Source organism: Alkalicoccobacillus murimartini (genome assembly GCF_030813245.1).
GTDB classification, from domain to species: Bacteria; Bacillota; Bacilli; order Bacillales; family Bacillaceae_D; genus Alkalicoccobacillus; species Alkalicoccobacillus murimartini.
In genome coordinates, this window is sequence record NZ_JAUSUA010000002.1 from 576,714 (window position 1) to 634,384 (window position 57,671).

50 protein-coding genes and 1 pseudogene are annotated in these 57,671 nt (G+C 40.2%); 14 read left to right on the plus strand and 37 right to left on the minus strand.

What is annotated here, in order from left to right; all coding sequences use genetic code 11:
- Window positions 1-49: 49 nt before the first annotated feature.
- From putP to J2S05_RS09410, 8 genes are all read right to left on the minus strand, one after another.
- Window positions 50-1,528, minus strand: coding sequence for a sodium/proline symporter PutP (gene putP, locus J2S05_RS09375; RefSeq protein WP_306982126.1), 1,479 nt, complete (start codon window positions 1,526-1,528; stop codon window positions 50-52).
- A 76-nt stretch (window positions 1,529-1,604) separates the two neighbouring features.
- Window positions 1,605-3,155 (minus strand): L-glutamate gamma-semialdehyde dehydrogenase, encoded by a 1,551-nt coding sequence (gene pruA, locus J2S05_RS09380; protein ID WP_306982128.1) that lies wholly within the window; start codon window positions 3,153-3,155, stop codon window positions 1,605-1,607.
- Between the two features lie 17 nt (window positions 3,156-3,172).
- Window positions 3,173-4,090 (minus strand): proline dehydrogenase family protein, encoded by a 918-nt coding sequence (locus J2S05_RS09385; RefSeq protein ID WP_306982130.1) that lies wholly within the window; start codon window positions 4,088-4,090, stop codon window positions 3,173-3,175.
- Window positions 4,091-4,334: 244 nt separating this feature from the next.
- Window positions 4,335-4,628 carry a DUF5327 family protein gene (locus J2S05_RS09390; protein ID WP_306982132.1) on the minus strand — a complete coding sequence of 98 codons (294 nt, stop codon included), beginning with the start codon at window positions 4,626-4,628 and terminating at the stop codon, window positions 4,335-4,337.
- A 68-nt stretch (window positions 4,629-4,696) separates the two neighbouring features.
- Window positions 4,697-4,942: a MerR family transcriptional regulator gene (locus J2S05_RS09395; RefSeq protein WP_306982133.1), complete on the minus strand. Its 246-nt coding sequence runs from the start codon at window positions 4,940-4,942 to the stop codon at window positions 4,697-4,699.
- A gap of 47 nt (window positions 4,943-4,989) precedes the next feature.
- Window positions 4,990-5,721, minus strand: coding sequence for an exonuclease domain-containing protein (locus J2S05_RS09400; RefSeq protein ID WP_306982135.1), 732 nt, complete (start codon window positions 5,719-5,721; stop codon window positions 4,990-4,992).
- Between the two features lie 6 nt (window positions 5,722-5,727).
- Window positions 5,728-6,738 carry a DUF294 nucleotidyltransferase-like domain-containing protein gene (locus tag J2S05_RS09405; RefSeq protein ID WP_306982137.1) on the minus strand — a complete coding sequence of 337 codons (1,011 nt, stop codon included), beginning with the start codon at window positions 6,736-6,738 and terminating at the stop codon, window positions 5,728-5,730.
- An 11-nt stretch (window positions 6,739-6,749) separates the two neighbouring features.
- Complete coding sequence (locus J2S05_RS09410) at window positions 6,750-8,012, minus strand: ammonium transporter (protein WP_306982666.1); 1,263 nt, start codon at window positions 8,010-8,012, stop codon at window positions 6,750-6,752.
- A gap of 303 nt (window positions 8,013-8,315) precedes the next feature.
- Here J2S05_RS09410 and J2S05_RS09415 point away from each other — a divergent pair, with 303 nt between their 5' ends.
- Window positions 8,316-8,957, plus strand: coding sequence for a spore coat protein (locus J2S05_RS09415; RefSeq protein WP_306982139.1), 642 nt, complete (start codon window positions 8,316-8,318; stop codon window positions 8,955-8,957).
- Window positions 8,958-9,008: 51 nt separating this feature from the next.
- Here the strand turns inward: J2S05_RS09415 and J2S05_RS09420 are convergent, their stop codons facing one another.
- The 5 genes from J2S05_RS09420 to J2S05_RS09440 form a co-directional block, all read right to left on the minus strand.
- Entirely contained in the window at window positions 9,009-10,052 is a 1,044-nt protein-coding gene (locus tag J2S05_RS09420; RefSeq protein WP_306982141.1) for an AbrB family transcriptional regulator, read from the minus strand.
- A 30-nt stretch (window positions 10,053-10,082) separates the two neighbouring features.
- Complete coding sequence (locus J2S05_RS09425) at window positions 10,083-10,748, minus strand: uracil-DNA glycosylase (RefSeq protein ID WP_306982143.1); 666 nt, start codon at window positions 10,746-10,748, stop codon at window positions 10,083-10,085.
- Between the two features lie 998 nt (window positions 10,749-11,746).
- Window positions 11,747-13,108, minus strand: coding sequence for a YjiH family protein (locus tag J2S05_RS09430; protein WP_306982145.1), 1,362 nt, complete (start codon window positions 13,106-13,108; stop codon window positions 11,747-11,749).
- 131 nt (window positions 13,109-13,239) lie between these two features.
- On the minus strand, window positions 13,240-14,922 hold the full coding sequence (locus tag J2S05_RS09435) for a methyl-accepting chemotaxis protein (protein ID WP_306982147.1): 1,683 nt from the start codon (window positions 14,920-14,922) through the stop codon (window positions 13,240-13,242).
- A gap of 148 nt (window positions 14,923-15,070) precedes the next feature.
- Window positions 15,071-16,918, minus strand: coding sequence for a methyl-accepting chemotaxis protein (locus J2S05_RS09440; RefSeq protein ID WP_306982149.1), 1,848 nt, complete (start codon window positions 16,916-16,918; stop codon window positions 15,071-15,073).
- Between the two features lie 212 nt (window positions 16,919-17,130).
- Here J2S05_RS09440 and pdxK point away from each other — a divergent pair, with 212 nt between their 5' ends.
- The gene (gene pdxK / locus J2S05_RS09445; protein WP_306982151.1) at window positions 17,131-17,943 is read left to right on the plus strand and encodes a pyridoxine/pyridoxal/pyridoxamine kinase; all 813 of its coding nucleotides are present in this window, start codon (window positions 17,131-17,133) and stop codon (window positions 17,941-17,943) included.
- A 334-nt stretch (window positions 17,944-18,277) separates the two neighbouring features.
- On the opposite strand, the gene J2S05_RS09450 is transcribed toward pdxK, so the two are convergent.
- From J2S05_RS09450 to J2S05_RS09480, 7 genes are all read right to left on the minus strand, one after another.
- Window positions 18,278-20,695 (minus strand): heavy metal translocating P-type ATPase, encoded by a 2,418-nt coding sequence (locus J2S05_RS09450; RefSeq protein ID WP_306982152.1) that lies wholly within the window; start codon window positions 20,693-20,695, stop codon window positions 18,278-18,280.
- Between the two features lie 60 nt (window positions 20,696-20,755).
- Window positions 20,756-20,965 carry a copper chaperone CopZ gene (gene copZ, locus J2S05_RS09455; RefSeq protein WP_306982154.1) on the minus strand — a complete coding sequence of 70 codons (210 nt, stop codon included), beginning with the start codon at window positions 20,963-20,965 and terminating at the stop codon, window positions 20,756-20,758.
- A 119-nt stretch (window positions 20,966-21,084) separates the two neighbouring features.
- Window positions 21,085-22,443, minus strand: coding sequence for a type I glutamate--ammonia ligase (gene glnA, locus J2S05_RS09460; protein ID WP_306982156.1), 1,359 nt, complete (start codon window positions 22,441-22,443; stop codon window positions 21,085-21,087).
- 245 nt (window positions 22,444-22,688) lie between these two features.
- The gene (locus J2S05_RS09465; protein WP_306982158.1) at window positions 22,689-23,129 is read right to left on the minus strand and encodes a DUF4064 domain-containing protein; all 441 of its coding nucleotides are present in this window, start codon (window positions 23,127-23,129) and stop codon (window positions 22,689-22,691) included.
- Window positions 23,130-23,280: 151 nt separating this feature from the next.
- Complete coding sequence (locus J2S05_RS09470; RefSeq protein ID WP_306982161.1) at window positions 23,281-24,801, minus strand: DEAD/DEAH box helicase; 1,521 nt, start codon at window positions 24,799-24,801, stop codon at window positions 23,281-23,283.
- 1,062 nt (window positions 24,802-25,863) lie between these two features.
- Window positions 25,864-26,343 carry a thioredoxin family protein gene (locus J2S05_RS09475; protein WP_306982162.1) on the minus strand — a complete coding sequence of 160 codons (480 nt, stop codon included), beginning with the start codon at window positions 26,341-26,343 and terminating at the stop codon, window positions 25,864-25,866.
- A 4-nt stretch (window positions 26,344-26,347) separates the two neighbouring features.
- Window positions 26,348-26,767: a disulfide oxidoreductase gene (locus J2S05_RS09480; protein ID WP_306982164.1), complete on the minus strand. Its 420-nt coding sequence runs from the start codon at window positions 26,765-26,767 to the stop codon at window positions 26,348-26,350.
- 206 nt (window positions 26,768-26,973) lie between these two features.
- On the opposite strand from J2S05_RS09480, the gene J2S05_RS09485 reads away from it, so the two are divergent.
- The 4 genes from J2S05_RS09485 to J2S05_RS09500 all read left to right on the plus strand — a co-directional run bounded on the left by J2S05_RS09485 (window position 26,974) and on the right by J2S05_RS09500 (window position 31,091).
- Window positions 26,974-28,512 (plus strand): FAD-dependent oxidoreductase, encoded by a 1,539-nt coding sequence (locus J2S05_RS09485; RefSeq protein WP_306982165.1) that lies wholly within the window; start codon window positions 26,974-26,976, stop codon window positions 28,510-28,512.
- 104 nt (window positions 28,513-28,616) lie between these two features.
- On the plus strand, window positions 28,617-28,811 hold the full coding sequence (locus J2S05_RS09490) for a YwbE family protein (protein ID WP_251607637.1): 195 nt from the start codon (window positions 28,617-28,619) through the stop codon (window positions 28,809-28,811).
- A 160-nt stretch (window positions 28,812-28,971) separates the two neighbouring features.
- The gene (locus J2S05_RS09495) at window positions 28,972-29,499 is read left to right on the plus strand and encodes a hypothetical protein (protein WP_306982169.1); all 528 of its coding nucleotides are present in this window, start codon (window positions 28,972-28,974) and stop codon (window positions 29,497-29,499) included.
- Window positions 29,500-29,516: 17 nt separating this feature from the next.
- Entirely contained in the window at window positions 29,517-31,091 is a 1,575-nt protein-coding gene (locus tag J2S05_RS09500; RefSeq protein ID WP_370873624.1) for a flotillin family protein, read from the plus strand.
- 377 nt (window positions 31,092-31,468) lie between these two features.
- Here the strand turns inward: J2S05_RS09500 and J2S05_RS09505 are convergent, their stop codons facing one another.
- The 4 genes from J2S05_RS09505 to J2S05_RS09520 form a co-directional block, all read right to left on the minus strand.
- Window positions 31,469-32,668, minus strand: coding sequence for a class I SAM-dependent rRNA methyltransferase (locus J2S05_RS09505; protein ID WP_306982171.1), 1,200 nt, complete (start codon window positions 32,666-32,668; stop codon window positions 31,469-31,471).
- Window positions 32,669-32,741: 73 nt separating this feature from the next.
- Window positions 32,742-33,215 (minus strand): GNAT family N-acetyltransferase, encoded by a 474-nt coding sequence (locus tag J2S05_RS09510; protein ID WP_306982172.1) that lies wholly within the window; start codon window positions 33,213-33,215, stop codon window positions 32,742-32,744.
- Between the two features lie 110 nt (window positions 33,216-33,325).
- Window positions 33,326-34,768 carry an aldehyde dehydrogenase gene (gene aldA / locus J2S05_RS09515; protein WP_306982173.1) on the minus strand — a complete coding sequence of 481 codons (1,443 nt, stop codon included), beginning with the start codon at window positions 34,766-34,768 and terminating at the stop codon, window positions 33,326-33,328.
- A 25-nt stretch (window positions 34,769-34,793) separates the two neighbouring features.
- A complete protein-coding gene (locus tag J2S05_RS09520; protein WP_370873625.1) occupies window positions 34,794-35,072 on the minus strand; it encodes a thiamine-binding protein in 279 nt (92 codons plus the stop codon).
- Between the two features lie 162 nt (window positions 35,073-35,234).
- Between J2S05_RS09520 and J2S05_RS09525 the strand changes: the two genes are divergently transcribed.
- Complete coding sequence (locus J2S05_RS09525) at window positions 35,235-35,534, plus strand: DUF3817 domain-containing protein (protein ID WP_306982177.1); 300 nt, start codon at window positions 35,235-35,237, stop codon at window positions 35,532-35,534.
- A gap of 121 nt (window positions 35,535-35,655) precedes the next feature.
- Complete coding sequence (locus J2S05_RS09530) at window positions 35,656-36,000, plus strand: YflT domain-containing protein (protein WP_306982179.1); 345 nt, start codon at window positions 35,656-35,658, stop codon at window positions 35,998-36,000.
- Between the two features lie 175 nt (window positions 36,001-36,175).
- Here J2S05_RS09530 and J2S05_RS09535 read toward each other — a convergent pair whose 3' ends face one another.
- Window positions 36,176-37,837, minus strand: coding sequence for a putative bifunctional diguanylate cyclase/phosphodiesterase (locus tag J2S05_RS09535; protein WP_306982181.1), 1,662 nt, complete (start codon window positions 37,835-37,837; stop codon window positions 36,176-36,178).
- A 372-nt stretch (window positions 37,838-38,209) separates the two neighbouring features.
- Here J2S05_RS09535 and J2S05_RS09540 point away from each other — a divergent pair, with 372 nt between their 5' ends.
- Entirely contained in the window at window positions 38,210-38,764 is a 555-nt protein-coding gene (locus tag J2S05_RS09540) for a YpiB family protein (protein WP_306982183.1), read from the plus strand.
- Here the strand turns inward: J2S05_RS09540 and J2S05_RS09545 are convergent.
- Window positions 38,759-40,432, minus strand: a complete 1,674-nt coding sequence (locus J2S05_RS09545) for a M20/M25/M40 family metallo-hydrolase (protein ID WP_306982185.1) — start codon at window positions 40,430-40,432, stop codon at window positions 38,759-38,761. The genes J2S05_RS09540 and J2S05_RS09545 overlap by 6 nt on opposite strands.
- Before the next feature lie 328 nt (window positions 40,433-40,760).
- Between J2S05_RS09545 and J2S05_RS09550 the strand changes: the two genes are divergently transcribed.
- From J2S05_RS09550 to J2S05_RS09565, 4 genes are read left to right on the plus strand one after another with little or no spacing between them, the layout of a single operon-like run.
- Entirely contained in the window at window positions 40,761-41,699 is a 939-nt protein-coding gene (locus J2S05_RS09550; protein ID WP_306982187.1) for a metal ABC transporter solute-binding protein, Zn/Mn family, read from the plus strand.
- On the plus strand, window positions 41,696-42,451 hold the full coding sequence (locus J2S05_RS09555) for a metal ABC transporter ATP-binding protein (RefSeq protein WP_306982194.1): 756 nt from the start codon (window positions 41,696-41,698) through the stop codon (window positions 42,449-42,451). Before J2S05_RS09550 ends, J2S05_RS09555 begins: the two co-directional genes overlap by 4 nt.
- The gene (locus tag J2S05_RS09560) at window positions 42,432-43,328 is read left to right on the plus strand and encodes a metal ABC transporter permease (protein ID WP_306982197.1); all 897 of its coding nucleotides are present in this window, start codon (window positions 42,432-42,434) and stop codon (window positions 43,326-43,328) included. The genes J2S05_RS09555 and J2S05_RS09560 overlap by 20 nt, the downstream gene beginning before the upstream one ends.
- Window positions 43,325-44,230 carry a metal ABC transporter permease gene (locus J2S05_RS09565; protein WP_306982199.1) on the plus strand — a complete coding sequence of 302 codons (906 nt, stop codon included), beginning with the start codon at window positions 43,325-43,327 and terminating at the stop codon, window positions 44,228-44,230. The genes J2S05_RS09560 and J2S05_RS09565 overlap by 4 nt, the downstream gene beginning before the upstream one ends.
- Window positions 44,231-44,408: 178 nt before the next feature.
- Here J2S05_RS09565 and J2S05_RS09570 read toward each other — a convergent pair whose 3' ends face one another.
- The 11 genes and pseudogenes from J2S05_RS09570 to J2S05_RS09620 form a co-directional block, all read right to left on the minus strand.
- Entirely contained in the window at window positions 44,409-44,891 is a 483-nt protein-coding gene (locus J2S05_RS09570; RefSeq protein WP_306982201.1) for a GNAT family N-acetyltransferase, read from the minus strand.
- A gap of 33 nt (window positions 44,892-44,924) precedes the next feature.
- The gene (locus J2S05_RS09575; protein ID WP_306982203.1) at window positions 44,925-45,677 is read right to left on the minus strand and encodes a Cof-type HAD-IIB family hydrolase; all 753 of its coding nucleotides are present in this window, start codon (window positions 45,675-45,677) and stop codon (window positions 44,925-44,927) included.
- Window positions 45,678-45,712: 35 nt separating this feature from the next.
- Window positions 45,713-47,086 carry a dipeptidase gene (locus tag J2S05_RS09580; protein WP_306982206.1) on the minus strand — a complete coding sequence of 458 codons (1,374 nt, stop codon included), beginning with the start codon at window positions 47,084-47,086 and terminating at the stop codon, window positions 45,713-45,715.
- Between the two features lie 128 nt (window positions 47,087-47,214).
- Window positions 47,215-48,894, minus strand: coding sequence for an SLC13 family permease (locus J2S05_RS09585; RefSeq protein ID WP_306982208.1), 1,680 nt, complete (start codon window positions 48,892-48,894; stop codon window positions 47,215-47,217).
- Window positions 48,895-49,010: 116 nt separating this feature from the next.
- Complete coding sequence (locus J2S05_RS09590; RefSeq protein WP_306982209.1) at window positions 49,011-49,727, minus strand: response regulator; 717 nt, start codon at window positions 49,725-49,727, stop codon at window positions 49,011-49,013.
- Window positions 49,705-51,333: a DcuS/MalK family sensor histidine kinase gene (gene dcuS, locus J2S05_RS09595; protein WP_306982212.1), complete on the minus strand. Its 1,629-nt coding sequence runs from the start codon at window positions 51,331-51,333 to the stop codon at window positions 49,705-49,707. Before dcuS ends, J2S05_RS09590 begins: the two co-directional genes overlap by 23 nt.
- 153 nt (window positions 51,334-51,486) lie before the next feature.
- Window positions 51,487-53,487: a methyl-accepting chemotaxis protein gene (locus tag J2S05_RS09600; protein WP_306982214.1), complete on the minus strand. Its 2,001-nt coding sequence runs from the start codon at window positions 53,485-53,487 to the stop codon at window positions 51,487-51,489.
- Between the two features lie 527 nt (window positions 53,488-54,014).
- On the minus strand, window positions 54,015-54,368 hold the full coding sequence (locus tag J2S05_RS09605) for a PH domain-containing protein (RefSeq protein ID WP_306982216.1): 354 nt from the start codon (window positions 54,366-54,368) through the stop codon (window positions 54,015-54,017).
- A gap of 12 nt (window positions 54,369-54,380) precedes the next feature.
- Window positions 54,381-54,998 carry a nicotinate (nicotinamide) nucleotide adenylyltransferase gene (nadD, locus tag J2S05_RS09610; protein WP_306982218.1) on the minus strand — a complete coding sequence of 206 codons (618 nt, stop codon included), beginning with the start codon at window positions 54,996-54,998 and terminating at the stop codon, window positions 54,381-54,383.
- Entirely contained in the window at window positions 54,999-56,684 is a 1,686-nt protein-coding gene (locus J2S05_RS09615) for a nicotinate phosphoribosyltransferase (RefSeq protein WP_306982220.1), read from the minus strand. It lies immediately after the preceding gene.
- Between the two features lie 19 nt (window positions 56,685-56,703).
- Window positions 56,704-57,249 (minus strand): annotated as a pseudogene (locus J2S05_RS09620) (cysteine hydrolase family protein).
- A 238-nt stretch (window positions 57,250-57,487) separates the two neighbouring features.
- On the opposite strand from J2S05_RS09620, the gene J2S05_RS09625 reads away from it, so the two are divergent.
- Window positions 57,488-57,613, plus strand: coding sequence for an anti-repressor SinI family protein (locus J2S05_RS09625; RefSeq protein ID WP_306982222.1), 126 nt, complete (start codon window positions 57,488-57,490; stop codon window positions 57,611-57,613).
- Window positions 57,614-57,671: the final 58 nt, after the last annotated feature.

Here is a 57,671-nt window from a genome sequence, read left to right on the forward strand (position 1 = left end):
CAAAAAACCCTCAGGCAAAGATTCGCCTCACCTGAGGGTTTGTTAGCATTTATGAGAGACGTTTCACTTCATCAAACTGCTCCAACGTTTTAGCAGAAGGAGCACTTGTAAGAATACTCACGACATATATTAATAGAACACTAACAATAAATCCTGGAATAATCTCATACAAGTTCTCTGATAATCCAAGCGCGCTTGATAGGTCTAAGGAAGACCATAATACAACCACAACAGCACCTGAGACGATTCCAGATAAAGCTCCCCACGTGTTCATTCTACGCCAAAATAAGCTAAGTAGGACAACTGGCCCAAATGATGCTCCGAACCCTGCCCATGCATAACTAACCATATCAAGAATAGGACCCGGTTGCACCCAAGCAATACTTAATGCAATCCCTGTAATGATAAATACAGCTATCCTTCCAACTGCTACTAGCTCCTTCTCAGATGCCGAACGACGGAAAAATGTTTTGTATAGATCATCTGTTAATGAACTAGACGTTACTAACAGCTGAGACGAAATGGTACTCATAACCGCTGCTAATAAGGCAGAAAGCATGAATCCAGTGATAATGGGATGAAATAAAATATTACCCAATTGAATAAAAATCGTCTCTGGATCTGCAATTTCCAACCCTTGCTGTGAATAATAGGCAAGCCCTATCATTCCTGTTAAGACTGCACCTACTAATGAAATAATCATCCAGCTCATCCCAATGTGCCGGGCTTTTTTTGCTCCTTTTGAAGAAGTCAAAGCCATAAAGCGAACAATAATATGCGGCTGACCGAAATAACCTAATCCCCATCCAAGAAATGAGATAATACCTATTGCGCTCATGCCGGTAAATAAATTTAACATACTGGGATCAATTGCACGAACTTCACTTACAGCCTCTGTCGGTCCACCTAATGTAATCAACGTTACGATCGGCACAAGAACCAAAGCCACCATCATAATCATACCTTGCACGACATCTGTCCAGCTGACCGCAAGAAATCCTCCAACTAACGTATAAACAAGCGTGACACCTACTAATACTAATATACCCGTTGTATAGTTCATATTGAGTATGTTTTCAAACAGTACTCCACCAGCCACCATACCTGATGCTACATACACAGTAAAGAATCCTAAAATGACAAGACTCGAGAAGATGCGCAGTACTCTCGATCGATCAGAAAAACGATTCTCGAAATACCCTGGAATGGTAATCGAATTATTTGCAACCTCTGTAAATGTCCGCAATCGCGGTGCCACATACAACCAATTCAGGTAGGCACCCAGTGTTAGTCCAATGGCAATCCATGCCGCACTAAATCCTTCAACAAATATAGCTCCAGGTAATCCCATAAGCAACCAACCACTCATGTCAGATGCTCCTGCACTAAGTGCTGCCACTCCTGGTGTTAATCCTCTTCCACCCAGCATGTAATCTGAGTGCGACGACGTACGCTTAAAGGCATAATAGCCAATTAATAGCATCGCCACCATGTACACAACAATCGATCCAATTAAATAAGCGTTCACGATACCCCTCCAATATAGTTGTATAAATACAAAAAAATGTGGCGGAAATTTTCCACCACATTATGCTTACCCGATTTTAGTAGGTTTCACTCACTGTTTTTGCATTCATGTGCAAAGTTAGGTAATCTGGCCCACCTGCTTTTGAATCTGTTCCAGACATTTTGAACCCACCAAACGGATGGTATCCAACAATTGCGCCCGTGCAATTACGGTTAAAATAAAGATTTCCAACATGGAATTCTTGTTTTGCACGTTCAATGTGCGCACGGTTGTTTGTAATCACAGCCCCCGTCAAGCCGTATTCTGTGTTATTAGCTACTTGAAGCGCCTCATCAAAGCTTGAAACTTTAGAGAAGGCAAGGACTGGACCAAAAATTTCTTCCTGCATAATCCGCGCTTCAGGATCAAGGTCAGCGAAGATCGTTGGTTTGATAAAGAATCCTTTAGAATCGTCACCTGTTCCCCCACTTACTAAACGGCCTTCTTCCTTACCGATGTCAATGTAACCCATGATTTTTTCATAAGAAGCTGCGTCGATCACAGGACCCATATATGTTGTGTGTTTCTCTGGATTTCCTGTAGTTTGTTCTTCTGTAATTTCAATAACTCGTTTTAATACATCATCATAAAGATCTTCATGTACTACCGCTCTTGATCCAGCTGAGCATTTCTGACCGGCAAAGCCGAAAGCTGATGAGAAAATAGATTGAGCAGCAAGTTCAACATCTCCATCTTTATCCACAACAACTGTGTCCTTACCACCCATTTCAGCAATCACTTGCTTTAGATGCTGCTGTCCAGGGTGAACAACGGATGCACGTTCAAAAATTCGTGTACCAACTTCACGAGAACCTGTAAATGTAATGATGCTTGTTTTCGGATGATCGACAAGTGTATCTCCAACTTCAGAACCACTTCCAGGAACAAAGTTAATTACTCCATTCGGTACGCCTGCCTCTTCCAGCACCTCAACAAAACGTGCTGCAATAACAGGAGTTGCACTAGCTGGTTTGAGAACAACCGTATTCCCTGTAACAAGTGGGGCAACCGTAATACCCGCCATAATTGCAAACAAGAAATTCCAAGGTGGAATAGACACCGTCACACCCGTTGGCGTGTAAATATACTGATTGTATTCACCTTCACGGCTTGTGATTGGTTTGCCATTAGCAAGCTCAATCATTTGGCGTGCGTAATACTCCATGAAATCAATCGCTTCTGCTGTATCACCATCTGCTTCTTTCCACGGCTTTCCTGCTTCTTTCACTAACAAAGCTGAGAATTCATGCTTTTGACGACGAACAATCGCTGCCGCTCGGAATAAGATATTTGCGCGCTCTTCTGGCGTTGTATATCTCCACGTTTCAAAAGCTGTTGCTGCTGATTCAATTGCTTTCTCAGCTAGCTCTTTTGTAGCCTTTGATACTGTTCCAATCACTTCATCCTTCTTAGCAGGATTATAAGAGACAATCTTCTCATCGGTTACAATTCGCTCACCATTGATAACTAATGGATACTCTTTACCTAACCATTCCTTGTTAACTGTTTTAAGAGCTTTCTCAAATGCCTGTTGGTTTTCTTTTACACTGAAGTCTGTAAATGGTTCGTGTTTATATGGTGTCGTCATGTTATCGTCCCCTTAGCTTATTTTTGAGTTAATCCTTTTAAAGCAAAACTAATATTTGAAGGTTTTTCTGCTAATCTTCTCATGAAGTACCCATACCAATCGTCTCCATAAGGCATATAAATGCGTACATTGTACCCTTCATCTTTCAAGTCCTGCTGCGTTTTCGTTCGCATTCCATATAACATTTGGAACTCAAATTGATCCTTTGAAATTCCATGCTCTTTCACGAACTCCTTGGTGAATTTCACCATTTCATCATCATGAGTCGCAATGGCCGTATAGTTTCCACTTTCCAATTGCAAACGGATGAGTTTCTTAAAGTTCTCACGAATGTCTTCCTTTTCTGTATGAGCTACCTGAGCAGATTCCTTATACGCACCTTTTACTAAGCGGATAAATGGCTGTAGCTCATTCAAATCATCCAAATCGGCCTCTGATCGGTATAAATAAGCTTGAATGACTGTACCCACATGTTTATATTGCTTCTTAAATTCTCTAAAAAGCTCAAGTGTTGCTTCACATCTAGATTCGTTTTCCATATCAATAGTGACTAGGATGTTGTGTGTAGAAGCAACTTCAAGGATCTCATGCATATTTGTTCTCACTAGATCCTTACTAATATCAAGCCCAAGAGAAGTAAGCTTTACAGACACTTGCGTTTGAAGCTTCTCTGCTGCAATCGTTTCGATGGTACGGATACATTCCAACGTACGTTCACGCGCTACTTGCTCATCCATAACAAACTCACCTAAATGATCAACTGTTACTTGAATGCCATGTTGATTCAATTGTTTAATGTGCCGAATGGATGAATCAAAATCAATTCCTCCAATAATGTTTCCTGTGGCAATTGATTTGCCCCATTTTTTAGCCATAAAGTTAAGTCCACGATTTTTAGACAAAAATAAGAAAAAATCTCTGCTCAAAGCGTCCATCCAGAACACCTCATCTTTCTCTGTTACTACCCTTATTTTACTTGAGAAAAATTTATCTTAGCAATATTCTAACAATACAACGTTTACAATATAATTTTGTGGATTAGTCACAATGTTTTATTTTTCTGTTAGCAAGTTTGACAATACCTATTGAAAAAAGAGGGAGAAGAGAGGTTGGATGTGCGGTTAGACAAAGAAAAAACGTAGTATTCACCGTTTGATGAATGCTACGTTTTGTTGATGACTAAAAATCAAATAAACTACCGGGTTTTTGTTCTGTGCTCGGTTGAGGTTCTATAGGTTCGGCGTCTGGTTTGATGACTGGTGTCGATAGTTGGCTAGATGGTTGCACGTTCGGTTTTACAGGAGCCTGATTCAATGGACTTGTATGTGGACTTTCCTTTAATAGACGGCAATATCCTTCAATAACAGATGTATACTCACGCACGGCTTGTTGGTCTTGATTGTCCACAGCATGCTTCAACAACTTTAGCTGCTCTTCCATGCTACTGATCACTCGACTTGCTGATATGTTCATGCTTCTCACCTCTTTCCTCATTAGTTTAGCATAAAAAAAGACTGCCCATAAATATGGACAATCCATGCTCAACCGTCTGAAGACATAATGGCTTTAATGCCTGCGATGTTAATCCCTTTTTCAATATAAGCTTTTACCGTATTCAGCCGCTCAATATCAAATAATGAGAACATACGCTGATTTCCCTCATTACGATCAGGCTTCACGAGTCCCTGTTCCTCATAATATCGAATCTGACGTGCTGTTAGACCCGTCATTTCCATTACGACGCGAATAGGAAAACACGCTTGTCTAGGCGGGATGTCATGACTCACAACCCTTTCCTCCTCTTTAAATAATCTCTGTTGTTAAAATCTGCCGACTATTTACCCTTGGCCAAATGTACATATACATCTCGTAATGTATGAAAACCAAGCTCCTCTGCCTTTTGCAGGTTTGCTCTCCAAAGCTTGGCAGCAAGGATGGCATCGGACATGGCATGATGCCGATTGCTTGTTTCTATCTTGTAAAACGAGCAGCACTCATCAAGTGTAATCAATTCTTGATCTGGAGCTACTACCCTAGTCAGAAAAGAAGTATCCACAAGACGATGTTGAAACGTGAGACGCAATGTTTGCCAAGTGGCGTGTGCCATAAATCGTTTCTCATGACTTGCATGGTGAGCAACAAGAGTCGCATCCCCCATAAATTGATAAAACGAGCTCAACACATCAATCAGTGGAGGGGAAGCATTTAACTCCTCATTTGTTAACCCTGTCAAAGCAAGAATCTCCTCAGACGGCTGTTTTTTTGGCTGGACTGTAGAATAAAACGTACTTTCTTCTATTAAGTCTGCGCCTTTCATTTTTATTGCACCAATCGACAGTATGCTATCACCCGTATCAGGGTTAAAACCACTGGTTTCAAGGTCAAATACAACAAAAGGAAGTGTCGAGAGCGAGTGATCCAATACATCATGCTGCTTTAATTGACGTTGGATCTCACGAACATGTGCCAATTGATTCGCTGCGGACTGCTGCTGTGACGAAGTATAAATACCAGGACTCAGTTTTGTCGATAGCTGCTTCACTAGCTGAATCATATTGTTCATCATGATAAACTACTCTCTCCCCACTATTTTTTCTACCTTATGGTAAAGTTCTCTTCCTTCTTTGACCCACTGCTTAAGCCGTTTCTTCTCATCAGAATCGAGCTCTGATACCTTTAAATAATGGATATGATCATAGTTATCAATAGACTTTTGCCAGATTAAACGCTTTTCAAGAAGCTTACGGTACGATGGTTCATACTTTTTAATGGAATCAATGGTTTCCGGAAGCTGCCGAAACCTCTCTAACGTCTCAGGAGTCTGCAATTCTTCCTGAATAGCTAACAATCGCATTCCATTTACATAAGGGAACATAGCAAGCTGTTTCAAATCAAATGTACCTTTGTACGTGCCCGTTTCCTCAGTGAGAAGTTGACCAAACATGCCGATCCCATTTCGGAGTCGTCCCGTGTTGTCTTTAAATCGTTCAAGCAGAACGGGATTTTGTTCAATTTCATCAAATATCACTTGCTTTAAATCAGCTAAATACTCCTCAGGTCCTAAAACAACCCTACCATCAAAAAAAGTTAATAAATATCGTAAGTTCTCCCATGTATCTTCTTTCAACCAACGATTAAGCTGTTCTGCAAAATCTTCTCTTGATTTACACCACTTCTTATTCGATGCCATAACGTTGCCGTCACAACGTTCATACCCTACAGCTTCAAGTGACTCTACAATCGTTTCTCCAAATGTAAGAAAATAAGATTGTAACTCTTCTGTATTTGCCTCTTCCTTTTGCTCGTAGATGATGCCATGATCTTGATCACTCCAGAAGAGCTGCTCTGATCGACCGGCGCTACCCATCACAAAGAAAGTAAAGTGAGCAGGAACACGTCCCTGCTCACTTTCAGTTTTTTCTATCGCTATCTGAATCGTATCTTTCATTAATTTTTCATGAAGCTCATGAACACTTTCTATCGTAAGTTCATGTTCAGCCATGTCAGATAGACGTTTTTTATACAATTCATCTAATCTGCTTTGCCACTTCTTTTCTTGATTGTGTGAAGGTAGTCCGCTCATTTGGGACCTCCTTATGCACCTGTCTTTTTCTTATCAATTTCGGCTTGCATGTTTTCCGGATAACCGTAACTTCCGTGCTCACTAATATCAAGTCCCATAATCTCTTCTTCTTCCGTTACGCGCAGTCCACCAAGAACCGCTTTGATCACTAGAAGAATAAGGTAAGATGCGATAAAAGCGAATGCTCCACACGCTAAGATACTAATAGCTTGAACACCAAGCTGTTGGAATCCACCACCGTAGAATAGACCTGGAAGACCACCGTTCATTGCAGCAAGTTCAGGTGTTGCAAAGAATCCTGTTGAAAGAGTTCCCCATACACCAGCTACACCGTGCACAGATAGAGCAAAGATTGGATCATCAATTTTTGCTTTATCGAAGAATTTCATACTGAAGAATACAATTAATCCAGCAATAATACCGATAATAACAGCAGCCCAAGGAGCTACAAATGCACACGATGCTGTGATTGCTACAAGACCAGCAAGAGCACCATTTAGCATTGTTGGTACATCAGATTTTCCAGTCATCGCATACACAATGAACAACGCTGCAACTGCACCAGCACCGGCTGCAAGCTGAGTATTCAACGCGACATAGCCGAAGAATCCATCTGCAACTCCACCTGTACTACCTGCATTAAATCCAAACCAACCAACCCAAAGGATTAGTACACCAAGTGCTGTATAAACTTGGTTATGACCAAAAATTTCATTAGCTGAACCATCTTTGTTAAAGCGACCTAGACGCGGTTTCAAAAGAATAGTTGCAGCTAGAGCACCCATTGCACCAGTTAAGTGAACGACTGTTGAACCTGCAAAATCCTGTTTTCCAAGTGTTGCTAACCAACCGGCGTCACTCCAAATCCAGTGAGCAACGATCGGATAAACCACTGCTGAGAACAATACAGCGAATAATACATATGCCGCTAGCTTTCCACGTTCAGCAAATCCTCCAAATGCAATGGTTAAAGCAATTGCAGCAAATGTCAGCTGGAAGAAGAAATCAATTGAACCTGTTGTTCCCTCAGCATCAAAGCTTGTGAAGTCTCCAAAGAAAAAGTCAGATAAACCTATAATTGCATTTCCTTCACCATATATAAATCCGTAACCTACTGCCCAGAATACTAAAGAAGCAATACCTACTGTAAAAATTGTTTTACCGGCAATATGACCCGCGTTCTTCATTCTTGTTGAACCGGCCTCAAGTAAAATAAATCCTCCTTGCATAAAAAGTACTAAAACTGCAGCAACCATTAACCAAAGATTATTCATTAGAAAAATAGGATCGGTCAAGTTCTTTCGCCCCTTTCAATCTTTTACTTGCGTAAAGATAGTTGACATCTCTTGTCACCCCTAATTATACGTTTCTGCACTACTTTGACCACTTAAATGTCAGATTTCCTTACATTATTTCTACTCTTCTGAAATAACAGATTATTCAATAATCCTTTTATAATGCATATTTATGCGCTTACATTTTCCAACAGATAACTATGTATTTTAAAGCCTTTTTGAGCCATATTAAATAGTGGACAGGGTATTATGTAGTCCATATTCATAAGGAGGCCAACTCATATGAACAACATACCAAATCAAAATCAAACTCACTCGGAACAAATTCCGCCACAAATGAACCATGGTGGTCATGATCTTTTTGATAGTCATGAGATTATTGCAGGTATGATCAATGTTCTTGATCAGTACATGATCTTTCGTTCATTTATGAAAGATCAGACACTCATTGATATCCTTGACCGTCAATATTCTTTTATTGAAAGTCAATACAACTTGATTGTCGAAGCTTTTAGTACTGGACAAAAGCCTTCAAGATCAACAGGTGTCTACAAAATGACACAAACGCACGATGTGATATATGGAATCAAACCAAGTCAGCCGAAAAAACCAAACCAGTCCCTTAATGATGTGAAAGAAGCTGGTTTGTCTGCTCATATGCTTGGCCTGCTAAAGTCAGAAGCATCCTTAATCGGGATGGCTGCTTGTGAGGTTACCAACCCTGTGGTTCGCCGCGTATTGGCAGACACCATTCCTAACTATATTGAGATGGCTTATGAAGTATTTCTGTACCAGAATAAGCATGCCTACTACCAGGTACCTCAATTATCTGCCAAGGACTCTCAGGCTATGACTCAGGCTTATTCTCAAGCCACACAACCTGTTCAAATGCCCACACCAAAGTCCAGCCAAATGATTCAGTAAACAAAAATAACTCTCCTCAAAAATCATACGGTGATTTTGAGGAGAGTTTTTCTATTGTGATTCTTGTTTTATAGGTTTGGCAAACCATTTGATTAAAAATGGTAGGGCTGCAAACAAGCAGAGCACTCGGAGCATTTGTAACGTGGCAACCATTGTAGAGTCTAAATTTAACGAAAGGGCCGTAGCTGCCATTTCCGCTGCTCCTGCAGGAACAATGCCCAACATGGATTCGCTAAAGGAGGTAGGTGTTAGACCAAAGAAAAGCAAGGCCAACAGGAAGCTTGCTACAAAGTAAAGAAAAAGAGTGAGCGCACTTACTTTTCCAATACGTCGAAGCTCATGAAACGTCTCCCGATCAAACCTCATTCCCAGTATGGCGCCCATTAGCCCCTGCGCTAAACCAGGAATGATGGACGGCATGGTTTCGTTGGGCACAATAAATGTATGAGCGGCAAACCCAAGTGCAATACTCACAAAGATGACCGCCCCAGGAAATGGGATATATTTTCCAATTCGGGAAGAAATAAGTGCAACAACCATCACACATACAACTAGAAGAGTTCCCCCACTCACTGACATACTTGGCTGACTGACAGCCAGATCATTTCTTCCATTGGAAATTAATCCTGCAACAAAAGGAATAGCTAATACAAACAACGTAATTCGAGTTGTATGAAAGGCTGCAACAATTCGTTGATCCGCACCATACTCCTCACTGACAGCGATGACTTCTGATGCACCACCAGGCAAACAGCAGAAAAAGGCCGTATTGGCATCAAGCCCAGACCACCTGTGAAATAACCGCCCTAGGATGATGCCAAAAACAATCGTCAGTAAAATGGAAAGTAATAATGGTAGGATAAGTGCTTGATACGTAACGAATTGTTCGAGTACAACTGTAAATCCTATATTTGTACCAACAATCGCTAAAACAATCGAAAAATAACCTTTTGAAAAAATAATTTTATCAATCGTAAATGACCAAATGATTCCACAAAGCAACGCACCAAGTAACCACCCCGCCGGAACATTTATCGCATTAAAGACCCCACCAAAAATAAGTGCTATTACTATGTAAACAACCTTACGCAACACAAAGGACTCCCTTCTTCCACCACCCTAGTCTTATAGCTGCCAATTGATTGGGTTTCGGTTCTGATTTGTCAGCCACTCATTAATCGTAGAAAATGGACGACTTCCAAAGAACCCTCGATGAGCCGAAAATGGACTCGGATGAGGAGCTGTCAAAACCATGTGCTGCGCATTGGTTACGCGCGCCCCCTTCTCTTGAGCATGCTTGCCCCATAAAAGAAAACAGACTGGCTTCTCCCGATCATTTAGGCAATCAATCACCCTATTTGTGAAATGCTCCCATCCCTTACCTTTGTGAGAAGCTGGTTCCCCCTTACGCACTGTCAAAACGGTATTCAGAAGCAATACCCCTTGCTCTGCCCACGTAATAAGACTCCCATGATCAGGAGACTCATGTCCTAAATCACTATTCAGCTCTTTGAAGATATTCCTTAACGAAGGTGGACTTTTCACGCCAGGCTGCACCGAAAAACTCAGCCCATGCGCTTGACATGGACCATGGTAAGGATCTTGTCCAAGAATAACAACCTTCACATCTGGGAAATCCGTAAAATGCAAAGCATTAAACAAATCATCCATAGGCGGATATACTGTTTGCGATCCATATTCACTCTTTAAAAACTCACGAAGCTCCAAATAATAGGGCTTCTCTAACTCCTCTGACAGCAGCTCCTGCCATGAATTTTGCAAAATACTCATGATGCTTGCCACCTCTTTTTTCATCTTCTTTCCTTCATTATAGCACGCGTTTCAAATCCAGAATTTTGATGATATATGGGAAGGAGCGAAGATCTTAGTCAGAGCGAAGTGGGTTTTAGCAAGAGGCATCGGACTGTAGGCAAGATGGATTGAGATTTAGTAAGAGGGAGAAGGTCTTACCCAGAGCGATCACTGGCGGACCAAGACAGAGTACGTTTTACCACGATGAGGGCGGCGTTACTAAGAGGTTTGGGTGCTATTCCAAGATGGGTGAGATCTCAACAAGAGAAGATCCACGTTACCAAGAGGTGTGCTGGATTCACTATGAGACTCTCCGCATTTAGCAAGAACGCTCCACCAGCTCGAGCACTTCCACTATATATGAGGAGAAAAATGAACATTTTTATGGACGTTATTGGACTTTGTTGGTTGATCAAGAGGCTTCGGGGCGCAATCAAGACGGACTACGTTTTACCACGATGAGAGCACTGTTATCAAGACGCTCAGGCTCGTTTACAAGATGGATGAAATTTCACCAAGAGTTGACCGTCGTTACTGAGAGGCATGCTGGATTCACTAAGACACTCTCCGGCTTTAGCAAGAACGCTACACCAGCTCGTTCACTTCCACTAGATCTAAGGAGAAAAATGAACATTTTTATCGACCGAATTGGAATTTGTAGGTTTTCCAAGAGGCTTCGGGGCACAATCAAGACGGACTACGTTTTAGCAAGAGCGAGAACTCCTTACCCAGAGCGATCACTTGCACACCAAGACAGAGTTCGTTTTACCACGACGAGAGCACCGGTATCAAGACGCTCCGACTCGTTCCCAAGATGGATGAGATTTTATCAAGAGCTGATCGACGTTACTAAGAGCTACACTGAATTCACTAAGACACTCTCCTGCTTTAACCAGAAAAGCCGCCTCAACCCACCTACAAAAAAACAAATGAAATCGACATGATTAATGTCGATTTCATTTGTTAGAGAGTTCGATTTAAAAGAATATGTGTGCCATTAGAACGATAACAGGCAGCGTGATAATGGTTCTGATTAAGAAGATAAGAACTAGATCAAGGAAATTAACTGGCAATTTCGATGCTAGGAGTAATCCTCCTGTTTCTGATAAGTAAATCAGCTGAGTTACAGATAAACACGCGATAATGAATCGTGTCATCTCGCTTTCGATTCCACCTGCAAGTAAAGCGGGTAGAAGCATATCTGCAAATCCAATGACTATCGTTTGTCCTGCTGCAGCGGCTTCCGGAACTTGCATGAGTTGAAGGACTGGTACAAATGGTGCTCCTAACCAGGTGAAGACTGGAGTCAGTTCAGCGACAATAAGTGCAAGTGTTCCAACTGCCATAACAACTGGCATAACACCTAACCACATATCTAGTACATTTTGAAGACCATTTTTAATATGCGCAGTTGGCTTTGCTGTGTGTTCTGCTACACCCATCGCACGATTAAATCCTAAGGCTATTAAGTTTGTTCCTTTTGGATGAACTTCTTCTTTCGAAGGACTACCATCAATAAACGTATCGGCTTTTCTTGATAATGGCGGAATACGTGGTGTAACGATTGCTGCAACAAGACCCGCTACAAAAATGGTTAAATAATATGGCCAAAACATATGCTCAAGCTCTACGTAAGACAGAATAACGATTGTAAAGGTAATAGAAACAACCGAAAATGTTGTTGATACGATGGCCGCTTCACGTTTTGTATAATGTCCTTGTTCATATTGTTGACTACTTAACAAGACACCAACTGTGCCATCTCCCATCCACGATGCTAGACAGTCTACAGAAGAACGACCTGGTAACCTGAACAGTGGGCGCATCAGCTTGTTTAAAAGCGCACCACACAGTTCCAAAAGACCGAAGTTTAACAATAAAGGAAGGAGTAACCCAGCAAATAGAAAGACTGCAAAGAGAACAGGAAGCAGATCGGCGTAAACAATTTGACCTGTTACTTCTCCCCATACTGCCTCTGGTCCCAGTTGGAAATAAGTCATCACACCAAATACAGCTCCAAGTACACGGATGACTAACCAAAACGGACCAACTATAAATAATCTTTTTAGAAAAGCATTTTCAAGAAATGTCTTTGGCTTAGTAATGGTAACAAAAATGGTCATCACTACCGAGATCAATAACACCGCCAGAATAATTACTGGCATTGCATCCCCTAAAATGTCTGATAGTAAATTAGCCATATAGGCAACCGGAAGTGTAATACTTCCCTCAGCATCTTCTAGTGGAACCATAAATAAGAAGATCCCTAATAAAGAAGGAATAAGAAAGATAAGCAGATTCTTAATCGAAAAATAATTTGGTTCCTTAATAGAATTCATATATAGTTTCCCCTTATATAGTTTATACGGTGAACTGTTAGATAATGTAACTATGTTTCTAACGTCCCTAAATAATTATACATATAAATTAATAATTAGCCAGTATTTTTTGCTAAAAATATGGTACAAAGTTATGAAAGCTGGAATTTTGATAATTCTTTTTCCAATTCACGAGACCGTACTGTTAACATTCCAGCTAATTGTTCCACTTCTCGCGTAATGGAAAGCTGGTTTTCCGTTAGTTTTGTAGCCTGTTCAGACTGAGCGACATGTTCATGAGAGGCATCATTCACTGTTCCGATTTGATGATGTAGTTGTTCCATATCTGTAGTAATAGATGTTGTTGAGTGAGAGACACCTTCCATTTGTGCATATACCTTCTGCACCGTCGCTAAAATTTGTTGAAATGAATCAACAACCTTATTCATAAAATGTGTCCCCTGCGTAACTTCACTTCGCCCCTTCTCTATTTCCACTACCACTTGCTTTGTTTCAGTTTGAATAGAGATAATGAGCTCCTCAATTTGTCCTGCTGAGTCTTTTGATTGCTCTGAGAGCTTTTGTACTTCGCTTGCAACAACTGCAAACCCACGGCCATACTCACCTGCTCTTGCAGCTTCAATCGATGCATTTAAGGCAAGCAAACCCGTTTGCTCCGACACGTCTTTTAGATAAACGAGAATATCCCCTATTTCATTCGAGCGTCGATCTAGCTTTTCCATTGTCTCAGCTGTATGAAGAACCGTCTTCTCGATGACAGACATTTGCTCCATGGCTTGTTGGATTAACATTTGTCCTGATACCGCTTCACTATCCATCTGTTTGGTCGCATTAGATGCTGTTGCTACAGCGCTCTTAATCGCAGTCACACTATCATTAACACCTTTTGCTGAATCCAGACTTTGTGTGGATAGCTTTGAATTTATTTCTGCCGTCACTGTAAGAGATTGCAATCCCGCCGTAATCTGATGTGCTGATATGGCTGTTTGTTCAGAGCTTCCAGATAGCGTATCCGCTGTTGTTGTTACATCCTGAGACATGGTGGACATAGTCCCAATTAGTGCCTTTAATGCATCACGCATTTGATTAAATGAGTGAGAAACTACACTAATCTCATCTTTAGACTTCACAGGAATTGGCTGCCCACGCAAGTCGCCTTTCGCAATTAAATTTGCCTCCTTCGCAAGATGTGCTAGTGGGTTCGAAATCATAGATGAAATACGAAATGAAAGCCAAATAATGATCAACAGAACAACAAACGCACCGATCATTGTAAAGAGTTGGAGCTGTTCTCCTGACGTAACAACCGCTTCAATACTATCGTTAATCTTTGAGCGTTCCTCTTCTGCAAGAGTGTGAAATGTTTCCATCATTTCATTTGCAATAGGGGTTGAGCGTTCATCCATAATTCTGGCCGCAAGATCATATTCCCCATCTGTCATCAACCCAAAAACTTGGAAGGTCAGGACTTCTTCCCATTCCTTGGCTTTCTCGAGCGCTTGTATAAATTCATCCTCCTGTGAATGCAGCAAAACAATCTGTTCAAGCTCCTCACTTTCCATACTGACTTCCTTAAACTGTTCTAAGTATTTTTCGTCATCAAATAGCAAATATCCTCTTGATAAGGCTAAACGATCTGCAATATTATAGGCCATCTGCTCTTTCGCAGAGAGTAAAGGCAGCTGGCTTTTTCTAATTTCCTCTATATGTTGATTCGTCTGATAGGTATTCCAGCTACTATAAATAGAAAACCCAATAAATAAACTGACAATAATAGCAAAAACCAATATAAGTTTGCCTCGAACACTTTTCACCATAATCTCCCCTTCCCCAATAAACACTCATTTAAGCATAGGTATTTAGACCCTTAGTAGCTAGTTGTCTAATGTGAAGATTATGTTAAGGAGATGTAAATATATAAATAAGCCCAAAAAGTCATTTGGACTCTTTGGGCTACGATACTTATGATGTTCTTTTTTCAGGATAATCTTCTTCCTCAACTTCAGTATGTTCATGATCAAACTCACTATCTAACTCAGGTTCTTCAAATAAATCAGCATCTTCATCCAATTCTTGCTCTACTAGATCTTGTTCAGTAGAGTGTTCATTCGGTCTAAACGTCTCCCTTGAAGTAAGTTTGAACTTCGTTACTTCATCAAGTAAACCGTTAGCAAGCTCCGTTAGAACCTCAGCAGATGAAGCAACTTCCTGCATCGCTGCAAGTTGCTGTTCAGTGCTAGCTGCCGCTTCCTCTGTGCTTTCTAAATTTGATTTTGATGCTTGATCCATATCTGTAATATGTTCATTTAAAGTTAGCGTTTGTTTCGCAATGCCTTGAGTAGCCGTTGACACTGTCATCATTTGTTTATTTACTTCTTCAATAGAAGACGAAATCTGTTCAAAGGATGTCCCAACTTCTTTCATTATAGAGGTACCTTCTGATACTTCTTCTGTACCCTTACGCATTTCCAATGCTGCTGCCTTAGCATCCTGCTGAATCGCCTTGATCATACGTTCAATTTCACCAGCTGAGGATTTTGATCCCTCTGCTAATTTTCTTACTTCATCAGCTACCACGGCAAAGCCCTTACCATGTTCACCTGCACGAGCTGCTTCAATCGCTGCATTTAGTGCCAGTAAATTTGTCTGTTCTGATAAGGATGTAATCAACTCTAATATGTCACCAATTTCTTTCGATCGTGAATCTAACTGAACCATTACTTCTGCGGTTTTTCCTACAGTCTGATGTATATCTTCAATTTGTCCAATCGCTCGATCAATGAGCTTTTTACCCTCTGTAGAACGTTCTTCCATTTGTAGAGAAGCTTCAGTAGCAGAAGCTGTAGCTATTGTAATATGTTCAACACTCTCCGCCATCGCATTCGAAGCTTTTAAACTATTTCGTGACAACGCAGAGCTGGACTCTGCAGAGCTATTTAGAGATTGAACTGTACTTGCTATTTGATTGGTTGCAGCCGATGTTTCCTCTGAACTTGCCGATAACTGTTCTGCCGTTGCTGCTACATTCTCAGACATACTCGCTGTAGAACCAATTAAACTTCGTAGTGATTCTCTCATCTTATTAAATGATTCACCCAGTTTACCCAATTCATCCTTACTTTTCACTTGAATCGGTTCACCTGTCAAATCGCCCTCGCTAATAAGATCTGCTTCCTTCACAAGTCTTTTTAGTGGGTTAGAAATTGAAGATGATAGACGAAGAGCTAAAATAACCATCACCACTGTGATAAAAATTGTTAACCCAATGACAATCCATTGTAGATTTGCAGATGATGTCTGATTTGCCTCAATAGTTGCCGCCATTTTATTCCGTTCTTCATCAGACATTTCCTGGAATTGAGCCGTTAAATTACGTGCAATGGGTGTTGAACGGAGATTCATCATCGACCGCGCAAGATCTACACTGCCACTTTGATACATAGGAAAAACCTCGTTCGTTAAGACCCCTTCCCACGCATGAATATAATCAATCGTTGAGATTAGCTCGTCTTCGTTAGATAACGCCATAAGCTCTTCTTCTAACTGTAACGATTCCTCTGTTAAGGCATTAAATTGTTCTAGGTATTCATCATCACCAAAGAGAACATAGCCTCTCGATAAAGCAAGTCGATCTGTAATATTAAAGGCCATTCTTTCCTTTATTAATAGCAAAGGAAAATCTGTGTCTTGCATTTTTTCCATCCGTTCATTTGAACTATATAATGTAACAACACTATATATGGAGAAACCCAAAAATAAGATAATAATAACTAAAAAGTTACGCAAAAGCTTTCCCCGAACACTTTTCAACAGTTACCACTCCTCTTGACGAAATATTGCAACTATAAAACCCTTACACCTTTTATATGTATCGGTTAAACTTGTCTTTCATTTCAGCTTTTACCTATTATTCATGTAAGAAAATTCATGTTTATTAACTTTTATAGCACCTCTGCTTTTCATTCGTGCTTCTCCTTTAGTATAATGAAGATAGTTTAAAGGATAAGGGGAGTTCAAGCGATATGAAACGTTACAAAGCACTCACGATTGCCGGCTCAGATACGAGTGGCGGCGCAGGTATTCAAGCTGACCTAAAAACTTTTCAAGAATTAGGTGTTTATGGAATGAACGCGCTAACGACCATTGTTGCGCAAAATCCACATTCAGGATGGGCGCACGAAGTCTTTCCAATTGACCCAACAATTACTGAAAAGCAAATAGAGACCGTTCTTGCAGGCATCGGTATCAACGCGGCTAAAACCGGGATGCTTGGCTCAATCGATATCATTGAGCTCGTTGCTAAGAAAGTCGATCAATACAATATCAATAACTTAGTCGTAGACCCAGTTATGGTTTGTAAGGGTGCAGATGAAGCGCTAAATCCAGAAACGGATTCATGCTTACGTGATGTATTGGTTCCCAAAGCATTTGTGGTGACACCAAACCTATTTGAAGCTTCACAACTAACAGGAAAAGGACCCATTACAACGGTAGATGAAATGAAAGAAGCAGCGGCTGCTATCTATGAGCTTGGTGCGAAAAACGTTGTCATCAAAGGTGGTAGCAAACTAGATCACCCTAACGCTGTCGATGTATTTTACGATGGCAAGGAGATGCAGTTGCTGGAGTCAGATGAAATCAATACAACGTATACTCACGGTGCAGGGTGTACTTTTGCTGCAGCCATTACTGCAGAGCTTGCTAAAGGAGCTACCGTACAAGAAGCTGTACTTAAAGCGAAACAATTTATTACAGCAGCCATTAAACATGGTGTGGAGCTTAATCAATATGTTGGATCAGTTAGCCATGGAGCGTTTAACGGCACGTATACGTGATTGGAGACTTTCCAAATTTCTTTATAGTTATAACGAAGTGGACGAGACGGACATGTCCACTTCGTTTTTTATTTTACCGTTTGGATGGTAGTATTTTAGTTACAAAAAAAACCGAAGCATTATGCTGTTACCAGGCATAGTGCTTCGGTTTTTTGTTCAATTATAATAGAGTTGAGAGAGTTACTACCGCTCCGGACATACATTCCGCACCCGCGCGCGGCTGGTGAGTCTCCATGTATGTCCTGCGCTGGTTTTGGCTAATCAATAAGAAGCGTTGAGTTACTTACGCCTTTTCATTCATTCCCCTTCTTCTGTCCTAAACCCTTCATTATATCTATCCATTTTTAAGTTTTATTCGTTGCAGACGCAGTGCATTCAAAACAACGGATACTGAACTGAATGCCATCGCTGCACCGGCAACCCATGGGGCTAGAAAGCCAGCTGCCGCAATAGGGATACCAATGCAGTTATAGGCTAATGCCCAAAATAAGTTCTGCTTGATGTTCCGAATGGTTAATCGACTAACATGAATAGCATCAGCAATTCGGTTTAGGTCTCCCCGCACAAGTGTCACATCGGCGGCTTCTATTGCAATATCCGTTCCTGTGCCTACTGCCATGCCTATATCTGCTGTAGCAAGTGCGGGTGCATCGTTTATTCCATCACCAACCATTGCAACTCGTTTTCCTTGTTTCTGAAGCCTTCTCACTTCTTCTGCCTTTTCCTCTGGCAGAACCTCAGCAATCGTTTGATGGATGCCTGCTTGTTTTGCAATCGCCTCTGCTGTTTGCTTGTTATCACCTGTGACCATATAGACATCCAGATTCATTTTTTGTAGACGTTTGATTGCATCAGCTGAGGATGATTTAATTGTATCGGCAACCGCAATAATTCCAGCAAGCTGTCCATCTATAGCAAACAGCATGGCTGTTTTACCTTGTGATTCGAACTGAAGCATCGTTTCACTTGCATCTGAGATGTCAATTCCATGACTGTCCATTAGCCTTCTTGTTCCCGCAAGGACTTGCTTACCTGAAAGATTTGCTTCAATACCAAATCCAGCAACGGCTTTAAAGGATTCCGTGTCGATAAACTCTATCCCTCTTTCTTGAACACCCTTAACGATGGCCGTTGCCAAAGGATGTTCAGAGTTGCGTTCAGCTGATCCTGCTAGCTTCAAAAGTTGATCTTCTTCAATGCCGTTGGCCGTCCAAACGTCTGTAAGAACTGGTTCACCATGTGTAACGGTTCCTGTTTTATCAAGAAGAATAGCATCTACTAAATACGTTGCTTCAAGATGTTCTCCTCCTCTAAATAAAATGCCATGTTCAGCAGCTCGACCAGAGCCAGCCATGATAGAGGTTGGCGTAGCAAGACCTAAAGCGCACGGACATGCAATAACAAGCACTGCAATAAATACTTCAAGAGCTGTACCAAGCTCTCCTGGCATATAAACAAAATACCAGATCACAAAGGTTAATACCGCAATCCCAACAACGATCGGTACAAAAACACCCGAGATACGGTCTGCCACTCGTTGTATAGGCGCCTTGGAGTTTTGAGCCTGCTCAACAATTCGTACTATTTGCGATAAAACCGTTGAGTTCCCTACCTGTTCCGCTCGAACATGCAATGATCCATTATTATTAAGGGTTGAACCTAATACAGTATCCCCTACCCCTTTATCAACCGGTACACTTTCACCTGTTAGCATTGATTCGTCTAATGCTGCCTGCCCTTTAACAATACGCCCATCTACCGGTATTTTTTCTCCAGGTTTGATAAGTAATAGATCGCCTACCTTAACATCCGAAACAGGCACTTCATATTCCACACCATCTTTACTCAATCGCGCAGTCTTTGCTTGTAGGCCCATTAATTTCTTAATGGCATCTGACGAACGGCCCTTTGCATTGGCTTCTAATAGTTTACCTAGAATAATTAGTGTAATAAGAACAGCACTCGTTTCAAAATACAGCTCTACCATATGAGCATGTGAACCGATAGATTGAAAGGATAAATAAACACTATAGAAATAAGCAGCGGATGTTCCCATAGCTACAAGTACATCCATATTAGCTGATCTGTTACGTAGTGCTTTATAGGCTCCCACATAAAAAGGGTACCCAATTACAAATTGAACAGGAGTCGCCAATGCCATCTGAAACCAAGGATTCATGAACAGATCAGGCAGCCAAATAAACGATGTAAATTGAAAATGGCTGACCATCGCCCAAAGTAATGGAAAGGACAAAAGAGCTGATATCAAAAATCGATACGTTTGTTTTTTCATTTCTTTCTGACGATAATCCTTGGGTGACTGGTCCACTACCTTTTTCTTTAAGGTAAATCCAAGCTTATCAATGGAATTCTCCATATCCTCAGCTGTAAGGTGATCCTTGTCATAAACAACCGTCGCTGTTTCCAAGGCTAGATTTACAGTTGCACTTCTGACGCCATCCAGTTTAGTTAACCTTTTTTCGATCCTACTAGAACAAGACGCACAAGTCATGCCTAGAACCTCAAACTCTTGCGTATCCATCACTACACCGTACCCTAATGCTTCGATCTTGCTATATATATCAACGGGTTTGGACTTTGTTCCATCATATAAGACGGTGGCTCGCTCCAAGGCGCTATTCACGTGAATGCTCTCTACACCTTCCAGCCGTTGTACCCCTTTTTCAATACGAGTTGCACATGCTGAACACGTCATCCCACTAACTTGCATACTCATTTCTTTTTTACTCATATTCCCACCCCTAAAGGAAAAGAGTCGTTCGTGACGACTCCTACATTTACTACATACTACTTATTTAGTTACATCAAAACCCTGGTCTTCAATCGTCTCTATGATCTCTGACAAAGGTACCTGACTTTCCTCAAAACGAATCTCTACACTTGCTTGTCCAAGGTCCACTTTAACGGTTTCAACACCGCTTAGCTTTCCAACATTACTCTCAACAGCGTTAACACAATGTTGACAAGACATTCCGGTCACATTTAATGTACTGTTTTTCATGATAACTCCTCCTCAAGCTTTATATTAATCACAGTGTACTATACCCTATGGGGGTAATCAAGTTATACGCATAAAAAAGCCTCTCTCTTATAAAAGAGAGAGGCTTTATCCATATAAAATTAAAATTTAGATTGGTAAGCAGAAATTTCCCAGTCATGTACAGTTGTACGGAACTCATCCCACTCGCCTTGTTTTAATTTAAGATATTCATTAAAAGCATGTTCGCCTAGAGTTTCTTCACCAATTTTACCTGTTGCAAAGCGATCTAAAGCTTGCTCTAGGCTTGTTGGAAGGTTATCAATTCCACGTTCTTCAATTTCTGCAGGAGTCATACTGAAGATATCTGCATCAACTGAAGCAGGTGCAGCAAGCTCACGCTCCACACCATCAATACCAGCAGCTGCAATAACAGCAAATGCAAGATATGGATTAGCAGATGGATCTGGACAACGAATCTCTACACGAGTTCCCGGACCACGAGTAGCAGGAATACGAATTAATGCAGAACGGTTTGACGCAGACCATGCAATGTAACATGGAGCTTCATAACCTGGAACCAAACGCTTATATGAGTTAACCAATGGGTTGGTAACAGCAACAAAATCCTTCACATTATCAATTAGTCCACCGATAAAGCTATATGCTGTTGAAGATAGACCCAATTTATCGGAATCATCATAAAAAGAGTTTTCTTGTTTCTCATCATTAAATAATGAGATGTTTACATGCATACCATTCCCGTTTGCACCGGCAAGTGGTTTTGGCATAAACGTTGCATGTAGTCCAAATTGTTTTGCTACTGTTTTTACTACCCATTTGTATGTTGTAGCTGCATCTGCAGACGCCAACGCATCCGCATACTTAAAGTTAATCTCGTGTTGACCTTCTGCCACTTCATGGTGGGAAGCTTCAATTGTAAATCCAAGCATCTTAAGTGCTTTATAGATAGCCAATCGAACTTTTTCACCGTCATCCTTTGGAGATGGCTCAAAGTATCCACCTACATCTTGAGTACGTTGAGTTGGCAGTCCATATTCATCCGTTTCAAATAAGAAAAATTCAAGCTCAGGTCCGACACTGATAGAGAAACCATGATCTTTTGCTCTCTTCACTGTCTTCTTAAGTACGTTTCGAGGATCTCCTTCGAAATCGGACCCGTCAGGCTTTTTTACACTACACAGGAAGCGCGCTTCCGAATATCCTTCTTCTTCTGTCCAAGGCAGTACAGCAAAAGTTGTAATATCCGGAACAAGGTAAAGGTCAGACTGATTGATAGGCGTGAATCCAGTAATGGAAGAACCGTCAAACATCGTTTCTCCATTTACTGCCTGACCTAGTTGCTCAGCTGTAATGGTTACGTGCTTTAATGTACCTTCCAAATCAACAAACTGCATATGCAGTAATTCTACACTTTTCTTCTCGATCGTTTCCTTGATAGTTTCTATAATGCTTTCTCTAGTTGGCGCATTTACCGACATCCCCACACACTTCCTTTTCATGTAATCTTATTTAACACAATCTTGTTATCTTTTACTTTATGAAACTCAGTGCTTCAATGCAATCGATATGTAAGATTATCTAACAAGGAAATCTGTTGTTAAAACTTAGTAAACCTAGATGGCGCAAGGGGTAAAGCGCTTTATCTGTTTAAAATGAGTTTTCTAAATATTCCTTAGAGAGGTAATTCATTAACGAATTACCTCTCTCCTTATTTATTTGATTATTACGTTCGAGCAGGTTCTTCCGGATTTTCTGGAGGTGCCTTACGAACAAGCGCAAGAATTCCAGCGATTACAAATAAGATTGCAGGTAAGATGATTAGATACCAGATAGTGACAAGGCTAATAACAGCTGCTAATAACCACATTATCCCCGAGAAAACTGGCTTCTTCTTTACTAATACAGACGCAACAATGCCTAAAACGATCGAAGCAACTAAAGCGACAACGACGATCCACCCATTTGCGACAAAGTAATCAATTACTTGATCAAATCCAATATCTTCTCCTGTTGGATTGATTTCAGGATCTTGTAACATCGTCTCAATTTGCCTTTGACTGTCTGGAGAAGTGAAACCTATGGTCAAAATAGTAACTAACAATGCCCCGATTGACATCATAATAACTCCAATAATCCCCAATACTCTTTCCGCTGTTCTTTTCATACATTACAACTCCCATTCCTCTATGTATTTCTTAGATACCATCCTTACTATTGTATTACATCATCGAATTGCTCGTAAATGCTGATAAAATATAAATCTTCAATATAATAAAAAAACCTGAACACGCATTAGGCGGTTCAGGTTCGGATTCTTACTTATTATAAGCGTGTTTCTTAGGCTTACGGCTTTGACCTTGGCTGCTGCTAGTATTACTACTTCCACCACGACCTTCACGACGTCCACCACCGCTACCACGGTTCTCGCCTCCACGTCCACCTTGACGGCGACGATCATCTTGACGATAGCGTGATTTTCCACCGCCACCACCATCTCGACGAGGTTTTTTCGAACGAAGTGGTGCTTCATCAGTTAAACGAACTGGTGTTGCATCAGGCTCTTTTGTTAGAAGCTTTAATGCTGCAGATAAAGCTGTAGTAGCATCAGTATCTTTAAGAAGCTCTTCTGCAGCTCCACGATAAGATTCTGCTCCATTTTCAACTTCAGTCAACGCACGCAATTGCTCAATAGCAAGCTTTTGTTGGCCTTCAATGGCTTGCTCTAATGTTGGAGCATTGTGACGAACCATTTTTTTCTTAGAAACACGTTCAATTGCTTTGATATGATCTCTTTCACGAGGTGTACCAAATGTAACCGCGATTCCAGAACGTCCTGCGCGACCTGTACGTCCAATACGGTGTACATAGCTTTCAGGGTCCTGTGGAAGATCAAAGTTGTAAACGTGAGATACTCCACTAATGTCTAGTCCACGAGCAGCCACATCTGTAGCTACAAGAACATCAATTAGGCCGGTTTTGAATTTACGAAGAACGCTATCACGTTTCGCTTGATTCAAGTCACCATGAATACCTTCTGCACGATATCCTCGTTTGATTAGAGCTTCAGCAAGTTCATCTACACGACGTTTTGTACGACCAAATACAATCGCAAGTTCTGGAACTTGAATGTCAATAAGACGAGTTAACGCGTCAAACTTCTCACGCTCGTATACCTCGATATATTGTTGCTCAATGTTTTCCATTGTTACTTCTGTTGATTTAACAGCAATAACTTCTGGTGAGTCCATGAACGTTGTTGCTAGCTTTTCAATACGCTTAGGCATTGTTGCTGAGAATAGAAGTGTTTGACGCTCAGATGGAGTTTCTTTCAAGATGGTCTCAATATCTTCAATGAATCCCATGTTCAACATTTCATCTGCTTCATCAAGGACAACTGTGTCTACTTGATCAAGTAGAATCGTTTTACGACGCATGTGATCCATCAAACGACCTGGTGTTGCGACCACGATATGTGGATTCTGTTTTAAATCGCGGATTTGTTTACGCATGTCTTGACCACCGTAAACAACAACTGTGCGTACACCTTTTTTGCGGCCAAATTTAATTAATGACTCAGCAACTTGATTTGCAAGTTCGCGTGTTGGCGCAATAACCAATCCTTGAACTTCACGTTTATCAATATTAATTCTTTCTACTAATGGAACACCAAATGCTCCTGTTTTCCCTGTTCCTGTCTGTGCTTGACCAATGATGTCAATCCCTTTTAATGCTTTTGGAATTGTTGCTTCCTGGATTGGTGTTGCTTGATCAAACCCCATACCTGTAACTGCCTGAACCACTTGCTCGCTCAGATTAAAATCATAAAATGTTGCCAAATGACAAATCTCCTTTAGGGCACCCTTCAGATGGTGACACGCTAGTCAGCCTTTCATCTCCACTTGGAGACGCGTAAATTATAACGCAGAAAGACCATACCCCTAACAACCTGGATATGGTCGTCTGCCTGAATATATGTGTCGCCTACATACTAAGGCGCTTATAGTTTTTTTTCCAATGTTAATCATATCACGGCTGATGACTTAACGCAATGGGCGCTTATTCTTTTACCTGTTAGATCTGCTCTCATGTGAGTTCAAATCATTAAATATGCTGACCTAAAAAATAAAAATCTATACTTTTTTAAAAAAAGTTTTAAAAATAGTGATCCCTTGTCCTACTCTTTGCGTTACCTAATTGAAACCAGCAAAAAAGGGGGGTCAAACACATGTTCACAGATGTTCTTGTTCAACTATTTGAATCTGTCAGCAATGTTATTGGGACTCTCGGCTAAAGAAACCATGTAAAAAGAATGCATTCATTAAAAAAAGTAAGGAGAAGGAGGGAACGGCACATGTTTACAGATATTCTTGTTCAATTATTTGAATCAGTAAGCAACGCAATTGGTACTCTTGGTTAATTTTCATCACTACTTAACTTTTTATAAAGGGGGTCATCATTTATGTTTACAGACATTCTTGTTCAATTATTTGAATCAGTAAGCAACGCAATTGGTACTCTTGGTTAATTTTCATCACTACTTAACTTTTTATAAAGGGGGTCATCATTTATGTTTACAGACATTCTTGTTCAATTATTTGAATCAGTGAGCAACGCAATCGGTACTCTTGGTTAATTTTCAGCACTACTTAACTTTTTATAAAGGAGGTCATCATTTATGTTTACAGACATTCTTGTGCAATTATTTGAATCAGTGAGCAACGCAATTGGTACTCTTGGTTAATCTTCAGCACTGCTTAACTTTTTTATAAAGGGGGTCATCATTTATGTTTACAGATATTCTTGTGCAATTATTTGAATCAGTGAGCAACGCAATTGGAACATTAGGTTAATAAAAAAGGCCTGTGAGAGAGTGAAGTCTCACAGGCCTTTTTTTCTGCTTATTCGGAAGGAAATGCGGTTAAGAACTGTTCATAAATTTCTGTTTCTGCAGCTCCAACAATTCGTTGCTCTTCCACACCATCTTTATAATGAACCAATGTTGGCGTGGACTCTATATTATGATCACTCCAGCCTTGTTCAAATTCACGCAAATTATATTGAGGTATATCCTCATCTAATTCTTCAGCTAAATCAACCAATCTCGGTGTAGCTTCTTTACAATGCGGACAATCTGAAGCATAGAAATACACTGTGAACGTCTCTTCATTATCTAGTCTATCTTGAAGTTCCTCAGGTAAAATCGCATTTTGATAATTTGGATCATCAACGATATCCATTGTTGCTGGAGTCAGCTCGTCCTTTCCAAACTGATTATCAGCCACCGATTCCATCTTTTGCTTATTGCTTGTAATCGTTAATAAGGCGAGTAGTGCAAAGACAACAACGATAATGCTACCAAAAACTAAAATCTTCTTCATATTATCAACCCCTGGATTTCTTTACTATCACGATACTCGTGATAAGTATGATTAAAAAAGCAGTTCCTGCAAGAAACGGAATCGTTACAAAACCAAACCAATTTATATATTCCCCTGTACATGGTACCCGTCCACAACCTGGCCCTGTACCAACCGTGTCCGGCATCTTTTGCAAAATGTAGTGATAAATTGATATACAGAGTCCAATTCCTGATAAGGCTGCTGCATAAATAGCTGAGCTAGCTTCTTTTCTTATGATTCCAATTAATAGAATAACGACTAATGGATACATTAATATGCGCTGATACCAGCATAGTGTACATGGTTCAAATTGACGAATTTCAGAAAAATATAATGAACCTAATGTTGCTGTGAAAGCTGTGCCCCAAGCGAGCAACAATAAATTTTCAACTATTTTTTTCATAGCTTGTCCTTTCTCATATTCATTCCTTTAATTAAAGCTTTTAGTTTAGCGCTTTTTATAGAGCTATAAAAACTTTATCAAGATCCTTTTAAGTTGTCACTATTTTTGTATTATATATCAACTTCCCAATCAAAATTTATACATGGTTTTGACACATTCAGCCAAAACTAAGTTCGATAACTTTTATTAGGAGGCTATGTAGTCAGATGAGTGACACGACTAAGAATTCAAATGAACAAACATATTGGCGCACAAATGTACAAATGCCTGAATTTGCACCACTTTCAAGTAGTATTGAAGTAGATGTTGCGGTTATTGGCGGAGGTATTACTGGCTTAACTACTGCGTACCTACTCACTGAGCAGGGGAAAAAAGTGGCTTTGCTTGAGGCGGATCGAGTGTGCGAGGGCACAACTGGCCACACCACTGCTAAAATCACGGCTCAACACGGGTTTATTTATGATGAGCTTATAAGTCATCTAGGCAAAAGCGGAGCAAACATTTATTATCAAGCCAATCAACGAGCTCTCGCTTTTATTAGAGAGTTAGTGTCTACGCAAGAAATCGAATGTGACTTCGAGGATGAACATGCCTATCTTTATGCAACCACAGATCAGGGCGTGGCCAAGCTTAAAAAGGAAAAAGAAGCATATGAACAGTTAGGTATTCCTCATGAATGGCTTGATTCACTTCCTATTAACATTTCTGTTAAAGCAGCTCTTTGCATGAAAAACCAAGCACAATTCCACCCACTTAAATTTATGGCTTTTTTGGCTAATGAAATTGTTAAAAAAGGTGGACTCATTTTTGAGCAAACGGTTGCTCTTGATATTAATCACGATGCAAAACCAACTGTGCTCACCAAAAATGGTTACCCTGTAACCGCATCCTCTATCGTCGCAGCCTCTCACTTTCCTTTTGTTGATAAAGGCGGACTCTATTTTTCACGGATGAAAGCAGACCGTTCGTATATCGTCGCTGCTGAAACAAACGATAATTGGCCAGGAGGCATGTATTTAAGTGTCGATAAACCAAGTCGCTCTATCCGAGCTTCTACTAGTGAAGGAAATACCACTATACTGTTAGGCGGGGAACATCACAAAGCCGGACAAGGTGGAGACACTCGCTCTTATTATGAAGCATTAGAAACTTACGGAAACGAACACTTTGATTCATTTAACATAACGCACCAATGGTCAGCTCAAGATCTAACGACACTAGACAACCTTCCATACATCGGCCGCTTATCTCCTTTACACACGGACCTATTTGTTGCTACTGGATACCGAAAATGGGGAATGACTGGTGGAACCAATGCAGCAATGATTTTGGCAAATGTTATTATTCATGGTTCAGACGAGTTTGAAAGTGTATTCCTCCCCAGTCGTGTTCATGCCGATCCAAGTATCCGTCATTTCTTAAAAGAAAACGTAAATGTCGCATCTGAGCTCATCAAAGGAAAAATTAGCCCAGATGAACAAAGCATCGACAGTCTTGAGAAAGATGAAGGAGCAGCCGTCCACTTTGAAGGTAAAAAAGCCGGTGCTTATCGCAACAGTGATGGTGAGATTTTTATTGTTGATACAACCTGCACCCATATTGGCTGTGAAGTTGGCTGGAATAAAGGCGACCGCACATGGGATTGTCCTTGTCACGGTTCACGATTTTCCTATTCGGGTGAAGTCCTTGAAGGCCCTGCTAAAAAGCCACTCCCACTTCTATCAAACAAAAAAGTAACGAATTAATAAGAAAAGCTGTGGGAAAACATTCCACAGCTTTCTTCATTTCATGTAGAATTAGTAAGGTAACCAGGTAAAAGATAAGTATTGATGGAAGGAGCTGAATACATATGAATGGACAAAAGCGTGCAGATATAAAAGCCGGTTTACGTGTAGAAATTGTGTTGAAACAAGACCAACGATCAGGAAAACGGACGGAAGGAATCGTCAAAGACATCCTCACTAACTCCCCTTCTCACCCTCATGGCATCAAAGTACGCCTTACTGATGGTCAAGTTGGTCGAGTGCAAGCCATTCTGAATTAGTTTGAGAAAAATTCAAAAATACGGAAACCAGATCACCTTCCATTCGTATATACAACTAAAGCACATTATCTAGAGGCTTATTAATGTAGGGAGGGAGTGTCTGGTATTAAGTGGGTAGATATTAACCAGCGGTCATAAGGCTTCAGAGGAGGGAATCTACATGGAAAACATCGAACAAATTTACTTATACGGATTAATCGCAGGTGGTGTACTTACACTGGTCTATATTTTATTAAGCGATATGCTTGATGGACTGTTTGAATTTATACCAGATGGCTGGTTTAATCCAACACTTATTCTTTCATTTGTAACCTTTTTGAGCGCTGGAGGGTATCTACTCGAAACGCTTACTTCGATTAACAGTATTATCATTCTTGTCTCGTCTGCTCTTTTATCATTATTGTTAGTCATGCTATTAAATATTTTTGTCTTAATCCCCTTATCTAATGCTGAAGAATCAAATGCGTATACGGAGGATGACTTAATAGGTCGTGCCGGACAGGTAATTGTCTCCATTCCAAAAGACGGTTTTGGAGAAGTAATTTTACACGATACAGGAGGAGCTGTCTCGAAAACAGCAAAAGGATTTGACGAGGAAGAAATTCCATACGGAAAAGATATACTTGTTATTGATATTAAAGAAGGCGTTGCCTATGTATCTGTGAAAGAAGACGATCTATTATTTTAATTCTAGGAGGAATTTAATTGAACGATTTATTTATTACACCAACTATTCTTGTTATTGCAGCTGTAGCTGCCATTGTTTTAGCTTTAATCGGTGTATTCGTTACGAAATACCGCACAGCAGGTCCTGATGAAGCATTAATTGTTACAGGTAGTTATCTTGGTGGTAAAAACGTAAATATCGACGGTGCTGGAAACCGCATCAAAATTGTACGCGGTGGTGGTACCTTTGTTTTACCGGTATTCCAACAAGCCAAACCACTTAGCCTTCTTTCAAGTAAGTTAGATGTACAAACACCTGAAGTTTATACCGAGCAAGGTGTACCCGTTATCGCTGATGGTACTGCTATCATAAAAATTGGTGGCTCGATTAGTGAAATTGCTACAGCTGCTGAGCAATTCCTCGGAAAAACACGTGAGGATCGCGAAAATGAAGCAAAAGAAGTTCTTGAAGGTCACCTTCGTTCTATCCTAGGATCTATGACTGTTGAAGAAATCTATAAAAACAGAGAGCGTTTCTCACAAGAAGTTCAAAAGGTTGCATCTCAAGATTTAGCTAAGATGGGTCTTGTGATTGTTTCATTCACGATTAAGGATCTTCGCGATACAAATGGATACTTAGAATCTCTTGGTAAACCAAGAATTGCCCAGGTAAAACGAGACGCTGATATTGCAACAGCTGATGCACAAATGGAAACTCGTATCAAACAAGCGGAAGCAAACAAACTTGCACAACGTTCTGAGATTGAACGAGCAACAGAAATTGCTGAAGCAGAGAAAGATAATCAGTTGAAAGTAGCTGAATACCGTACCGAACAAGAAAAAGCAAAAGCTCTTGCTGACCAATCTTACCACTTGCAAGAAGCTCGTTCGAAACAGGAAGTTACTGAGCAGCAAATGCAGATTCAAATCATTGAGCGTCAGAAGCAAATTGAGCTAGAAGAAAAAGAGATTGCTAGACGTGAACGCCAATACGATTCAGAAGTTAAGAAAAAAGCAGATGCCGATCGTTATGCGGTTGAGCAAGCAGCGGAAGCATCAAAAAGTAAGCAATTGGCTGAAGCCGATGCAGATAAGTACCGTGTTGAAGCAATGGCTAAAGCCGATGCAGAAAAAGTTCGTGTTGATGGTTTAGCACATGCTGAAGCTAACCGTGCACAAGGGGAAGCTGAAGCAGAGGTTATTCGTCTTAAAGGTCTTGCTGAAGCCGAAGCGAAAGAGAAAATTGCTGAAGCCTTTGAAGGGTATGGTCAGGCAGCTATGCTTGATATGATCGTAAACATGCTTCCTGCCTATGCGAAAGAAGTGGCAGCTCCACTAGGTAATATTGATAAGATTACCGTTGTTGATACTGGTGGTAATGGTGAAAATAGCGGCGCTAATAAAGTTACAGGCTATGCCACAGACTTAATGAGCACTTTGCAACATTCACTAAAAGCATCTTCTGGAATTGATATGAAGGAATTGATTGAGAACTTCTCTGGAAAAGGAAATATTCGCTCGTCTATTGAAGAGTTAACAGACGAAGTGAAAAAATCTGGTGAAGAGTTCGAAACTCCAGTTACTGACGAATCAAAGGATTCAACTGCATCTTAATCTTATAAAAGGATGAGACTGGCACAAATCTATTATAGTTATCTAAAAACCCGAACCATTATGCGGTTTAACTCGCATAATGATTCGGGTTTTTGTCAATTAAAGTAAGAGAGTGAGGCTACCGCTCCGGACATACACTCCGCACCCACGGGAGTGCTGGTGAGCCCCCTTGTGCTTACGCACTGCGAAGTCTCACCCTGGCCTTTACTCCCATAGGAGTCTACATGTATGTCCTACGCTGGTTTTGGTTCATTTGTAAAGGATTGAGTTACTAACAAATGAGCAAATATCAGCTTTAGCTGTGTAATCGATAGATTGTTCGCCTTTTCATCTCATCTGTATGGTTATGTCCCAGTCTAATCCTTTTTTCTACAGCCTCAGTCTTCTCTTTTAATGAAAAGAACCTTCAAAAAGTTCCCTTCCTTATACTGCTTGAGGTAAGGATAGTCATCTGGTACCGTATATTCTTCTAGTATGGTATACGCAACCTTCTCACTTGCAAAAGCTTGTTCTACAAAGGATTTAAACTTACGCATGCCAAGAACACTATTATTTGTAGAAGCGACAATGACACCATTCTCTGCTGTTACTTTAATAGCCTGTTTTAATAAGGCTGAATAATCTTTGGTGACACTGAATGTTTGTTTCTTTGAACGAGCAAAGCTTGGTGGATCAAGCACAACAAGATCAAACCGGAGCTCTTTTTTCTGAGCGTATTTAAAATACTCAAAAACATCCATCACATGAATGCGCTGCTGCTCCAAATCAACTTCATTCACTGAGAATTGCTCAATTGTTCGCTCCTTGCTTCTCGAAGCTAGATCGACACTCGTAGTCTGTACAGCGCCACCTGTTGCAGCAGCAACTGAAAAAGCACCGGTATAGGAAAAGGTATTTAACACTGATTTTCCTTTAGCATAGTGTTCATTAATACGTTTACGAACCTCACGTTGATCGAGAAAAATTCCGGTCATTGGACCATCATTCAAATACACTGCATAAGACAGGTCATTCTCAATAATGAACAATGGTTCTGGTGCTTCCTCCCCTGTAACAAAGTCATCACCTTCTACGTAAGCTCCTTTGTTAGCAAAGCGTTTTTTCTCATAAAGGCCTATAAATGGATAGGTTCTGTAGACAGCTTCAACTACCCATTCTTTCATCGAATAGATACCCTCACTGTAATACGTGATTACACCAAATTCACCATAGAAATCAATTGTTAAGCCACCAATCCCGTCGCCTTCCCCATTAAACACACGGAAAGCGGTCGTTGATTCATCCGCAAATAACCGACCTCTCATTGCAAAGGCTTTCTGAATACGTTGTACAAACAGCTGAACGTCTATGACTTCTTCTTTTTTTGTAGAAAGAATCCAGCCCCGTCCTTTATTTTGTTCACCATAGTACCCTTTAGCCACAAATGCGCCAGCTTCATCCTCAATCGTTACAAGGTCCCCTTCAACTGGGTGTTCATCGAGCTGTTCCAATAATTCCTGCTCAATCACAGGATAACCTCGCTTATACAATGCCGTTAATCGACTATCTGCCTGAAGTTTAATCTCTGTACTACTCATAATTACTCATCCTATCCTTCTTCAACTTCTTTCCTTGCCTATTATAGCATGGACTTCTCATTGTCTTTTATGACTAGAGTGTAAATGATTGAATGGTTCGTTTTCCGTGATCATCTGATTCCTCATATTGACCCTTTGTATATTCGTGAATTACTTTTTTCCAAAAAGCTTGGGCCGGTTTGTTTTCTTTAAGTTGAGCGACCACCCAATTCCCTCGCCAACGCTTGAACACCTCAAAGGCTGCCTTTTTCCCTATTCCTTTTCTGGAGTAAGACTTTAACACAAAGAATTCGTTTATGGCATTTGGAGACGTGTCAGAGGTTGCCTCTAAAAGGACAAATCCAGCCAGTTGATTATTTGCCATTATAAATAAAGGCGTTAGGTGTGGCTCAATCCAGTATCCATCTAACTTAAACGGTTCAAACCTTCCATCTTTATCTAACTTAATATCATCTATATATTCACTAAATTCATAAATATAAAATTGCATGAGATTATGCAGAATTGGAGCCTCTTTAGGCGTAACAGGTATTATTTGTACTTCCACGGAATATCCTCCTCATTTTCGGCTCATCATCTACTTCTTTTATTATGCTGAATATCCTCCAATAAAAACAAGAGTACTCTTTAAGAGTACCCTCATTTTTTTCTTGTTTTTTATTCTTGTTTAAATTGCATATACACAGCATGTGTGACAAGAAAGTCACCAACACCGTGTTTGCCGTCTGTACCACCAAGTCCTGATTGGCGTAATCCCGCATGGTATCCTTGAATCGCTTCAAAGTTCTCTCTATTCACAAAGGTTTCACCGAAAAGCAATTCATCCGCTGCACGCATAGCTTCATGATAGTTTTCTGTGTAAACGGATGAAGACAAACCATATTTTGAGTCGTTTGCCCATTCGATTGCTTGATCAAACTCCTTGAAGGTCATAATCGGTAGGACCGGTCCAAAAATCTCTTCTTGAATGATCTCTGACTTTTGTTCAACATTCACAAGAATAGTCGGTTCATAGAAAAAGCCTTTTTCTGTTTTAGCTTGTTGACCACCCGTCACAACGCGAGCTCCTTCTTCAATAGCACGCTGTACCATTTCATGGACACCTTCCAAGTGTTCCTTATTGATTAAAGGACCAATGTCCGCTTGTTTATTTTGAAGCGGGTTACCATACGTCGTTTCTTTGAATGCCTTTGTTAATTTATCAATAAATTCATCAGAAACATCTTCATGCACATAGACGCGCTCTGCATTTGTACACGCTTGTCCATTGTTCGTTAAACGAGATGCAGTAATATTCTCAACCGCTAAATCAATATCAGCATGTTTTGTGACAATGGCAGGTGCCTTCCCACCGAGCTCTAAATTTACTTTGGTCATATTCTGAGCCGCCGCTTCCATCACCTTGGTACCAGCTCCAACACCGCCTGTCATCGTAATCATGGCTACTTTCGGATGACTAGCTAATATATTTCCTACCGAAGAGCCTTTACCAGTAACAAGATTATACACTCCTGCTGGCAGATCAGATTGATCCACTAGCTTTGTAAATTCAACAGCCGTGTTTGGCGTTTGCTGGCTCGGTTTCAATACAATAGAGCAACCAGTTATTAAAGAAGTTGCCACCTTACGCGCTAAAATAAATACAGGGAAGTTCCAAGGAACAATTCCACCTACAACGCCAATCGGCTTGCGTTGCATAAGAATTTGTTCATTCGGACGATCGCTTGGTACAATCTCTCCTTCAATACGTCTAGCCCACTCGGACATGTAATAGAAATAGTCGATAGCCGTTTGAACTTCTCCATTTGCCAACTCATAGTCTTTTCCTTGTTCCTCAATTAATAGCTCAACAAAACGTTCTTTATTGGCCTCAAGACGTTGACCAAGATCGCGAACAATTTTACCTCGTTCTACCTGAGTTTGCTTTGCCCATTTCTTTTGTGCTTCAAAAGCCGTTTCAATTGCTTGGTTTGTCTCTTCTTCCGTTGCGTTTGCTATTTTCGAAATCACTTGCTCAGTTGACGGGTTAACTACATCAATCATTTCATCTGATTTCGAGTCAACATACTTTCCGTTTATATATAGTTGATGTACATTCATTGATCGCTCACTCCTAATAAACAAATTACTGTTTTTTCTCTTTAATTGAGGTACCACTTGGACGGTATTGAATTTTTATATTTGAAAGAACCTCATTTGCTCCAAGTTCCACACTCTTTTGATTCGATTTCTTTATTACATCTAAAACAGTGCCTAACTCTCCTTCAACCACTGTTTCCAATGGACCAACCTCGTAGGTTAAACCTGATTCCTTAATGACATTTACAATCTCTGAAAGAATTCCCTCAGTATGATCATCTTTACCATTGGGTAGAATTTGAATGCCTGCTACTACAGTAGACAATGAAATCACTCCTATTTTTTAGATTGTACTGAGTGTGTACCCCTTACGAATACTGATAAACCTTACTGTAGTCATTCACAAAAAATTCATGAGCTGAATGCATTCTTAGTCAACGAAGTAGTACAATAGAGACAAGATGATCTAAATAGGAGGTTGTGTAACATGAGAAATCCATTTAAGCAATTTAAAATCGTTGGTTATTTAGAAGGAATGTCTTTTTTGCTACTACTCGGAATTGCTATGCCACTTAAATACATCTGGGGAATGGATATGGCTGTGACCATTGTAGGAGCTGCCCATGGTGGATTATTTGTTTTATACGTTGCTGCCATTTTTTATATGATGGTACGAGTTCGCTGGTCACTGTTAACCGCTCTTCTTGCCTTTATTGCTTCAATCGTCCCATTTGGTCCATTTATCTTTGACGCCAAAATTTTAAAGCATCAAGAAACACCAGCATAATACCTCCCTTAGTGAAGCCCTTATATAAAGGGGCTTTTTCTTTTTTTACATGCATAAATTATTTAGTTATGTTTCATCCTAAACGAGCTGGGTAAACATACTATACAGGAGGCGATTAAAAATGAAACCAGTATATAAAGAATTTAAAAATGACGAAGAAGTAGTAACAGCAGTTCAATCTCTAAAAACTCAAGGTGTACATGAGGATAATATCTATGTGATTACACATGATGATGATCGCACAAATCGTATTGCAGATAATGCTGACGCGAACACTGTAGGAGTAAGCGAAACAGGACTTGGAACTTCTATTAAAAACGTATTCCGTAAAAAAGGTGACGAGCTTCGTGCTAAATTTGAAGAAATCGGATTTAGTGAACAAGAAGCGAAATTACTAGAAGATAAGTTAGACCAAGGTAAAGTAATCCTTGCTATTAAAGATGCACCCGCGTCATTGACGATTTAAGTAAAATACACAAAGGACCGAACAATGAAATCATTGTTCGGTCCTTTTTTCGGATATACATTCTTCGCTATCACAAGCCCATGCTGCTTCGATGCTGTCGACCTTCTTTCATAAAAAACACCCCAAACGTTAGATTTTGTATCTAACGTTTGGGGTGCACCACCACTCGGGTTTTTTAATGGAATAATGTAATTAGATCTTTTTTTATGGAGGCAGTTATCGTTCCAACCGACTCAAATGGAACTGCTTTGCTAAAATAAAATCCTTGAATTTCATCACAATTCATCCGCTTTAAAAGCTCCACTTGTTCCTCTGTTTCAACTCCTTCAGCTGTAACAGTTAACCCAAGCTTCTGAGCAAGTGAAATAATTGAGGTAACAATATGGTATTCCTTTGACCCACTTATTACATTTTGGATAAATACCTTATCAATTTTGATTTTGTTAACAGGTAACATGCGTAAATAGTTTAACGAAGCATGACTTACTCCAAAATCATCAATGGCAATTTTGAAACCAGCTTTTCGCAAGCGTTTTAGCTTATCAATGGTTGCCGCTTCGTTTTCTAGTATCGAATGCTCTGTAATTTCAAGCTCAATATGACGTGGGTCCACTTCATGTCTTTTTGTCGTATTTAGAAGAAGTGATTCAAGCCGATCTGATTCAAGTGTTTTTGTTGATAAATTCACGGAAACGCAAACGTCTTGATTCAACAGACCACCAATTTGTTGACATACCTTATCAATGACCCATTCATCAATCGTCTCAATAAATCCACACTCTTCAGCCACTAAAATAAATTGATCTGGTGAAATAAATCCTAATTTCGGACTAAACCACCTTATCAATGCCTCGTAGTGAATCGCTTCAGAACGCAAATGAACAATTGGCTGATAATAGATCGTGAATTCTTGATTCTCAATCGCTTTGTTTAATTCTCTTTGAAGCATGTTCTTATCTAGCTCACCATTACTGCGGCTTTTATCTACGCTAAATTCCTCAACTTTATTTCCACCAAGCTGTTTTGCCTCGAACATAGCGCGATACGCTTGCATAATTAAACGATCAACTGTTTTAATTTTTTCGGAGTTTTTCGATATCCCAATACTAGCTGTAACATGAATCTCTATATTTTTGATTATAAAAGGAGCTTCTAATGAAGCTTGAAGGTCTTTAGCTACTGCAAGAGCCTTATCACCGTTTTCTACCGCTAAAATTAATTCATCTCCAGTAATTCGAGCTAGAGTCGAATGGTTGTCCAAAAGAGATTGAAGCCTTTTAGCAATCTCGGTAATCATGGATTCAATGCAAACATGACCAATTTTGTCGATGATACTATTAAATTTGTCTATATTAATATATAAAAGCGCTAAGTTTTGTTGGTTAGGTTGGTTTTCCAGCTTCTGTTGGACGAATTCTCTAAAATGATTGAAACTAGGTAAACCAGTTTGTGATTCAAATGTTGCTTCATTTACTACTTTTATGCGTTCGGAATAAACTAATAGAAAGATGGCATCCGTATTTTCCACATCTAGTGGCATCATCACAGTACGTATAGATTCTATGGAATTTGACTTCTCGTCAAACATAACAGCTTTCATTTCTTCAATGGCTTTTAGAAATTGTGGATACATCCGTTGTGTTAAATACCTAGGAATGACATCATCCATATATTTACCCATTGATTCCTTAGTAAGATAAGCAGTTTCTTCCGTTTTCACACTAATATATTCATAACGAAACCGGCCGTCCACATACTTAAGTATATACACCGTGTCATATGCATTTCGCAAAGCATCGGCTAGCTTCACTATTTGAATATTAGCTTGTATAGTCAAGGTCTTATATAGACTCCTTTCTCCTGCGTCCACTCAGAAGTCTCTACTTATATATCGTAAAACACATCGGTTATTTCAAGTGCTTCCACTAAATAAGTTTTTAGTTCAAGATAAGGAAAATCACGATGTACGATTTGCCGTCTCTGACTTTTTCTTTTTACGGTCTCTCATTACCTTACGAATAACTGGATATAGTACTGGGCCCCATCTTAGAGCTAATCGAATCAACCGTGGCATAATGACCACTCCTTCAACATTTATATGTCTTTGTTATTCCCTTCATTATCAGAAAAGAAACATTTTATTTGTTTTTACGTTATCATCATAGGGAAGACATTATTAAAAAGAGATAATTGATAGGCAGGTGATTAGATGAACAGATGGGTTTCTACTTCAGAAAAGTCAGCATTTTTAAATTGGTTTCTTAAGAACCATCGGTTAAAAAGTAAAGAGGCTCGTACGATTCTGGACTATATGATTGGGCACTCACATATATTAGAACATGTAACCTTTACTGATACAATTTCTTCATCCTCAAAGTCCATTGTTATATCTAGTATGCAATCGGACGAGCCTGGATTTGTTTATTATGATCATACTAAAAAGAGTGATGACCCCTCAAAAGTATTAGGGGATCTAATGGCTCACCCTGCCATTAGAAGGAATCTTGTGATTCATTTCTATGGTAGCCATATTCATTCTAGCTATCAGCAATTGCTTCAAACCCCTATTAAAGAGCAGTTTCAAAACTATAAACGCTTTAAAAGATATGAACACGAAACAAAAGGGATCTTAACTCAGATCCAGCAGCAGACGGATCGTGCAAGCCTGCTTGCTGAAATTGACCGTGCACTAGACGAGCGAAATGAGGCTCGATTCAAACAACTAACCATCCAACTTAATGAGCTAGATCAGAGTAAATCATAATTGAGAACCCTTTTGTTTGATCGATAATAAGGCCTTTTTAAGTAGAAGTGGCGCAGTCTCTGTTGAGTAAGATAATTGCAGACGTTCTGTTCTTTTATGTGCATCTTTGCCAAATGGACCAATATTAATTGTTGGAATATCAATATTTGCCATCTGCTTGAGTGGAACGTCATACCCGTTTCCAAATAACGGCATATGATCCTGCAACGTTTGGATAGCTGCCTTGTCCCCACTGTTCCGACAGTAGCTTACATCAGAAAGACCCGGAAAAAATGTCTTAATCGCTACTTGCTCTCCACAGCATTCATCGGCATACTTTTTTAGATCATCTACAATTGTTAACAAATCAAGATCCTTCTTGTGATCAAGACTTACATGCGGATAATAAGGTGGTTGCAGTAATACCAAATAAAATGGCGCTAGATCAAGAAAATAACCGGATAATTTTCTGGCAATAGCTAGCGTTTGCTCGGAGTAATCCTCTCTTCCTGTGCTGATTGTTTCAACCGCTTCTTTATACGTCTGTTGAAATGAGTCTCCATACTTTTCTACTCCTAATCGATAAAGATCTGAGAGTGTATAAACCTTTGGCTCTGGAGCCTCACTGATTAATCCAGTTGGCGCATTTGTTTGAGTAGATCTTAAGCTAACCAACCGTTTATATATGCTTTCACTTGCCCTCTTACACGCTTCAACCACCTTATCTATGACCCCAACTGGCGGTGTTGATAGCGTTAGAACATTATACAAGAGGTACGCTTCATTAGGTGTTTGCACATCATAACTGTCCTTCAAATCACGTATTCTTAGACAAGTTGGAGATGGGGATTTCTCTCCCAGCGCCTCATCCGCAAATACTTCTGACCATTCCATTTCTACCGCTATTTGCGCAGCCATAACCGAAGCATTGATTCCTTCTAGTGGTTGCCCAACATGTGTCTCTCGCCCGAGACAATAAATAAACGGCAACAGTTTACCCGTTGACCCTGTATACACATATTTCTGATAGTCATTAGGAAAAGATGAGAAATTAGGTTCGCTGCAAATACACGCATCAAATGACCAACCATCTTGCTTCATACGATCAAGCTCTTCAACAGCTGCAAACATCCCTTTAGATAACTTCTCCTCATCTGGAACAGCCACTAAAAGTAGATTTTGTTTTTCTGATGTAGATTCGCTAAAGTCTTGCAGCATCGACAATTGCATCGCAAGTCCTGCCTTCATATCCATCGTGCCACGACCAAATAGATAGTCACCGGAAAGTAAGTCTTCTCTGGCATGTGCATCGAGATACCCTTGCTTCTCTTTTTTTAACTCGCTCTCTAACTGATCTGGCAAAAAAGCATATGGTTTATATTGGCCAAAATCATCAACACCAACCACATCAAAATGACTTAATAGAAGGGTTGCATGTTTTGATTGTGGATCTCCTTCCATTAATGCCACCACCGCTTCTCTTTTTAAAGGATCTCCGTGAATTGGCACTTTCTTTATATGCTGAGGGTTCTTTTTGAAATAATTCATCCGCTGAAGAATTGTAACGATCACACTCACCATCTCACACTCGCCATGCGTACCAGAAACGCTTGGCTGGTTGACTAATTCCAGGGTCAGCTGCTTCACCCTATCCGCATGTTCATACTGCATGTTCTTCTGCTGATTCATTATCATCGCCCCTTTTTTCTCTCTCTTTTTATGCCCTTTTTTATTTCTGATTTGTTTTTACATTATGCATAGCCCACCCACAATGCCTCTGTTTTGAATATCATTATGTAGAATAATACCGGGCGTTAGACTCATCATAACAATATTGCCGAAATGTGACGAATGATTTTTCTAATAATTGTTTATTTTTAGTTAGATTATCTACTAAGGTTTACAAGTCTCACGATCTTGACAAAATTGGCGTGGACTATTAAAGTTTACTTAGTGCAACTTTTAGTCGCTTGTCATACTTTTTCTGAAGTGTAAGTAATAATAAGGGGATTACAGCATGAGGAAATCAATATTCTATCTTAATATATTCTTTATCTTAACGTTACTTGTATTATCTGGTTGTCAATCTTCATCAGAGACCGTGAACGAAGATCAATTGCAAGTCGTTACTACAACAGCACAGATTGCAGACCCATTACGTATAATTGGGGGCGACCGCATTCATGTAGAGAGTTTGATGGGACCAGGTGTGGACCCTCACCTCTATGAAGCTTCCCAAAGTGATATAAGCAGGCTAGAACAGGCAGATATACTCTTTTATAATGGTGTCCATCTGGAAGCCAATATGAGTGAAGTATTCGAACATACATCGGTACCAACCTTTGCGTTTAGTAGCGCAGCAAATCCATCTGATTTGTTAGAAGATCCTGACCGCCCTGGTTCTCCAGACCCTCATATCTGGTTCGATATTGATATATGGGAGAAAGGGATCGATGCGGCTGTTGATCAACTGAAGGAAATTTCTCCTGAAGATGCAGCTTTTTTTGAAGAGAACAAACAAGACTATCTACTTCAGCTCGAGCAGTTAAAAGCATATGCATTAGAGAAACTAGGGTCCATTGATGAAGACCAAAGGGTTTTAGTTACAGCCCATGATGCTTTTCAATATTTTGCACGGATGACGAACTTAGAAGTTGTTGCATTACAAGGCTTAAGTACAGAGTCAGAGATTGGTATTTCTGATGTTCAATCAACAGTTCAAACCATAGTCGAAAAAGAAATTCCCTCTGTTTTTGTGGAATCCAGCGTGAATCAAAGCGCGATTCAGTCAGTCATTGAAGGTGTTAAAAGACAAGGCCACCAAATTAACCTTGGAGGCGAGCTTTACTCTGATGCAATGGGAGAAAGAGGAACAGAGGCAGGCACATATATCGGAATGTATCGCTATAATGTAGATACTATATACGAGGCTCTATCAGGAGGGACAGAATCATGACACATGTATTAGAAGTTAAAGATGTCAGTGCGGCATATCGAAAAAATAAAGTCTTAGAACACGTTTCATTTAATGTGGAGCAAGGTACTTTAACAGGAATCGTTGGTCCTAATGGAGCAGGTAAATCAACGTTAATAAAAACACTCCTGCAACTCCACCCCTCCCTCTCTGGAGATGTTGTATTTTTTGGGCATACTTTAAAATCAACGAAAACACGGGTAGGTTACGTTCCTCAACGGGGATCTGTAGACTGGGATTTCCCCACAAATGCTCTTGATGTTGTGATGATGGGTCTTTACCAAAAGATCGGCTGGTTTAAATGGCCTATGCGACGACACAAGGAAAAAGCCTTTGAAGCGTTAGAGAAGGTCGGCATGGCTGACTATGCAAATAGACAAATCAGTCAGCTCTCTGGTGGACAGCAACAACGTGTTTTTCTTGCAAGAGCTCTCATTCAAGAAGCAGATCTGTATTTCATGGATGAGCCTTTTGCTGGTGTTGACGCTTCTACAGAGAAAGCCATTATGACGATTCTCAAGGAACTTAAAAATACAGGAAAAACCGTATTAGTAGTCCACCATGACCTACAAACGGTTACGGATTATTTTGATCAAGTCCTTTTGTTAAATCGTTCTGTTATTGCTCATGGTCCAACTGAGACTGTATTTAATTCAGATACAATTTCAGATGCTTATGGCGGTGCAGTTCGTTGGATGAAGGAGGGATTCCAACATGAGCATCCTACTGTCTAGTAACTTCCAATGGGTTCTGCTTAGCACAACCTTGCTTGGTATAGCAGCCGGGATGTTTGGTACACTTGCATATTGGAGAAAACAAAGTTTAATGAGTGATGCTCTTTCACACGCTGCACTACCTGGAGTTGTTATTGCCTTTCTCATTATGAACGAAAAAAATCTTCCCTTTCTCATTCTTGGTGCCGGTATGAGTGCGTTACTTGGAGCCTTTTTCATTCAAGCGATTAAAACGTCGACGCGAATTAAAGAAGATACCGCAATGGGTATGATTCTCTCTGTATTTTTTGGAGGAGGCATTATGCTTCTAACCATTGCCAATCGTTCTGGTGGAGGTAACCAAAGTGGGCTCGACAGCTTCATTTTCGGTCAGGCAGCCACCATGGTTCAATCAGATGTCTACATGATGGCTGGTCTTGCTGGTCTTGTAATCTTAATTATTATCGTTGCGTTTAAGGAATGGAAGCTCTTTTTGTTTGATGCAAACTTTGCCCAAGGTCTCGGCTATTCACTTAGAGGATTAAATATCATCTACTTACTTGTTCTTGTGATTACAATTGTCATAGGTATTCAAGCAGTAGGAGTTATTTTAATGGCTGCCCTTCTTATTATCCCCGCCGTTAGTGCGAGGTATTGGACTCATTCCTTCAAAACAATGATGGGATTATCCGCGTTATTTGGAGGCGTTTCTGGAGCACTCGGTACATTTATAAGTGCCCAAGGAGCAGGCTGGCCTACAGGTCCATTTATTGTATTGTCGGCTTCTTGTCTATTTCTTGTATCACTTGTTTTAGGTAAAGAAAAAGGTCTCTTGATCGAGTGGCTAGAATACCGGGCTGTTCGTCGTGATAATCAGCCGAAGGGAGGCCGAGCATGACATATGTAGCTTGGATTCTTATCACGGCTTCTTTAGTAGGAATGTCTTGCGGTATGATTGGGGTCTTTCTTGTTTTAAGACGTATGGCGATGATGGCAGATGCAATCAGTCATACCGTCCTCCTTGGTATCGTGTTAGCCTTTATGATTACCAATAGTCTAGAAGGGGTTCACATGTTAATTGGTGCTGCTCTAGCAGGGTTGCTAACAACCTATCTGGTTCAATGGTTTCAGTCAAAAGGAGTCCAATATGATGCATCTATTGGTGTTGTATTCACGAGTTTGTTTGCCATTGGTGTTATTCTTGTATCTACCAGTATCGGAAATGCTCACTTAGATATTAAACACACATTGATGGGTGAGATTGCATTTATTCCATGGAATACAACCACACTTTCTCTATTTAACCTTCAGTTTGAGGTACCCGTGGCCACATTAACGCTTTTTTGTGTCTTTCTATTGGTTCTTGGCCTCATTCTTGCTTTTTATAAAGAATGGAAAATCACTGCCTTTGATCCTGCCTTGGCAGCAAGTCTAGGATTCCCAGTAATTGCACTCCATTATCTCTTTATGACGCTTGTCTCTCTGACAACAGTTGCTTCATTTGATGCAGTAGGAGCCATACTTGTTGTTGCGATGCTTATTACACCAGCAGCATCTGCCTACCTTTGGACAGAAAAACTCTCGGTCATGCTCGTTCTGAGTGCATCATTTGGAGTCATTTCTTCCATCGCAGGGTATTATATTGCTGTTTGGCTAGATACTTCGGTTTCAGGGTCGATGGCCTTTTCAACAGGTATTGTCTTTCTGATAAGCTTTATTTTCTCACCATCACATGGCCTGATCTCTCGTTGGGTTCGACCACAACAAAACAAAGAGTCCATATCATCGCTAAAAAGTTAATTTGAAGCTTTGACTGAACTGGTTTATTCAGGATAAAAAACGAAGCACTATGCTGTTTAAACAGCATAGTGCTTCCGTTTTTTGTCCAACCATAACAAGGGAGTAGCCAATGCTCCGGTCATACATTCCACACCCGCTAGCTCGCCGGGGTGAGTTACTTACAATCATTTAACTTGTTCTATTTCGTTAAAGTCGAGTGCGTCATGACTATAAACTCAACGCCATCAGCTGTAAACGAGGCTTCTTCTGAGAATCCAAAATTAGTATATAATTTTATGGCTCGTTTGTTAAACGTAGCTACTGATAACCTTACTCCAGCGTTAGGAAATTGCTTTTGCAAATAAGAAACAATCACTTGAAAGAAATCCCTTCCTTTTCCTTTGCCCGTCAATGAAGGTGCCATTCCTACGCCTACATCAACAAAAAGTTCGCGATATACTCCTGCCACTTTTCCTTCTGGAACTTGTGCAGAATTTCCAACGCAGAAGATTCCCACGAATTCGCCTGACATGCGCACGGAATAGTATGAACCCATCAGAAACTCCTGCATAGCCTCATCTCTCGAACGAATATTATAATAATCATAAGGTGGCTTATAGTGCCATTGAATCACCTCAATGGCATCTTCAGGTGATATATCCGTAATTTCAAAGTCGTTCACCTGTTCATCCCCCTTTTATAACTTTCCTACGGTTTATGAAAGCACCCATTTACGGATGGCACTTGCTACACCAGCTTCATCATTTGTTAAAGTAATCCAGTCCGCATGATCCTTGACGAAATCCTGAGCATTACCCATAGCAACACCAATTCCGGCTTCCTTAATCATTGCCAAATCATTTAAGCTATCGCCAACGGACATCACTTGATCCATTGTTAGCCCAAGATAACCGCATACCTTCTCAAGTCCTCTTGCTTTATTTATACCTGCAGCGTTAATCTCTAAGTTCGTTGGACTTGAATTACTGATTTCTAGCTCTGCATGAGATTCCAGTTCTTTTTGAATCGCATGACGAATCACATCATCTTGCACATCAAAACCAAACTTCAGCCATTCCGTTGCATGAATATCCTCTGGCATCTCATTTCTCCAGACCTCACCAACAGCGGTTGCCCATGCATGAGTTCCGTGTTCATTACTAAGATCCCACATTTTCTGAACAAGATGACTCTCTAACTTATTTCGCTCAACTAACTTTCCTTCCGTATCCCAGATCTCACTTCCATTTACAGTTACTAAGTACGAACCAAGGTTTAATGTTTTCGCGTATTCACTACAGGTCATTAACGAACGACCTGTGCTAAGAACAACATATACACCCTGTGCTTGAGCCTCTGCTATTGCTTTCATATTTTCTTCAGATAGTTCATGCTTCGAATCAAGCAGTGTACCATCGATATCTAGCGCAACTAGTTTGATTTCTTTTTTCTCTATGTCTGTTGTCATCTCACTCTCTCCTATCCTTTTATCCAAGCCAGTATTTATTGATCGAAGGACAATGTTTCCCAAAAATTAATTAACGTCTCAAGTCCCTTATCATAATTCTCTAGATGGAAGTGTTCATTTGGTGCATGAAAATTTTCACTTGGTAAGCCAAAGCCCATTAATAAGATAGGCATCTTAAGAACCTGATCAAATGTTTCAACAACAGGAATCGAACCACCCATTCTCGTGAAAAGAGCAGGTTCTCCGTATGCGGCTTCATAGGCATCAGTCGCCGTTTTAAATGCCGGATGATCCGTAGGTGCTAGGAATGGCATCCCTTTATCAAAGGGGGTTGTTGTTAACGTAACACCTGGTGGGGTATGCGCATCAAGGTGCTTCTCAATTAGTTGAGTAATTTCTACAGGGTCCTGACCTGGAACCAAACGACACGTAATTTTGGCATGCGCTTCAGAAGGGATAACTGTTTTTACTCCCTCGCCTTGGAAGCCTCCGTATATACCATTGATCTCTAATGTTGGTCGAATCCATGTCTGTTCACGAGCTGAATAACCCTCTTCACCAAACAATTCTTGCACGGCCAGCTCACCTTTTAATTCTGCTTCATAATCTCCTAATTCACGGTAAACCTCACGTTCTTCTTCCGTAGGTTCAATAATATTGTCATAGAAGCCTTTCACTTGAATACGTCCGTTCTCATCACGTAATGTACCAAGTAGTTGGACCAAGGCATGCACAGAATTCTGCACTGCTCCTCCGTATAAACCTGAATGCAGGTCTCCTTTTGCCCCTTTTAAATCAACCTGAAGACTGCACATTCCGCGTAATCCAGTACATACAGCAGGTCTTCCCTTTCCAAGCATCGGTGTATCAGATATTAACAGAACATCTGCTGCAAGTCGTTCCTTATTTTCTTCAACAAACGAATCCAAGCTTGGACTACCAATTTCTTCTTCCCCTTCAATTAAAAACTTCACATTAAAAGGGAGCTCTCCATTTGCTTTAAGCAATGCTTGAACAGCTTTGATATGCATAAAGGTCTGTCCCTTATCATCACTCGCACCACGGGCATAAAGTTTCTCATCATGGATTACCGGTTCAAAAGGTGGGCTATCCCATAGTTCAACAGGATCAACTGGCTGTACATCATAGTGACCATAAATAAGGATGGTATGAGTATTCTTTGCAGAACTCCACTCTCCATACACGACAGGATGACCTGGCGTTTCCATCAGCTCGACAGATGTAAGTCCAGCTTCTTTTAATGATTCTACAGTCCACTCGGCTGCTTTACGAACGTCACCTTTATGATCAGAAAGTGCGCTAATGCTTGGTATACGTAAGAATTCAATCAACTCATTTAGATGATTTGTACGGTTTTCCTGAATAAAATTTAATACGTTTTTTGACATTGTCCTCTTCCCTTCATCACTTATGTAGTTAAAATAAGTGTATCACAGCACTGCCCAAATGAAACGGTATGACTACTAGGCAAAAAAATGCTAGGAGATTTTAAAATCTCCTAGCATCTGTTTATAAGTTATCTAAAATTTTCAGGGAACGTTGTAAGATCTATACCCCAAAGCACAGGAAGTAACATATATACCGCTGCAATAATTAAGAATGTGGCTATAATATTCACAATGAACCCGACACGAACCATCTCAATTATCTTCAGTTTACCCGTACCAAAGATGATCGCATTTGGTGGTGTTCCTACAGGCAACATGAATGCACAGTTTGCAGCCATCGCACACGGAATCATAACAGCATATGGATGAACATTAATTGCGACAGCAAGAGCTGCTACGATTGGTAAGATCATTGTTGCGGTTGCTGTATTAGACGTAATCTCCGTTAATGCCATAATTAACAAGGTAGAGGCAATAATGACGATCAAAATATGCATGCCGTCTAATACTTGAAGCTGCTCTCCCATCCAGTCAGATAAGCCTGAGGATGTAAACCCTGCAGCTATAGCAAGACCTCCTCCAAACAATAGAAGAACTCCCCATGGAATATCTCTTGAGTCTTTCCATTCTAGAATACGTGATCCGAATTTTTTAGAAGCAGGCAATAAGAAAAGCACAGCTGTCGCGACCATTGCGATCATTCCATCTTTCAAATCAAGATCGGGAAATAGATTTGTCCAAATCAATTCTCTTGTTACCCACAGAAAAGCCGTAACAATAAATACGATCAATACAGACTTTTCTTCAAATGTTATTTTCCCTAAGGCTTTACGCTCTTTGGTAATAACCTCTTGACCACCAGGCAATCCTTTTATCGTCATCTTAAATGCAAATCTCCCAAGATATATCCAAGTAAATACAAGAAGTAAAGCAACTACCGGAGCTGCAAAAAGCATCCATAGAGCAAAGGAGATTTCAACGCCAAATAATTCATTAACTTGCGCTGCAAGAATAATATTTGGAGGCGTTCCTATTAAAGTACCAAGGCCTCCAATTGTTCCTGCATACCCAATTCCAAAGATTAAGGCTTTTTCAAACTTAGGAAGCTCCTTTTCCTCGGGTTTACCTTTTAACGCTGAAGCAACTTGTGCAGTAATCGCAAGCCCCATAGGAATCATCATCATAACTGCTGCCGTATTCGACACCCACATTGATAAGAAACCTGTCGCAACCATAAAACCTAATAAAATACGTTGAGTACTTGTTCCGATTAAAGAAATAATACCTAAAGCCAATCGTTTATGAAGGTTCCATTTTTCCATTGCTGTTGCAATAAAAAATCCACCTAAGAATAAAAAGATAATATCATTTCCATATGCAGAAGTAACCGCTCCAGAATCAAGAGCACCGGTTAAAGGTAATAAGATAATCGGTAAAAGTGATGTTGCCGGAATAGGCATAGCCTCCGTAATCCACCATGTCGCAACCCAAAGGGTAACAGCCAAAACAGCTTTCCCCTCAAAAGAAAGTCCATCTGGTTGAAAGAAAAACATCGTTAAGAAAAATAGTAACGGACCAAGTATAAGCCCTACAATTTGAGGCTTTTTATATGGTTTTTTTACCTCTTCATCTTTATTAGGTTGTTGATCGGATGATCCATTTGATCCTGTATTCGCTTGACTATCCTGTTTGGCCGCTTTCTTAGCTGTTGCCGCATCTTTTTGATATGAGAATACATTTATTAATCGTTTGGTTTGACGATGTGATTGCCATAGGCTCTCCCATACGCCTTGCGTAAATGCTTTCATGTTAGACCTCCTATTGTAAGCGTTTACCTAATTCTGAATGATATCGGCTTGGACGTCCACTATAATTAACTAATAATATGACTTATGTAACTTTTTTAAGTGTTAAAAGTCGCTTATTACTCATTAGAGAGAACCGTCAACATGTATTCATTCCCTTTTGAACTTACTTTATATTGTTGAAGTGGTCGACCAGTACCTTCATATGAAACGTCAAGATCTAGACATTCATTCTCTTCTAAGTAACGTAAATATTTGCGAAGAGATACTCTTGAGATGGAAGTCGCCTCTGCTAGGTCAGCTGTCGAGAACCAGCCCTCTAGCTTAATTACTTCTTTTAACACGCGTAGAAAGGTATGCTTTGTTATTCCTTTTGGAAGCTCCTCTTCACTTGAACCATCTACGCGACTTCTCGATAAAAATAAATGATCGAGATCTTCTTGCCTCAATGCCTCTGTTCGAAGTTGTTGAAAGCGTTTTGCATATACATTCATCGCTTCTCTAAAGCGATCAAATTCAAATGGCTTCATCAAGTAATCCACAGCTCCAAATCTAAGTGCTGTTTGAATGGATGCCTGATCATTTGCAGAGCTGACAACAATGACATCGATCTCACTCTTTTTCTCTCTTAGCTCCATCAACATGTCTAAACCATTCTCATGACTAATATATATATCTAATAAAATTAAGTGAACCTCTTCTATTTCGATTATTTTCTTCGCTTCACTAACATTATTAGCCGTTCCTACTAATGTGAATCCACTGACGCGCTCTAAATATATGCCATTAAACTTTGCAACCATTGGATCATCTTCAACTATTAATACGTTTATCATACTCCGCTCCTTGTAGTGGCACAGTAGCCGTTAATGTGACACCCTCATCTTCATTTGCCTTTATCACTAGATCACCCTTCATCTCTGTTACTGAGGTGTACATCAGATGTAGACCGTATCCACGTCCTGAGCCCTTTGTTGTACTTCCTTTGGAAACCAGGTTATCCAGCTTTTCCTGAGTTATTTTGATTCCGTTATCTTCTACCTTCCACAATAAATCAAACTCATCACAATCTACTGTAACTTTAATTTTGGGATTGTTTTTAGAGGTTAATGCTTCGGATGCATTATCAAGACTATTTCCAATCACTGTAATGAGTGTGTTTAAAAGGTTCGGGTCTTTGATGACAGGCCATGCTGAATCACCAGAAAGACTCACTTCGATCCCTTTATTCTTAACCATCGTAAGCTTATTTAAGAGATAACCGACCAATACAGGATCATTAAGATGTCTAGCTATCCACCCAACATCCTCTTGATAATAAGTCGAGATCGTTTTAATATAGGTTTGCAATTCTTCATAGGACTCTGTGTGAACCATAGCTGACACAACATGTAGCTTATTCATAAATTCATGAGTATGCATCCGTAATGCCTCTGCATACGTTTTTACACCAGATAGCTGGTCTAGTGCTAGAATCAACTCCGTTTTATCTTGAAACGTAGCCATCGCTCCAATTCGAATGCCATTAGAGTCAACCGGTACACGGTTTACAACAAGCTCAAGCTCATTTAGTTGCAGGTGTTGGTTGCGTTCAACCTTTCCTTTGTCCAGAACGTCGTGTAATTTAAAGTCGGGAAGAAATTCGACCATTTTTTGATGAAGCGGGTTCTCTTTGTAGCCTGCTCTATGAAGGATCGAGGTAGCCGCATCGTTCACAAGAATAATCTCTCCATCTGAATTAATAGCAATAATGCCTTCTTGTACAGATGACAACATGGCTTCACGTGTCTGGAGAAGCTGAGTGATCTCAACCGGTTCAAGATTTTGCATTGACTTTTTAACCTTGGAAGCCAAAAATACAGCTCCAATAATGCCCGGGATTAAACCTAAAAGTCCCCCTAACCATACCATCAACTGACTTCGGTAAATTGCTTCATTGATTTGATCTGTTAGAATACCTACGGCAACGACTCCAACCTGCTCTCCGGTTTCATCTTCAATTGGAATGAACGCACGTAACGATTCCCCTAATGTGCCTTCTGCTGTTGAAGCGTAAGCATCTCCCTGAAAAGCTTTTTGTTCATCATTGCCGACAAACTCTTTTCCAATTTGTTCGGACGTGGGGTGAGTGATACGAATGCGATCCATATCCATTACAACGATATAGTCTACACCCGTTTCCTCTAGAACCTCTTGCGCATATTCCTGCAGACGCTCTCTTGTAGTTATCTCAGCTAATCCTTCAATGACCACTGGTGACCTAGCAAAAGATGTTGAGATGGTCCAAACCTTATCTTCGAGTGAGGCCTTGGTAGTTTTGGCGTTATCGTATGCCACGAGTACACTCGTACAAAAAAGGGCAATGAGAACAACGACACCTACTAATAAAATGATTATGGTCTTTAATTTGTATGTTTTTTTGGAATATTTCTTTTGACTCACACTGTAAACGACCTTTCCAAAGATAACCCTTTCAATAATACCTTTACTATAACAAAGAACGCGATAGGAGAACAGAGTTGACGAATAGCCTGTCCCTTTAGGGAATACAAAGAGAGCCTCATCATATGACTATGACAGGGCTCATTTGTACAATCACCATTTAAATACTTGAACGAGCTCATGAAGTTCTTCAGAAAGCTTAGTTAAGTTCTCAGCCGAACTCGAAATTTCTTCCATCGAAGCCAATTGCTCTTCTGTCGATGCTGAAACACTTTGCATTTCAGAAGACGTTTCCGCAGAGTTTGCAGCTACTTCTTTGAATACTTGTACAAATTGTTTCGCTCCTGATGAAACTTGATTGGCTTCAGTGGTTACATATGAAATTTTCCCGACCATTTCTTCAATATACTGATCAATGGTTTTAAACGACGCATTAGCCTGATCAGCTACGCGGATTCCATTTTCTACCTCAGTCCCACCAATTTGCATGGCCTCAGATGCCAGGCTTGCTTGACTTTGAATAGCTAAGATCATCTCACGTATTTGTTCGCTTGCTGTTCCCGATTGCTCAGCAAGCTTTCTAACTTCTTCCGCTACTACTGCAAATCCTTTTCCATGTTCGCCTGCTCTAGCTGCTTCTATAGACGCATTTAAGGCAAGCAAATTAGTCTGTTCTGCTATTTCCTTAATTACATCTGTCACTTGATTGATTTCTTTTGAGCTATCTCCAAGCTGTTTAATTCGTTCGGCAACCGTCACGCTCGTTTTTTTAATCGTGTCCATTTGCTGCATGCTTGTCTTTACAGACTGACTTCCTAAATGCACAACACTTTGAGCTTTCTCTGCAGTAGCGGACGCCACATTCGTATGCTTTGCAATTTCTTCAACGGCATGCGAGAGATCCACTGCTTTACCGGCACTGTTCTCCATACTTGCGCCTTGATTATCTGTTGTAATGACTACCTCTTGAACAGCGCTTGTAATCTGTTCAGTAGCCCTTGTACTTTGTTCAGAACTTGCTAGTAATTGTTCAGATGCCGAAGCGACTTGAGTAGACTTTTCTAATACACCCTTTAGAAGTGTTGAGAAAGAAACACGCATGTTCTCAAATGCCGAAGCTAACTCACCAATTTCATCATTACGATTTTGCTTTAATGATGTATTCTCACTTAGATCACCTGTACCAATCGTTGCAGCAGCCTTCGCCAGTTGGCGGATTGGCTTAGTAATTGATCGAACTACTCCTGTAATAAGTAGTGCACCTATGAAAAGAGTACTACCGATCACCACTAGAGTTGTCCACAATATCGGACTAACAGCGTCTGATACTTCTTTTGTGAGATACGTACCCGCAAGCTTCCATCCTGTTAGCTCATTTGTACGATAATCCATGAATTTCTCTTCCGATTCAAAGGTGTAATCAAAGCTACCTTGTTCTGACTGATACATGTCCGCAAAGAAACTTTCCTGAGCAACCGTTCCAATTTCTTGAGTGGGGTGTGAGATATAGCTTTGGTTCTTATCTAAAAGAAATAAATAACCATCTTGCCCTAAAGCAATTGTTTCTAGCATGTTTGTCAGGTCGTCTAATTCTAAATCAACGGCTACGACTCCACTACCATTATCTAACGCTCGGGCCAAGGTAATAGACACCCTCTTTGTTCCCAAAGATGTATAGGGAGCAGTAATGATGACGTCTCCTCCTGCCTGTTTCGCCTGATTGTACCAAGACCTTTGTCTTACATCATAATTATCAGGATAATTTAAAAAGGTAGGTTGATAGATAAACGTATCTGAATCGGTTCCTATCAACACCTGACCCACATTCTTTTGAGAAACATTAAACTTCTCCAAAAAAGCAGAGGCTTCTCGTTCATCACTCGTTTCCTCAAACGATATATCTGCAAACTCACTTGCGATCAGTTCGAGATTCTCAATTTGTGAAGTAATATATTGATTGATCATCTCATCCAAAATTTGAGTACTCTCTTTTGCTTCTTGCTTAATTAATGCCTCCGTGTTTGTTTTAGCACTTTCATAGGAAAAGTAACCAATAACCAATGGTGGCAAAATTAATATGAACAAGTAGGAGAGGACAAGCTTGGTTCGAAGGCTTAATCCTTTATTTGAAGGTTTCTTCTCTTTTTTCTTCATTGCTTCCCACTCCTCATCAACGAACGACATTCCTTTATCTTGTATCGGCTCGAAGTAGACAAAAGTGTAGAAAAGTTCCAAATAAAGTTGGTAGGTAAAAGAAGTTTACAATCATAATAAGGACTCTTCGCTACCGCTACAGGAGAAACCTTCGCTTTCCGCGGGCACGGCCTCAGCCCTTGAAGTGGAAGTACGCCACTTCAATGTCTTCAGACACGTGCTGGTCCCGCTGGAGTCTTTGGTTTCTCCTTCCGCTGTGTCCTGAGCAAACGAATGACGAATCGAACGTTCCTTTTTAGGAATATTCGTCGTTTTAGTGTGCCTATATATTTCACCTCAGACTCCATATAAAACAGCCTTCCATTTCCTAAGTAAAGGGAGTAGAAGGCTGTTTTATGTTTATAAGAGAACTCCTAACTACATATCGATCCACTTTCGTCCGCTTTCATAGTAGTAGGCGTTGAATGATTTTAAGATTAAAAACGTAAAGTACACAGAGCACCACTCTTTAGTGGGACTCTGTGTATTTACGTATTTAACACATATTTTACAAGCTGATTGTAAAAACCTAGGGCGTCGTTACCTTTAACGAGATTTAATTGATGGTTTCTAGAACGTGTGCTGATACGTACGGGATTGGTGATAGCAATTTTTCGGTCCTGGAGAATCGCAACTTCCTCTATTTTTTGATAGGGGATTGTAATAACCTCTGAACGATTCGAGATTAGCGACCTACCAACAAAAATGACTCGACGATCTGTGAGGGCAACAAAATCCTTTAAAAGGCCATAGGTCTGCAACAGCCTTTCATCCGCAAGTAAATATTCTGATGCCTTCTCCCGATGATTCTCTCGATTATCCGCCTGTTTCCAAAAAGACAAACAAATCCCCCCTTATTCATATTCACGATATAATTTGTGCTGCATGATGTACTGATAACAGCTCTCTGGAAGAAGGTAACGTGGTTCGCCACCTCTACTAAATTCTTCACGAATGTAGGAGGAGCTTATCTCCATCGCTAACCCTTTATCTACTAGATGGAATCGACCGTCATCAGCATTTCGTAACAAAGGAGATTTGGAGATGGTCTTTAACATGTCGATTCCATCACGTGCCATAACAATAAACTGGTTTTCCGCTACAAGCTTTTCTCCCTGGACCCAGCTACCGTGACCGATATTCACTAAAATGTCTGCTCCCATCACAAAAAATAATTCATCGTTAGGGAACTTTTTTTTCAGTTTTTGCATTGTAAAATAAGTATATTGCTCTCCAATTGGGGCATCGATCTCTTCTGTAGATAACTCAAACCTTGGATCCTCGGATATAGCTAACTTCACCATTTCCATACGATCTTCATCCGTACTCATTAAGCTTTTATCACGCCGCTCTTTTGAAGATGGGAGAAACAACATCTTATCTAATTTCTTCCTATGATGGATCGTTGAAGCTGTCCAGAGGTGTACGTTTGTTATGGGATCAAAAGAAGAGCCGTATACACCAATTCTCACTTATTTCACCTCTCGATCCAGATTTTTATCATCAATCATCTTTTCCTTTAACTCTCTTAATTCATCTGACAGAGCTACTGGATAGACTTCTGGTACTTCCAATCTCAGATACTCTTCCCAAAACGTCGCCTTAGACACTTGATGAAATTCTCTCAGTTCCGGAAGCGATGGTTTTTCATAGATCAGTTGACCATTTTCGAATATTTTTTTATGAAGCTCTTCATACGTGAAGTTACGAATGATCTTAGATTTAAGTGGATTTGAAGGATGTTTTAGGATCAATTCATCTCTACCTTCTAGCGATTCATGCTCTAGACAAATGTAGTCCCCTTTCGCCATATGATTTTGATCATATAAACGATAGACTTTTTTACGGCCTGGATTCAGTACTTTCTCAATACTCTCAGATATTTTAATTAATGAAATCCAATCATCCTGTTTGTACTCACCCCCGTGGCTGTCCATTTCATTCTCAAAGGGACTACGCGCCACGATTTTGTGTACACCACCTAATGCAGGATTGTCATAAGCTGTTATGAACTTAGTACCTACACCCCAGATATCGATTTTTGCTCCTTGTTGCTTAAGAGAAGCAATTGTCGCTTCGTCTAGATCATTTGTTGCAGAGATCTTTACATATTCTAATCCTTCTTCATCCAAGCGCTTTCGGACTTTTTTTGACAAGTAAGCTAAGTCTCCACTATCTAACCGAACGGCCATTAATTTTTGACCCCGTGCTTCCATGTCCCGAGCGATCCGAATTGCGTTTGGAAGTCCACTCTCTAATGTGTCGGTTGTATCTAGTAGGAGGATCACCTTTTGAGGGAATGTATGAGCGTACGATTTAAATGACTCATATTCGCTCGCATGAAACATGATATAAACATGTGCCATGGTCCCAGTGATTGGAATATCAAAGTTCTTTCCTGCTTTCACATTACTTGTTGCATCAAACCCTGCTATGTAAGCCATTTTCGCCCCATTTACACTGGAGTCTCTTCCCTGCGCACGTCTCTTACCCATTTCTAATAAGACGTCTCCGCCTGTAACAGTCACTAATCTGGAGCCCTTTGTTAAAAGCAGTGACTCGGAATTAATCGTATTCAAGAGCATCGCCTCAATCCAGATACATTCCCAGACGGGTGCTTCAATACGAAGACACGGTGTATTTGGAAATACCAAATTCCCTTCCTCCACAGCATAAAGATCCCCACTAAAACGTAATGATTGCAAGTCTTTAAGAAATTCTTCATCAAAATTCTCTGGCTGTTGGCGAAGATAGGTAATGTCACTCTCATTAAAATACAAATTAGACAGGATACCGATGAAATGATCTAAACCACCAAAAGCTACATATCCCCCAAGTTCTCCACGGTAGTCCCCAACTCCACGAACAAAAGGAGGTTTCCGGTAAAAATCATCATACACCACTTGGTTTTTGTGAACGCCTTGTTTCCATAGAGCATACATCATGGTGATCGCATAATAGTCGGCATCGAGCGCATAATCTTCCGCAGGATTATAGAATGGAACCACTTCGTACTCAGTACTTTCTGCGCAGTTTTTACATGATTCTTTGAATTGATTGGTCTTTGTAAATTGTGGGTGACCGCAGGCTTTGCATATATGGACATACTTGTATTCTTTTGCATCTACGTAATCAAATAATGTTTTTTCGCGTGACATGTGTGACTCCTTTATCGGACTAGCAAATGGTTGCTCCGAGACAGTTTTTGAAATGCTCAAGCGCCCATTCATGACCCGCCTGATTAAAGCTAGCGACCGCGTTCTGATGAACGACAATCTTATATTGAAGAGAATAAGCGTAAACGGCTGTATGTAAAACACAAATATCTGTGACATCTCCAACAAGATGTACCTCTGTTATGCCTCGTTCGCGAAGCTTACTATCGAGATCTGTACCTACAAAGGCAGAGTATCGAGTCTTATCCATATAATAGACATGTTGTTAATCTTTAATCTCATTATAATATTGACCAAGAGCACCATACAAATCCCGACCTGATGTATGACGAATGTTATGTGGAGGGAATAGTTTACTTTCAGGATGATAGTCATCCTTTTCATCATGTGCATCTACTGCGAATACAACAAAATGCCCTTCATCAACAAACTGTTTAGTTAGTTCAACTATCGCTGATTCAATAGCCTGACCTGGTGTTCCCACTGTAAGCGCACCATCATTCGCAATAAAATCATGTGTGTAATCTATATTTATTAATGCCTTCACCCTATTCCTCCTTTACTGTCTTGTCACTTCCTTACTGACTATCTTAGTCCTACCCTTCTATTCATGCAACGACTTTCTCACCTTGTATCACGCAAAAAAATCAAAGAATAACTAATCTTTGATTTGACAATATATTAAGTATTCTTTAGGTTTTGTTCTCTTTAAAGTTAGTGATTGTTCTATATAATGAACGGTATATCAAACAAAAATTACCTTTTTAAACATAGTTTTTCTGGAGGTGTTGGGGATTTGTGATAAAAATGATCAAGAGTGGTTACACTTAGTGCTGGAAGCAAAAGAAATCGGTTTAACAATCGAAGAGATTAAGAAATTTATACACGACACGAAAAAAAAAGGGTCGTAGTCTATCACTTTTGATGATTCAGCGCTATACAATTACTTTCCTAATCTAGCGCGATGTG

Excerpts from the sequence above, each read along its gene's own strand:
- pruA (WP_306982128.1), bottom strand. The coding sequence starts at position 3,155 with ATGACGACACCATATAAACACGAACCATTTACAGACTTCAGTGTAAAA.
- J2S05_RS09385 (WP_306982130.1), bottom strand. The coding sequence starts at position 4,090 with ATGGACGCTTTGAGCAGAGATTTTTTCTTATTTTTGTCTAAAAATCGT.
- J2S05_RS09390 (WP_306982132.1), bottom strand. The coding sequence starts at position 4,628 with ATGAACATATCAGCAAGTCGAGTGATCAGTAGCATGGAAGAGCAGCTA.
- J2S05_RS09400 (WP_306982135.1), bottom strand. The coding sequence starts at position 5,721 with ATGATGAACAATATGATTCAGCTAGTGAAGCAGCTATCGACAAAACTG.
- J2S05_RS09405 (WP_306982137.1), bottom strand. The coding sequence starts at position 6,738 with ATGAGCGGACTACCTTCACACAATCAAGAAAAGAAGTGGCAAAGCAGA.
- J2S05_RS09410 (WP_306982666.1), bottom strand. The coding sequence starts at position 8,012 with ATGAATAATCTTTGGTTAATGGTTGCTGCAGTTTTAGTACTTTTTATG.
- J2S05_RS09415 (WP_306982139.1), top strand. The coding sequence starts at position 8,316 with ATGAACAACATACCAAATCAAAATCAAACTCACTCGGAACAAATTCCG.
- J2S05_RS09425 (WP_306982143.1), bottom strand. The coding sequence starts at position 10,748 with ATGAGTATTTTGCAAAATTCATGGCAGGAGCTGCTGTCAGAGGAGTTA.
- J2S05_RS09430 (WP_306982145.1), bottom strand. The coding sequence starts at position 13,108 with ATGAATTCTATTAAGGAACCAAATTATTTTTCGATTAAGAATCTGCTT.
- pdxK (WP_306982151.1), top strand. The coding sequence starts at position 17,131 with ATGAAACGTTACAAAGCACTCACGATTGCCGGCTCAGATACGAGTGGC.
- J2S05_RS09450 (WP_306982152.1), bottom strand. The coding sequence starts at position 20,695 with ATGAGTAAAAAAGAAATGAGTATGCAAGTTAGTGGGATGACGTGTTCA.
- copZ (WP_306982154.1), bottom strand. The coding sequence starts at position 20,965 with ATGAAAAACAGTACATTAAATGTGACCGGAATGTCTTGTCAACATTGT.
- glnA (WP_306982156.1), bottom strand. The coding sequence starts at position 22,443 with ATGTCGGTAAATGCGCCAACTAGAGAAAGCATTATAGAAACTATCAAG.
- J2S05_RS09465 (WP_306982158.1), bottom strand. The coding sequence starts at position 23,129 with ATGAAAAGAACAGCGGAAAGAGTATTGGGGATTATTGGAGTTATTATG.
- J2S05_RS09475 (WP_306982162.1), bottom strand. The coding sequence starts at position 26,343 with ATGAAGAAGATTTTAGTTTTTGGTAGCATTATCGTTGTTGTCTTTGCA.
- J2S05_RS09480 (WP_306982164.1), bottom strand. The coding sequence starts at position 26,767 with ATGAAAAAAATAGTTGAAAATTTATTGTTGCTCGCTTGGGGCACAGCT.
- J2S05_RS09485 (WP_306982165.1), top strand. The coding sequence starts at position 26,974 with ATGAGTGACACGACTAAGAATTCAAATGAACAAACATATTGGCGCACA.
- J2S05_RS09490 (WP_251607637.1), top strand. The coding sequence starts at position 28,617 with ATGAATGGACAAAAGCGTGCAGATATAAAAGCCGGTTTACGTGTAGAA.
- J2S05_RS09495 (WP_306982169.1), top strand. The coding sequence starts at position 28,972 with ATGGAAAACATCGAACAAATTTACTTATACGGATTAATCGCAGGTGGT.
- J2S05_RS09505 (WP_306982171.1), bottom strand. The coding sequence starts at position 32,668 with ATGAGTAGTACAGAGATTAAACTTCAGGCAGATAGTCGATTAACGGCA.
- aldA (WP_306982173.1), bottom strand. The coding sequence starts at position 34,768 with ATGAATGTACATCAACTATATATAAACGGAAAGTATGTTGACTCGAAA.
- J2S05_RS09525 (WP_306982177.1), top strand. The coding sequence starts at position 35,235 with ATGAGAAATCCATTTAAGCAATTTAAAATCGTTGGTTATTTAGAAGGA.
- J2S05_RS09530 (WP_306982179.1), top strand. The coding sequence starts at position 35,656 with ATGAAACCAGTATATAAAGAATTTAAAAATGACGAAGAAGTAGTAACA.
- J2S05_RS09540 (WP_306982183.1), top strand. The coding sequence starts at position 38,210 with ATGAACAGATGGGTTTCTACTTCAGAAAAGTCAGCATTTTTAAATTGG.
- J2S05_RS09545 (WP_306982185.1), bottom strand. The coding sequence starts at position 40,432 with ATGAATCAGCAGAAGAACATGCAGTATGAACATGCGGATAGGGTGAAG.
- J2S05_RS09550 (WP_306982187.1), top strand. The coding sequence starts at position 40,761 with ATGAGGAAATCAATATTCTATCTTAATATATTCTTTATCTTAACGTTA.
- J2S05_RS09555 (WP_306982194.1), top strand. The coding sequence starts at position 41,696 with ATGACACATGTATTAGAAGTTAAAGATGTCAGTGCGGCATATCGAAAA.
- J2S05_RS09560 (WP_306982197.1), top strand. The coding sequence starts at position 42,432 with ATGAGCATCCTACTGTCTAGTAACTTCCAATGGGTTCTGCTTAGCACA.
- J2S05_RS09565 (WP_306982199.1), top strand. The coding sequence starts at position 43,325 with ATGACATATGTAGCTTGGATTCTTATCACGGCTTCTTTAGTAGGAATG.
- J2S05_RS09575 (WP_306982203.1), bottom strand. The coding sequence starts at position 45,677 with ATGACAACAGACATAGAGAAAAAAGAAATCAAACTAGTTGCGCTAGAT.
- J2S05_RS09580 (WP_306982206.1), bottom strand. The coding sequence starts at position 47,086 with ATGTCAAAAAACGTATTAAATTTTATTCAGGAAAACCGTACAAATCAT.
- J2S05_RS09585 (WP_306982208.1), bottom strand. The coding sequence starts at position 48,894 with ATGAAAGCATTTACGCAAGGCGTATGGGAGAGCCTATGGCAATCACAT.
- J2S05_RS09590 (WP_306982209.1), bottom strand. The coding sequence starts at position 49,727 with ATGATAAACGTATTAATAGTTGAAGATGATCCAATGGTTGCAAAGTTT.
- J2S05_RS09600 (WP_306982214.1), bottom strand. The coding sequence starts at position 53,487 with ATGAAGAAAAAAGAGAAGAAACCTTCAAATAAAGGATTAAGCCTTCGA.
- J2S05_RS09615 (WP_306982220.1), bottom strand. The coding sequence starts at position 56,684 with ATGTCACGCGAAAAAACATTATTTGATTACGTAGATGCAAAAGAATAC.